The following is a 55421-nucleotide window of genomic DNA, read 5'->3' as shown; positions in this document are numbered from 1 at the left end:
AACGTCGCGGCGCTGGCCGCGCCGGAGCTCTCCGCCGATGAGCTGAAGGAGATCGACAGCTTCGCGGTGGACACGGCGGGCACGAACATCTGGGCCGGCCGGGGCTGACCCGGGCGGGGCTGGCTCCGGGCGAGGCTGACTCGCCGAGGCGGGGCTGGCTCCGGGCGGGCGGGGCTGACACAGAAAACGGGCCGGTCCGTGGGGGGGGATACGGACCGGCCCGAGGGGGGGTTTCCACCATAACCCTTCATAACTGATGGTGGGCGTCGCGACGGGCCGTGCCGGGGCTCCGAAAACCACGGCCGGCCGCGCGAGGCCCGTGGTACCAGGCATTTCGGGGGTTCCGGCGGCCGGAGTGGCGAGTAGTTGCCACCCCGCGCCGTTACCCTCGGGAGCGACCCTCGCGCTTGACCGCCTCGATGAGGAAGCGCGTCGTGGTCGCGACGAAGGGCCCCTCGGCCTCGATGCGGCGGTGCAGCGCCGCCAGCCTGTCGCGGTACCGCTCGACGGTGAAGCCGGGCACCATCCAGATCACCTTGCGCAGGAAGTAGACGACGGCCCCGATGTCGTGGAACTCCGTACGGAGCGAAGCCGTGCGCAGATCGACCACCTCCAGGCCCGCGGCCCCGGCCGCCTCCCGCGCCCGCTCGGGGTCGCGGGCGGACCGCGCCTCGGGAGGCTGCGGCCCCAGGAAGTACTCGACGAGTTCGAAGACGCTGGCCGGGCCGACCTCCTGGGAGAAATAGCGGCCGCCGGGGCACAGGACCCGTGCGATCTCCTCCCACCAGGCGTGTACGGGGTGGCGGCTGACGACCAGATCGAAGGCGCCGTCCGCGAACGGCAGCGGCGGCTCGTCCGGGTCGGCGACGACCGCGACGCCGAGCGGGTGCAGCAGGGCGGTGGCCCGCGCCAGATTCGGCGGCCAGGACTCGGTGGCCACGGTGAGCGGCGGGCGCGCCGGTACGGACGCGAGCAGCTCGCCCCCGCCGGTCTGGATGTCCAGGGCGGCGGTGGCCCGGGACATCCTGTCCGCCATCGACCGGGCGTACCCCCAGGCGGGGCGCTCCTCGGTGGCCCGGCCGTCCAGCCAGGAGAAGTCCCAGCCGTCGACGGAGACGGCAGCGGCCTCGGCGATCAGCTCTTCGAAGGTGCGGGAGTGAGCGGAGGGCATGGGGCGATCGTGACAGTGGCGTCCGGGGTCCGCGAACGCTTTTCGGACCGTACGGTCGGCCGCGCGGCGTGCGTCACACGGCGGCCGGTCGTACGGGGTCGATCGCGTGGCGGTCGATCGCGTGGCGGGCGGTCGTACGGCGGGCGGTCGTACCGCTTCCGTCACGCGGCGGCGAGAGCGCCGAGGAGGATGCCGATCAGCGCGCCGACGATCATGAAGGGGCCGAAGGGGAACGCGGACTTGCGCCCGGCCCGGCGCAGCAGAATGAGCCCGAACCCGTAGAGGGAGCCCAGCAGGAACCCGGCGAAGGCCCCGACGAACAGGACCGTCCAGCCGTACCAGCCGAGCGCGACGCCGAGGGAGAGGGCGAGCTTGACGTCTCCGAAGCCCATCCCGTTCGGGTTGATGAGGAAGAGCACGAAGTAGCAGACGCCGAGGGCGAGTCCGCCGAGCAGCGCGGTCGGCCACGAGCCGCCGGGTCCGCCGGGTCCTGTGCCGTCGCCGCCGCCGTCGGGCAGCAGCGCGGCCAGCCCCAGCAGTACGGCGGCCGCCACCGCGAGCGGCAGGGTCAGCTGGTCGGGCAGCCGGTGCACATTGCGGTCGACGAGCGCCAGCAGTACGGCGAAGGGCGCGAGCAGCAGCCATACGGCGAGTTCGGGGCGGGGGCCGGTGGCTGCGGCGAGGACGGCGCAGGCGAGGGCGGTGAGAAGGGGTACGGGGAGGGACAGCGCGTAGCGGACGCGGGCGCCGGAACCGCCGACCGCCGGTTCGGCCACTGAGCCGGCGGAACCGACCCTGGAACCGGCCGCGGAACCGGCAGAACCGACCGCGGCTCGCACCACCGGGCCGGCCGCGGAACCGGTCTCGGAACCCGTCTCGGAACGACTCGCTGTACTGACGGGAGTGGCTGCACTGGCGCCGGTGGCGGTGTGGCCGGTGCCGGGGCTTTCGACGTCGGCACCGGGGCTGTCCGCCGTACCGGCGGGCGCGGCCGCCGCGCAGCCCGTACACCTCGCGACGCCGAGCCACCCGCCGAGGGGCCCCGTGATCGGGTGCCCGGCCGGGCAGCTGTCCCGCCACGCGTCCTCCGGCTCGACGGAGAGACGGTAGGCGGCACGCGGCAGGAGCAGTCCGGTGGCCGCACCCCAGAGCGCGGCGACGACGATCAGCGTGGCGTACACAGCACTGACCTTAAGGCGCGCGCCAGACCCGGTCATGGGTCCAGGGGCCCACTCCGCCCGTCCCAGGACCCAGCGCGCCCCTCGGGTGACGCGTGGCAGGACCACGGGCGCTACGGTCTACGGCCATGGGCACTTGGCGTAACGGCACAGGGCAGTTGACGGTCGCGGGGCAGGACGTTCCGGTGGAGCTGGAGATCGCCGCGTCATACGGGACACGGCGGCGTGGGCTGCTCGGGCGCGAGGGGATCAGCGGCGCGCTGCTGATCACTCCGTGCAACAGCGTGCACACCTTCAGGATGCGCTTCACCATCGATGTGGCGTATCTGGACAAGGAGTTGACGGTCATCGATGTCCATACCCTGAAGCCGGGCCGGCTCCCCCTGCCGCGCTGGCGGGCCCGCCATGTGCTGGAGGCGGAGGGCGGGGCGATGGAGCGGTGGGGGCTGCGGCCCGGGGTGCGGCTGAGTGTGAACGTGAACGCGGAGCGCGCTGCGTGAGTCCCGGAGCGCGCCACGTGGGTCAGCGGAGCGCGCCGCGTGGGTCCGCGCGCTAGGTGAGCTTGGTCGCCTGGGCGGCGAGCAGGACCGGTGGCATCCGCGGTGTCGCGCCGTTCTCGAAGTTCGCGGTGTAGAAGGTGGCTACGGTGCCGCCCACCCGTACGAGATGGAAGACCAGCGGGACCGGATCGCCCTCGAAGTCCCCTGTCAGCTGGTAGGCGAGCGCGTCGTCCCCCGCCTTGACCGTGCTCAGCCGCTTGACGCCCGTGTACGTCGAGGGGCCGTCGCCGCCGGAGGCCGTAAAGCCGTCCGCGCAGGCCGTGACGGCGGCGCGCAGCCGGTTGAGCAGGGTGCTCGCGTCCCGTACGCCGTGGGTGGTGAGGAACTCGGAGACGGCCGGGCGGTCGTTGTCGGGGCCGACGAGCTGCCGGTACGCGACGGCCTTCCCGAGCGGTTCCGGCTTGCCGTTCAGTACGGCCGTCAGGGGCAGGCACTCGCTCCTGTCCGCGGTCTCGCCTCCGGGCGGCGGGGCGTCCATCGGACCTGCCCTGAAGCCCGGCACATCGCCGTCGGCGAGGATGGCACGGTTCAACTCCCCCGGCGTGAGGGCCTTCCCGCCGCTCGCTCCGATGCCGGTGAGATCCGGGCGCGGGGTCGCCGCGAGTGAGGGCGCCGCCGACGAAGGAGCGGCCGGCGAGGAGGCGGCGGACGAAGGGGCGGTGGACGAAGGGCGTGAGGTGGCCGGTGCCTCGCCGCCGGCTTCCTTCGCGCCGGTGCGCTCCCCGCCGCCACAGGCGCCCATCAGCCCGAGCGAGAGCGCGGCGGTCACGGCGGCCAGGCAGACACGCCGTACCGTCCCCGGCATGTCCTGCTCGTGCCCGCCTTCGGTGCGTGTGCTCATCCGGTCACTCCTCACTGGCTCGTGCCGCCGTGCGCGTTCATGCCGGCCCGCGCGTCGGTCGGCATCACGGCCCGCTCGCCGAGCGGTGTCACCTCGGCACCGGGGAAGGCGGCCACCGCCGTCTCCACGGCGTTCACGGTGTACACCGGCCGCCCGTCGGCCGCGGTCATATCCGAGGCGGCCTCCGCGGCCACCAGCCGCGCCCGGGTCACCACCGGGGCGGGCGATCCGCCGGCCGGGGCCGCGAGCCAGTACGTCTCCGGGTCGACGTGGTCGTCCGGATAGAGCACCGCGGCCCCCGTACGGGCGGCGAAGGCCGCGGCCAGTTCCGCCTCTGTCTCGGGCGCGCCGTACGCGACGGTCGCGGGCTGCACCTGTACGTCCAGGCTCATCACCACATCGCCCCGTACCCGGTGGTGCGTACAGAGGACGAACGCCTCCCAGTCGCGTGCGTCCTGGCCGTCCTCCTCGGCGCACACGTCCACCTGGCCGGGCCGCACGCCGGTCGCGTGCGCCAGTGCGGCGATGAGTTCGGACGGTTCGAGCCGTTGGCTGATCAAGAAGTTGCAGAGCATGTGCACGTTCCCCCGTCGACGACTCCGGCGGCTCGCGCGTGGGCGTCCGGGTTCTGTGTCCTGGACGTACGCGACTCCAGCGATGCGGACGTTATGCGGTCCGGGGCACGTGGTCATGGGCCCTGGGACCCGGTACACGCGTGGGTCCGGGCCCAAACTCGGCTCCTGGTCGGCCTGATCCGTGCTCGTCCGATGTGTGCTTGTCCTATGCGTGCTTGTCCTATGCGTGCTTGTCCTGTGCGTGCTCGTCCGGTCCGTGCCTGCTCGTCCGTGCCGGCCCGCTCACCGGCCCGGCACGAGCGTGGTCTCGACTCCGCACGCGCCGTCCCCGTACAGCTCCACCCAGCACTTCTCCTGCGCCTCGTTGCCGAGCCGGATACCGAACGTCCAGGTGGGGTCGAGGAAGAGCGTGTGGCCGCCCTCGAAGTCCAGGGCGAGGCATCTGCACTCCGTCCCGCCCCCCGGATAGACCCGGATCCGCGTACAGCGCCACTCGCTCCTGCCGTCGCCGAAGAGCTGTTCGCCGTACGAGGCGACGACCACCTCGTCCTCGGCGTCGGCCAGTACCTCGATGTCCGCCCAGCTGACGGCCGGCACCCGGGCGGCGGCCAGCCGGTCGTACTGGCCGACGGACTCGAAACGCAGCAGTCCGTCGTCCAGCCGCAGCCATACGGCCATCGGCTGCGGCCGGAACTCCGGTACGTCGCCGTCCCGGTCGATCCAGCCGGGGACGAGCACATCGCGGACATGGTGGGCACGGAGCGCCTCTTCGACCGGCCGCCACTGGCTGCTCATCCCGGCTACCCCTTCTCCGCCCACGCTTCTGCTACGTCTTCGACTTCTTCGACTTCTTGCGCGTCCGCTACTTCTTCTTGGGCACCTTCTGGGTGATCTCGATCGAGGTGTCCAGTCCCTCGCCGCTCTTGAGCGCCGTCCAGAAGTCGCCGTTCTCCCGCAGGACGACCGTCACGCCCTTGCCACGATAGATCAGTCCCTCCGGCTCGCCCTTCTTCAACGTACCCTTCCCGACCAGCTCGAATGTGCCGTCCTTGATGGCCTTTCCGATGTCCTCACGGAACCGGGGGCCGTCCTCCTTCAGCTTCTTGTACTTCGTACCGAGAGCGTCCTCGATGAGCTTCTTGTGCCGCAGGAAGTGGTCCTTGAACTTCTTGGCGTCGCCCTCACCGACGTTCGGCTTCCTCGCCGCGTCGACGTCCTCCGAGGACATGTCGCAGTCGTTGTTGTGGACGAGCGCGGCGGCGGAGCCGATCCCCACGTAGTAGGTGTGGATGCCCGCGACGGTCAGGTCGTAGGTGGTCTGCCGCTGGGTGTAGCGGGTGACGGCGGTGACCGTACGCGTCGAGCCCGTCGGCGTGCGCAGTTCGTCGCCCGGGGACAGCTCGCCGGCTTCCGCCCAACGGCGCTCGCCGCTCAGCCAGAACGGGTGCGTGTCCGTGGCCGTGAGGCGCGCCGGTACGCCGCCGTCCAGGACTGTGAGCCGGGTGAAGTGCTTGTCGTCGTACGTGATGATGGTCCGCCGCACCGGGCGCGGCTCCGTCACGCCCGTCACCGGGTCGGTGGCCAGGACGCGCGTGCCCACGGGGATACGGTCGATGGCCCGTCGCGTGCCGTCGGCGAGCAGGACCGGCGTACCGGGCAGGAAGCTGTGCCGGACGGGGCACGTGGTGGGTTTGTCGCCTGGTTTGTCGCCTGGTTTGTCGCCTTCTTTGGGTTTGCCCTTGTTCTCGGCGTCGAGTTTCCGCTTCGCGTCGGCGAGTCTGTCCTCGGCCTCGCTGACGCGTTTGCGGTTCTTGATCAGGCCCTTGATGCCGTCGTACAGATCACCACCGTGCTTCTTCAGCTTTCTGACCAGCTCGACGGCTTTCTTCCACTTCCATGGCGCCCCGTACTTCGCCGCGAGCTTGCCCACGGCCCCGCCGATGAGGCTGAGCAGTACGTTGACGAGCGTCTCCGTGCAGGCGCCCATGTCGCCCTTGGTGACGCAGTCCAGGGCGTCGGTGATCCCCAGCTCGTCGGCCAGGATCTTCGCCAGCTCCTTCGCGGCCTCCTTGGCCTTGTCGGAGTCGGACTTCTCGGCGGCCTGGGCGTCCTGGAGTTCCTTGAGGGCGGCCTCGTAGTCGATCTGGGTCTGGGGCTTCTCACCGCCGGTGCCACCGCTTGTGCCGCCTGCGTCGCCGGTGCCGCCTGCGTCACCCGTGTCGTCTGTGTCGGTGACGGGATCGCCCTGTTCGCCCTCGTCGCCCGCGGCGTCGGTGGTGTCTCCCCCTCCGCCGCCACCACAGTTGTCGCCGCCGGTGATCCGGCACACCTGCGTGCTGAGCCCCTCGGCGATCGTCGGCCCCACGCCGGTGACGACCAGCGTGCCGACGATCGCGGCGACGACCGCCACGAGACCGACGTACTCGACGGCCCCCTGCCCCCGCCCCCGCCGCGCCCGGCGCAGCCCGAGCAGCCTGGCGTCGGTACGCGGCATGGACCTCCGCACGCGCCGACGCACACGATTACGCACACGACGAAACTGACGCACTACCCCCGATGGCGACATACGCCCAGGCTATGCCCGCGCACTTCCCCAGTCTTGAGCCCCAGGGCCCAAACCCGGACCCGTCCGCGGCAAGTGAAGTACGCGGGTTCGATAGTTCGCTTCGCCACACGTCGTCACGGGCCCCGGGGCCCGACGCCACGGAGTCGGTTCAGCGGCGCGCCCCGCGACCGTCCAGGCGCCGACACGGCAGTACCGCCCAGGACTTGACGCCGCGCTGCGGCGGCTCCGCCTCGGCCGTGCCCCACTCGCCCCCGCACTCGCTGACGCACGCCGCGAGGAGCCAGAGCGCGTCCCGGCGGCGGGCCGCGCAGAGGGTCACGTCGTCGGGGTCGGTATGGCGCGGGTGCTGGTCCCAGAGAACGAGTCGGAGGACGCCCGCGCGGTGGCGGAGGGAGAGGTGCAGCTCCCGGCCCGGCGTCAGTCTGACCGCTGTGCCGATCAGTTCCGTGGCGGCGAGCGCGGCCAGGTCCGCGTACGGCGCGAGCCCGTGCACGGAGAGCGCGGACCGGATCGTGGCACGTGCGGTCGCCGCGCAATGCGGCTCACCGGGAAGAGTGAGGCTGTAGGCCAGGCCCTCGGGCCGGGGCGGCCGGTTGCGGCGGCGGCCGGCGAGCCCCGCGTTGGCGAGGACGGGTTGGGCCACCGGGCAGTGCGTGGCGCGCGTGAGCGGCATGGATGTCTCCCTCGGACGGGGCGAGTTGGATCGTTCTCCGCAACGCGGCTGAGCAGTGGCTTTGTCTCCCTGACGCGGGACCGCCCCTCCCAGGGAAGGAGCTGCGGGCAGGATCGCGTGATGCGCTTCCCACTCATCCGCGTGAGCGTTGCGTTACCCAACGTAGAGTGCGGAGTGGCACGAGTGCCACTCACTACGGAGTATTGCCCCCTATTGGATGGACCCTGCGGGCCGTCCCAGGGCAGACTGGCCACACCGGGCCGGAGGAAGAGACGTATGCCTACGAGAGCAACACCGACCGAGCGTCAGAGGCGACTGGGCGCCGAACTGCGTCGGTTGCGTACGGCGGCGGGACTGACGACGGAATACGCGGCCGGTCTGCTCGGCCTCGACCGCACGAAGGTCTCGAACATGGAGTCCGGCATCCGGGCCACTTCACCTGAGCGCGTGCGCATACTGTGCAGCAACTACGACTGCCCGGACGAGAAGTACATCGCCGCCCTCGCCAACATGGCCGCGAACCTGCAACCGGGCTGGTGGGAGCAGTACCGGGGCAAGTTGCCGCAAGGGCTCCTCGATGTCGCCGAGTTGGAGTGGCGTGCCACACGACTACGCACTCTCCAGACCGTCCACCTCCCGGGGCTGCTGCATCTGAGCGGGTACGCACGTGCCGTATTCGCCTCGGCCATCCCTTCGCTGCCCACTTCCGAGGTCGAGCTGCGCGTCTCCCACCGCCTTCAGCGTCAGCAGGTGCTGGAGCGCGACAACCCTGTCCAGTACGTGGGATACGTACACGAAGCCGCCCTGCGGATGCAGTTCGGGGGCCGCCGGGCCACGCGTGAACAGCTTGACCACCTCTGCGCCGTGTCCGAGCGCGAGAACATCGAGGTGCGCGTACTGCCAGTTGCCACCGGAGAGTTCCCAGGCGCAGGGCACGCCGTCCTGTACGCCGAGGGTCCGGTCCCGCAACTGGACACCGTTCAGCTCGACTCGGCCCACGGGCCCGAGTTCAGTCACACCGAGGGACAACTCGCCAAATACCGCGCCCACTTGGACTGGATGGAGAACCACACACTCAACTCCGAGCAGTCGCGTGACTTCATCCGCGCGATCGCGCACGAACTTTGAGAGAGGTCAACATGTCAGAGATCCATTGGGAAGAGCCATTCTGCGCCGAGGGCAACAACTGCTTCCGCATCGGCACGGACGACGACGGCAACGGCTACATCTCCGTACGCGGCCAGGAGGACCACTACCTCACCGACAGCCGCGACGCCCTGCGCAGTCTGATCCGCGAGATCAAGGCCGGCAAGGCCGACCACCTGCTCTGACCCCGCACGCGACGAGGGGGCGGGTCCGCGAACCAGTCGCGGACCCGCCCCCTCGTCAGCAGGTGAGCCGGAAGGCCGGCTATGAGCCTTCCCCGCGCGGGAAGGAGACCTCCACGCGACGGTTCTTCTTGCGGCCTTCTTCGGTGCTGTTGTCGGCGATCGGGTACTGCTCGCCGTAGCCGCGGATCTCGAAGGTGATCCCGGCGGAGGTCAGTTGCTGCTGCAGGACACCGTGCACGGCTTCGGCACGCTGCTTGGAGAGCACGTCTCCGTGCGCCGAGGAGCCGAGGTTGTCCGTGAAGCCGAAGACCCGGACCTTCGTCGCGCCCTGCTTCGTGATCTCCTCGGCGATGGCGGCGATACGGGAGTTCGCGGCGGACGACAGCCTGGCGCTGTCCTTGCCGAAGAGGACCTCGGCCTGGAGCGCGAACTTCACGTTCTCGTTCGTGTCCTCGCGGCGCTCTTCACCGCCCTCGGACTCGATGACCGAGATGATGTCGAGCACCTTGGCCGGCGCGAGGGTGGCGCCCGCGCGGAGCTTGAGGCCGGAGGCGTTGCCGTCGACCTGGGGTGGTGGCGAGGTCGACTCGGTGCCGGGTGGCGTACTGGGGGTCTCGTCGGCGTGCGCGCCGGGCGCCATGGTGAACTGCACACCGACGAAGAGCACGACGGCGGCGAGGGCCGTGGCCGCCGGGCGCCTGGATGCCCTGCGCGCGCGGGGCGTCGTCGTGGCACGCATCAGGAGATCTCAATCGTCGCGGAGGGCATCAGCGGCAGTTGGAGGTCGACCTGGGTCGTGGACGACGGCGGGGCCGGGAACTGGGCGAAGAACGTCACGCTGGCCCCTCCGTCCACACGGGTGATGCCGGTCGTGGTCAGGGGGTTCCCGTCGGTGTCCCGCAGGACGTAGTAACGCTTCTTCTCCGCCTTGTCGACGAGCGTCATACCGCCGAACGACCGCCCCTTGGCCTTGATCTGGGACTCCAGACCGTTCCAGTGGATCGGCACTGACTGGTTGGAACCGGAGGTGTTCTTGAGCGTGCCGGTGACGGTCAGGAACCCGCCCTCGTCCCGCACAGCCGTGTGGATGAGGACCTGGAAGCCGTTGGTGCCGTTGATCGTCGCCAAGGTCTGGCTGGTGTCGGGGACGGTGGTACCACCGCTCTCCGCACCCTCCTTGGGCTTCTCGTCGCCAGGAGCGGAGGACGACGCCCCGGCGCTCTGCTTGTTGTCCGCGTCGCCGCCCCCACAGGCTGTCAGGGAGATGCTCAACGCCACGACAGCGAGAGCGGCCCCGGCCGCCCTACGGGCCTTCGCCCCATGCCACAGACTCATTAATCCTGTTCCTTTGCGTTCACTCGCGGTGGTCAGTCCTGGGCCAGTCGGACGGAGAATAGATCGGCCGAGTCCGGGAGCAGGTCGAGGTCGTCGAGATGCTCCGGATCGATCTCCCACGTATTGTCGCCACCACAGTCCAGCGAGCCGGGCGACACCGGCTCGGTGTCGCCCGGATTGTCCTCGTCCGGCGGCGGTTCGTCGCCTTCTGTGGGCGGATTCTCCTCATCCTCAGCGGGCTTGAAGGTGCACCGGGGTTCCACGACCGCCGTGGCCAACGCCTCGGCCTTCTTGTCCGCGATTCCCGGCAGGATGGTGGCACCCATCGGCTTCTGGGTCCTGACATGGACCCTGAAGCCCCACCTGTCCCCCACGGGTCGGCAGCCGTCGGCTTCGGCCAGAACAGCCTCGTTCCGGTCGGCGAAGCGCGCCGCTGCCTCGCACCCGATATCGGTGCCCATGGGGTTGCCGTTGAAGATGTCGTCCAAAAACTCGGGGTTCAGCAGATTCCCCAGATTCCCCAGGATGTTCACGCTGACGAAGTCGTCGCGGGACTCCTGGGCTGCCGCCAAGGCCGCGGCGTCCGCCGCGGACTGAGCACCACTGTGTTTCGCACCGGCCTGACCGACCGCGAAGAGCGCGAGCGCGAGAAAGAGCAGGCCCGCCACCATCGTGATGTAGATGGGGGCGGCCTGCCCTGACTCGCGAGAATCGCTCATGATCAGCTGGCGTCGAGGATTTCGCTGACCTTGTCCGACAGGCCGGTGGCGATGTCCTCCGCCACGCCCGTGCCGACGATGGCCACGATGATCAGCGCCACCAGAACGATCACGCCCACGTACTCGACGGCGCCCTGACCCTTGTCGCTGCGGCGCTTCATCGCCGTGACGGCCGTGTTCGCCCAGGTGCCGACGTAGAGCTTGGCGTTGGTGGCGGCCTTCAGCGTGATGTTCGACATGGTGTTCTCCTCCGGTGTCGGCCGGCCGTGTACCGGCCGACTCGTACGAGTCTTTGGTGTCGTTCGCGTTTCCGGCTTCCTCCCGGCCGGTCTCGCTGGCGACATGAGAAACGTACGCCGGGGAAGCACCCCTCAGCATGGGCCTGAGGGCCCAACCCAGGGCCCAACCCGGGGATTGGGCCCCGCCGGATATCGCGGAGCCCGGCAGCACGGAGCCCGGCAGCACAGAGCCCGGCAGCGCGGAATCCCGCGGCGCCGTGCCCGGTATCCCGGAGCCCCGCATGCCGGAGCCCGCCGTCCCGGTCGCCTGGTCGTCTCGCGCGCGTTCAGCCATGGCTCGCCGACCCCCCGCGCGTGATGCCGTGCCACAGGGCGATGGCCTCCCCGCGGCTGCCCGCGTTGAGCTTGGCGAAGATGCGATTGATGTGGTTCTTGACGGTCTTCTGGCTGATGAAGCAGGCGGCGGCGATCTGCTGATTGGTCATTCCCGACCCGATCAGGTCCATGATCTCCACCTCCCGCTGGCTCAGTTCGGAGTACAGGGCCGCCGAGGCCCCGGACGATTGCCGCCCCTGAAGAGAATGTCCCACATTCGCTTGCGAAAGCGAAGGGTCTTGAGCAAATTGTTGTGCGTTCAACTCCGGATCAACTACGCCAGCCTGGACATTGCTTGACGGAAAGTACGGCGGGCGCCCCGAAGGCATTGCATGTGCAGACGCAGACGTTTGCTCGGGAACGCTCGGCAAATATCCGGGGCCGGTGAACGCCGTCCCCAGGCCCTCCGGCAGCTGCCCGCCCTCCGGTCGCCCGCCGGCGCCGCCCCGTACCGTCGCCAGCAGCGCGCTGGACGCGGAGTAGGTGAAATGGGCCCTGCCCTGCTTGATGTCCCGCACCGCTTCGACCAGTTGGTCGGCCGTGAACTCGCCATGGACGAGATAGCCGCCGGCGCCCAGCCGCAGCGCCTCGTGGACGATCTCGCTCTCACGGCTGTACGTCATCATCAGCACCGGCGCCAGCCGCACCAGATGAGGCAGGGCGGAGATCCCGTCCACCCCCGGCATACGCACATCGAGCAGGATCACATCGGGCCGGTGCTGTACGGCCTGTTCATACGCCTGGCGGCCGTCCCGCGCCTCCGCGACGACCTCGATGTCGTCGCGTCCGGAGAGCAGGACGGTGAGGCCCGCCCGTACCACGGGGTTGTCGTCGGCGACCACGACGCGCAGGGCCGGCGCGGCCGGCATCGTATGGGGGAAGTCGGGGAGTTCTCCGGATGCCGCCGGCGGTGCGGATGCGGGGGCTCCGGCGGTCTGTTCCGAGCTGAGCGGTGTGGCGTGCGAGGACGTGTGCTGCGAGGCATGGGCCTGCTGCGTCCAGTGTTGCCCGGAAGTGCTGGAGATGTCGTCCGGCATGGCTGCGGCCTCCTCTCAAGTGTGGGGACGAATGACGTGTGGTTCAGATCTGTTCGGGTCGGGTCCGTCGGTTCAGGGTCAGTTCAGCTGCGGGACGGGGTTCTGCGGCCGCAGCTCCTCTCCTGTAGGTCGCAGAGCGTTGAGCGGCAGTTCCAGCCGTACCTCCGTACCCTTCGCGGCCCGGCCCCTGCCGATGCGGATACGCGCCCCGATGGAGGCGGCCCGCTCGACCATGCCGACCAGTCCGAAGTGCCCGGCCCGCCGCAGGTCGTTGAGGGTGGTGCCCGGCGGCAGGCCCTGGCCGTCGTCGTAGACGCTGATACGCAGTACATCCCCGGCCACGCCCGCCGAGACGGTGACGGATTCGGCCTTCGCGTGGCGCTGCGCGTTCTCCATCGCCTCGGTGGCGATGGTCAGCGCGTGCCGGGCCACGGCGTTCGGGATCGGCGGTACGGACGTCTCGCCGAGCCGCCGGAACGTGGCGGTCATGCGGTGGCGGCGGCCGAAGTCCTCCGTGCGGGACTGGAGTTCGCCCAGGACGTCGATGCCGCCGTCCAGCCCGGACTCCCGCCGCAGGTCCGAGAGCAGCTCCCGCGATTCGGCGGCGGCCCGGCGCGCCGAACGTGCCACCAGTTCGGCCTGGTGCTTGACGGTGCGCGGCTCCATCCGGTCCGCCGAGCTCGCCAGACCGTCCGCCGCCATGGCCAGGCCGTGCAGGGTCTTGGCCACCGAGTCGTGCATCTCACGGGCGAGCCTGGCGCGTTCCTCCTCGACCGCGCCACTGACCGCGAGCCGGGCGCGGGCCTCGGTCAGCGCCTGGCTCGCGGTGCCGAAGCCGAGCATCAGATTGCGCAGGGTGCTGCCGATCGCGCCCGCCATGACGCACAGCCCCGGGAGCAGCAGCGCGTTGAAGCCGGCCTCCGCCTCGTTGTTGACGGCGTACGCCCCGGCGACGATCAGCGACTGGAGTACGGCGAAGAGCGCGGCGCCGCGCCAGCCGTACACCAGCCCGGCGAGCAGCGGGGTGCACATGGTGACGTACGCGAGCGTCGAGTCCGGGGACGCCGTCACCAGCAGCAGAGCGCCGAAGAACGTGTCCGCCGCCAGAAGCAGGGGGTGGCGCAGCAGGAACGGGCCGAAGCGCTCCCAGTCGCGCAGCAGGACGTACGAGCCCATGAAGGTGACGAGGACCGCCAGGCCGACGAGCCAGATCGCGAGACCCGGTTTGGTGTTCCTGAGGGCGAAGGGCGCGGCGAGCGCGATCATCGCCAGGCGGAAGCCGAAGACCTGCCGGCACAGCGCCTGAAGGGCGTTCACCTGGATCGGCAGTGCCGGCACGTGCTTCGGGTCGGCGGTGGCCGAACGCGGCACCTCACTGCTGTTGCCACCCGCGAGGACAAGGGTCTTCTGGGCCATGATGGGGGTCACCTCCCGTACTGGGGATCGGGTTCACGCTTCGTCGGTCGCTGGTGCTCAGGCCGCCGGTGCCGGGGTCGCCGTCGTGGGATCACTAGCCGAGGAGGTCCCCGAAGTCCACACCGGAGCCGTAGTAGAAGCTCAGGACGATCAGCAGCATGGTGGCCGGGAGCATCACCATCGTGACGACGAGCGTGGTCTTCGGGATGGCCTGGGCGGCCCGGCGCCGCGCGTTCTGCGCGTCGGTGCGGCGCATGTCGTTGGCGATCTGTATCAGGGTGTCCACGATCGGGGCACCCAGCTCCTCGCCCTGCTGGAGCGCGGTGACGAACATCGACACCTGTTCGGAGGCGTTGCGCTTGCGCAGCTGGTCGAACGCCTCGCGCCGGCTGACGCCCATGTCCATCTGCCGCAGTGTGATGCGCAGTTCGTCGGACCACGGGCCCCTGTACTTCTCCGCGACGCGCTCCAGCGCCTGGCGGAAACCGAGACCGGCGGAGACGACGACGGCGAGGACGTCGAGGAAGTCGGGCAGGGTGCGCTCGATGTCCTCTTTCCTGCGGGCGATGTGCGAGCGGATGATGACGTCCGTCCACACCAGGCCGTACGCGAGCGCGATGAGGGCGATGATCGGCTGGCCGCGCATCACCAGCGCGAGCGCCGCGAGCACGCCGAGGATGCCGTAGACCGCGCGCCGGGCGGCGTAGCGGTCCACCGTTATACCGCCGGGGTTGCCGGCCATGTCGAGGCGGCGGCGCAGCGCGTCGACGCGCTTGGGCCCCATCATGCGGAGCACGGACGGGGCGTAGCGCATGCCGAGCCGGTCTATGCCGGAGCCGACGGCGGTGGTGCGGGTGGCGCCGACCTCCAGCGCGATGGCGAGGTCGCTGGGGAGTTTGGCGTCGGCGCGATAGAGGCGGACGCCCTGGAACGCGCCGTAGACGGACAGTCCGACAACGACCGCGAGCAGTAGACCCATCATGTTCTCTCTCCTCCTTCCTCGGACCCGGACTCAGACCTGGACGCGGGACATGCGCTGGATCAGGAAGAAGCCCACGCCGTACATCGCGAAGGCCACCACGACCGCGGCCTGCCCGAGCACCGTTCCCGTCATCTTGTCCAGCGCTCCCGACGACATGGCGTTGATCACCAGCAGGAAGCCGAGTCCGAGCATCGGTACCGCCACGGCGGTGACCTTGATCTGGGAGAGCATGGTCTTGACCTCTCGGCGGGTTTCCTTGCGCTCGTCCAGCGTCTCGGTGAGGTTGCGCAGCGAGCTCACCACCTGGCCGCCGGCCCGGCTGGAGAGCACCAGCGTGGTGACGAGGACGACCAGTTCGCGTGAGGGCAGCCGTTCGGACAGCTCGCCGAGCGCGTCGTCCATGGACTGGCCGACGGCGAGCTGGTCGGCGACCTTGCGCAGTTCCTCGCCCGCCGGGTCGTCGAGTTCCTCGGCCGCCATCGCCAGCGCGGTACGCAGCGCCAGTCCGGCCTGGGTGGCGTTGGCGAGCACGCGGGTCAGCTCGGGGAGCTGGTTGATGAAGGCTTCCGTGCGCTTGGTGCGCTGCCAGTTGAGGAAGGCGTTGCCGCCCCAGACGCCGATCAGCGCCGCCAGGATGCCGAAGAACTGGGCGAAGATCGCGCCGATGCTGAAGTACAGGGCGAGCAGCCCGGCCACGACGTAGACGAAGTACTCGCCGGGTGTCAGGTCGAGGCCGGTCACCGCGATCTTGCGCTCGATGCGCCTGCCGAGTTTCGTCGTACGGAGCCACTGGTCGATGCCGACGAAGCGGCGGCGCCGGCCGGACGCCGTGGTGATCTGTCCCGTCTGGGACATGCGCGCGACGAGTACCTGCCGCTGGGCCTTGCCCGACGAGTAGACGTGCACGCCGATAACGGCGAGCACACAGGTGAGCAGCGTGACGCCGATCGTCAGGAGCGGAAGATTATCCATGTCGTGCGGGACCTTCTCGGTGGACGAGGTGGAGAGTGGAGAGGGGACTGTGCGGGGCGGGGCGGATCAGGGCGAGGTGAGATGAGGTGGGGGGGTGGGGTGGGGGGGGTGGGGTGGGGTGACGTCGGATCGGTTCAGGCCGCCGATTTGCGTACGGCCAGTTCCTCCTCCGCGACAGCCACCCCGAAGGCCGGCGGGACGGGTTCGCTCTTGAGGTAGAGACGGTCGGCGATCCGGCGCGGCAGCGGGTAGTACTCGAACTCCCCGTGCACCCGCCCGTCCGGGGACATCGGCTGGGCGATATAGCGGCAGACGGAGACGATCCGGTACTCCTCGCGGCCGTGCGAGTCCACGATGGCGATCTCGGTCACCCGGCGGGAGCCGTCGGCGTGCCGGGTGAGCTGCACGATGACATCGACGGCGCTGTTGATCTGGTCCTTGATCGCCACGAACGGGATCTCGACCTCCGACATGGAGGCCAGGGTCTGGAGTCGCATCAGCGCGTCCTCGGCGTTGTTGGCGTGGACGGTGGCGAGCGAGCCGTCGTGACCGGTGGACATCGCCTGGAGCATGTCGAGCGTCTCGCCGCCACGGACCTCACCGACGATGATGCGGTCGGGGCGCATACGCAGGGAGTTGCGCACGAGGTCGCGGATGGTGACCTGGCCCTTGCCCTCCACGTTCGAGGGGCGGCTCTCCAGCGTGATCACATGGGACTGCTGGAGCTGGAGCTCGGCGGAGTCCTCGATGGTGACGATGCGCTCGCCGTCGGGGATGAGTCCGGAGAGGGCGTTGAGCAGCGTCGTCTTGCCGGTGCCGGTGGCGCCGGAGACGATCACGTTGAACTTGGCACGTACCAGACCGGACAGCAGGACCATCATCTGCTCGTCCAGCGAACCGAGGCTGATCATCTCCTGGAGGGTGAAGGCCCTCGGGAAGCGCCGGATGGTGAGGATCGGCCCGGTCAGCGAGAGCGGCGGGATGATCACGTTCACACGTTCGCCGGACGGCAGCCGGGCGTCGACCATCGGATTCGCCTCGTCCACGCGGCGGTTGACCGTGGAGACGATGCGCTCGATGGTCTGCATCAGCTGCTCGTTGGAGGTGAACCGCATCGGCAGCTGCTCCAGCCGGCCGCCGCGCTCGACGAAGACCTGGTCCGCGCCGTTCACCATGATCTCGCTGATGGAGGCGTCTTCGAGCAGGGGCTCCAGGATGCCGAGACCGAGGGCCTCGTCGACGACCCGGCGGATGAGCTGGGACCGCTCGACGGTCGAGAGGACCGGGCCCTCCCTGCTGATGATGTGGCTCAGGACCCGCTCCAGGCGGGCCCGGCGCTCGGCCGCGGCGAGCGCGGACATCTCGGCGAGGTCGATCTCCTCCAGGAGCTTGGCGCGATAGACCCCGACGAGGAGACTCTCCTCGCTGTGCCCGTTCGTCGGCTCGGGGCTGTTGATGCGCGCCCGCAGGCTCATGTCCTCAACTCCCAGGTTCTGCTGGTGTGCTCGGGTGGTGCGGTGATGCGGTGGTGGTGCGGTGGTCGCGTCGGCGTCCGTGACCAGCGTGCGGCCGGACGCCCGGGTCAGTCGAGGGGCATGGTCGCGCTCCTCTTGGCCTTGGGAAGGTCCATGCCGGGGAGGATGGCCGGGATCGTGACCTCCGCGGTGACCGTCACCTCGTCGCCGCTTATGTTCGGCTCGGGGATGTCGACCGTCAGCCAGTCGCTCGTGGCGGCCTCGCCGGCGGCTTGCGGTGACAGGTTGACATCGTTGTACGTGGCGGCTCGGGCCGCCGTCCGCGCCGCCGTGCTCGCCTGCTGTACGGCGTACCCGGCCAGGCCGAGCTGGATCGCGGCGAGGGCGAGGACGAGGAGCAGGGTGATGACGCCGACGTATTCGAGGGCGATCTGGCCCCGTTCGCGCGCGTCGCGCGCTGTGCGCTTCACCATGGGTCAGCTCTCCCTTACGGCCGAGGCCTGGCCCGGGACGGTGACGGGGATGTTGAAGCCGGGGAAGAGCACCGGCACTTCGAGGTCGACCTCGGCCTTCACCAGACCGGTTTCGACGTCGTCCGAGCAGCGGATCGTGGCGTTCCAGGCCCCCGGGAGGTTCTCGGTCCCGGCCCGCTCACAGGCCGCGGCGAGCGTCTCCGTCTCGGCCACCGTGCCCGCCCGCACCGCCTCGTCCGCCGCGTTGCCGGCCAGCGAGAAGGTGTAGCCGACCAGGGCGGCCTGCCAGAGCAGGATCACCGTGCCCAGGATGATCGGCACCATGCCGACGAACTCGACGGCGAGCTGCCCCCGGTCGTCACGAAGCCGCGCGCCGCGCGGCCCTGTGGAGCGCGGCCCCGCGGAGCGAAGCCGCACAGAGCGCAGCCGCACAGAGCGCAGCCGCACTGGGCGCAGCCACGCGCCACGCGGCCGGTCGCCGCGCACATGGCCGGCGCGCACATGGCCGGCGCGCACATGGTCGCCGCGCACGTGTTCACCAACCAGGTGGTCGCCGCGGACATGTTCACCACGCACATGGTCGCCGCCGCTCGGCCGCTCAGCGCGTGAGCCGCCGTCGCCCGGCCGCGCGGCCGGGCCCTCTCCGTATCGTCGTGCGTCTGTTCTTGGGACACTCATGCTTCAACGCTCCCCCTCCGGCGGGTGGGCTGGCCTCATCAGTCGTGCTGCTTCGATCGTCCGCGCAGGACCCCGACCGATCCGCGGTCTCCCTTGAACTTGCTGTTTTTCTCCCCGCCTTCGGGCGTTTTCACCAGGCCCAGTTCGCCGGCCAGTCCCCACATCGCCTGCTTCACCGTGGACCTGGACTCCAGGTCCTGCATCCGGCCGGCGTCGACGGCGGACTGCAGTTCCTTGAAGTTCGCCGGGATCGTCACGCGCGCGACGCGGGTGCTGGTGATCCGTTCGATCAGCGGCGGCTGGATCTCGGTGTTGCGCGTATGGCGGTTGACGACGATCACGGTCTCCTCCGCCTTGCGGATCTGGAGCCGGTCCCACAGCCGCACCATGCGCTTCGCCGCCCGGACCGACACCACGTCGGGGGTCGTCAGCAGCAAGGTGGTGTCGGCCATTTCGATCGCGGCGGCGTTGGCGCTGTTCATCTGGGTGCCGCAGTCGATGATGACGACCTCGTAGCGGTTGCGCAGCGCGCTGACGATCTGCCGTACGGACCGTTCGTTGACCTCCTCGCCGCGCTCGCCCTCCCCCGGCGCCAGCAGCATCCCGATCCCGCTCGGGTGGATGTAGACCGCGTCCTGGAGCACCCGGGGCGATATGTCCTGGATGGTGGCGAGATCCACGATCGACCGCCGGAACTGCACATCCAGGTACGAGGCGACGTCGCCGGCCTGGAGGTCGAGGTCCGCGAGCGCGGTGTTCATGCCGGACGCCCGCGCCGCCAGGGCCAGCTGGACGGCGACCATGGTCGTACCGACGCCGCCCTTCGCGCCGCTGACGGTGATGACCGTACCGCCGGGGCCGGTGAACACATCGGCGCCCTGGCCGAGATGGCGCCGTACGCCCACCGACCAGGCCGCCGCCGCCTGTACGCGCTGGGCGAGTTCTTCGTACGAGAGCGGCAGTCCGACCAGACCGCGGGCGCCGGAGTCCATCGCGGCGGCGAAGAAGCCGGGACCGGCGTCCGTGGTGACGAGGATGACCCCGACGGCCGGGAAGCGCAGGGCCACTTCCCGGATCAGTTCGAGCGCCGGTACCGGACCGATCCGCTCATGGACCAGGACCACTTCCGGCAGCTCGTCGATCGACTCGGCGGCCAGCCTGGCCAGGGTGTCGATCAGCGAGGTGGAGTCGCCGACCGGTGCGGCCGGCTCGGCGTCAGGGAGCTGACTGAGCAGAGTCGTGATGGACCGGGCGGCGTCGGCGTCCCCGACGACCGGCAGGATTCTGGTGCTCATACGTCCCTCACTTGTCCCCTTCGAGGGTGTAGGTGTTCTCCCCCGGGCGCAGCGTGGTGGGGCTGCCGTCGGCGAGGAGCGCGAGGCGCACGTGCTTCGCGAAGGACTCGGCGTACGCGACGCGCTGGGCGTCCTTGGTCTTCAGCGCGAAGGTGATCGGCACCGCTTTGGTGGCCGCGCTGCGGTTGTTGTTGCTCTCGTCGGGCTGCAGTGCGGTGAGCTTGCCGACTTCGAGGACCTTGGCGTTGGGGACGATGATCCGGGACTGGGCCCGGGCGTCCTGGTTCTCGGCGGCGAAGGTCGCGAAGATGTTGACCAGGTCGCCCGGGAGGATCTTCCCGGCGACACCGGTCGACGCGTCGATCATGATCGCGATTTCCTGCTCGTCGTTGGCGAGCGCGGGCCGGTTGACGATCATGTCGTCCTGGAGCAGCGAGCCCTGCTTGAGCTGGGTGACGGCGATCTTCCCGTTGACGACGGCCAGATCGGTCACCGCGTTCTCGGAGAGCCAGCGCTTGGGCATGCTGATCTTCTCGAACTGCCCCTCGGTGAGCGGGGTGTACGGCGCGACGTCCGCCTTCAGCCGGTACGCGGACACCTCGGGTCCGACCTTCGAATTTACGTCGCTGATCACGGAGAGGACACCGGCGAACGCGGCGAAGGCGCAGAGGACCGAGAGAAGAAGGAGTATGACGCCGCGGCGTTGCCGTGAATTCATGGGCGGAGCAACCTCGTTCGGTGACGTGAGTGTGAGGGCGGAGTGTCAGGGCTGAGAATGGGACCGACGTGTGAAATCGGTGTGTGAAATCGGTGTACGACGCTGGAGCGGGGAGTCTGGCGAGCGGATCAGGGTATCGGCGGTCGGGGAAGGAAACGGGGCCCGGGGGCTGCGGGAGCGCGCGTGAGCCGCCACGCTGTGTGCGGCGCCGCACACGCGGGGCGTACGTCTAGGTGGATGTTCCGTGGTGCAGGACACCCGTGGCACCCATTTGGTTCTCGGGCGGTGTCAGCGGAGCCGAACAGAATCCGCAGCGATCACCTATGAGTTCGATGCCGCACCAGGAGCACACCTCTCTTCGTACGGAGGAGACCAGCTGATAGAGGACGGAGATGTCCGGCAGGAAAGCGGCGAACTCGACCATCTTGGAAGTCCCCCACCAGCGCGGTGAATCCGCCGGCAGAGCGCTTTCCTGGATCCCCTGGACGCGCCACGCGGGCGCGAGGGTTTTGGTCACCCAGTCGGACTGCAACTGCCCTTTTCCAACGATGAGTTGAGTCCCGAAGTCGGGACCTGTGAGTTCTCCGGACCCGCCGATTTTGATCAGTTGGGGCGACGGGTTGGCGAGCACCCCGAACTGGGATCCCGGCACCCAGGACTTCGCGTGGGTCTTGAGGCTCACGGGCACCCGGTCGAGCCTGGTCACGGAGTTGAGCTGCGCCCCGGCGTAGATGTAGTGCGAGAGCAGCCGGGCCGCGGACGCGACGATCCCGGCGCTGAAGTCACAGATGGACAATTGCCTCAGCTGGCGCACCAGTACGGCCACGCCGAGCGGCGGCAGATCGAGCTTGAGAAGCGCGATCCGGTCGGTCTCCAGGACCGACCGGACGGTATGCAGGCGTCGTTCATGCGCCGCGGTGATCGACGCGGGGTAGAGCGCCACGACATAGCCGTGCTGCTCCACGAGAACTTGCATGTCGGCGAGCGCGGCGTCCAGTGGCTGGGCGTCGGGTGACTGGAGCAGCGCCGCGGTCGGCGTCTGCTGGTCAGTCGGAGGTAGCACCAGATCAGGGCTGGTGACAGCAATCGCGGTCGGCACGCTGGTTCCCCGTTCGGCTCCGGCCGTCGGAGTCCCGACGGCCGCAGTTCTCTCTCCTGCTCCGTGCTTCTGCTTCAGCACTTTATCCACCTCGTACTGCGCAGAGAACACCTATCAGATGACGATGCCAGGGATACGGGTGGCAGCCACCGGCAAAGCGGGCGAAGCAGTCAGTTGTTCACTGCCGTTTCAATTAATATTCCATTTGGTCGAATTCTGCATCCAATCGCTCCAGTTTGGGCCCGAGTTGGGCCCAGGGGCCCACGAACGGGCATCACCGGGGCCCGTACGCTCCCCTTCCGATTCCGTGTGCGAGAGGCACTCGGTCACCGAGGGGGACGGGCCGGATGAGACGACAGAAGCCGCCTGACGGCGCGCGTGACCGAGGGGCCACGGCCACCGAGTACGCGGGCGTGATCGTGGTCGTGGCGGCGGTCGTCGGGGCGCTGGTCGGTACGGGAGTCGACCAGACCCTGGCGGACGGTCTGCGCTGTCTGGTCACCTTCAGCGGCCCCTGCGACGCGGGCGGCGGCGGCGACCAGGACCGGGCCACGCCCAGGACCGACGCCGACTACGAGCCGCCGCTCTGCCAGATCTCCTCGGTCACCGACAAGGCGGGCGCCAAGGCGAAGGTCCTCTTCATCGAGTGGGGCGAGGAGTACGGCTTCCAGCAGACGACGTTCCAGTCCAACACGGACCTCAACAAGGACGGCAGGGTCGACGCGAACGACCAGCAGGTCATGATGACGTTCACCGACGCCGCCTCCGTCGCCGCCAAGAAGGACTGGAAGCCGGGCGCGAAGATCGGCAAGTTCGGCGCGGACAAGGTCGAGCTGGGCGCCGGGATCAAGGTCACCAACGGCGACACCTGGGTCTTCGACAGCGAGGAGCAGGCCGCGTCGTTCCGTGCCGACATCGAGGAACTCAAGACGTACGAGCTGGCCAACCGCAACACCAACGCGCGCGGCGGCGGCCTCGGCAGCAGCATCCTCTACCTCTTCGGCAAGGGCCCGATGGCCAAGGAGGAGGAGCTGCGCGACCGGATCGAGGAGAAGCTCGGCAACCGCCACATCAGCTACGGCAAGGTCGGCCTGGAGGCCGGCGCGGCGGGCGGACTCAAGCTGTCGGCGGGTGACGAGAAGAAGCTGAGCGCCACCCTCGGCGGCAACTTCAAGTTCTCGCCCGAGGTGACCTGGACCGACAACAACTTCAAGGGCACCAAGGCGTACACGTACAGCGCGGCCGTCGAGTACGGCGGCAAGGTCGGGTACGAGGCCGGGCCCCTCAGCGGCGAGTCCTCCGCGTCCACCACCCAGACCGGCACGATCACCGTCACGCACGACAAGAAGACCGGCGAGCTGCTGCGCATCGACATGACGCGCACGGTCGAGAAGGGCGCCACGAAGGACGGCGCGAAGGTCGGCGGGGACAACGGCAAGGACGGTGACGACAAGCGCGGCGGCAGCGGCGGGGCGAAGGGCACCGACGGGTCCACCGGTATCGAGGTCGTCACCAACTCCGTCGTCATCCCGCCCGGCTCCGACGGCGACGAGCAGCGCCGGATCGCGCAGGAGTGGCTGGACGGACACGGCGACAACGCCGCGCCCTTCACCTACATGTTCGACGACCACGCGCCGACGAAGCGCCCCGGCGCGGACGATCCGTTCGGCCGGCTCCTCTTCGACGAGGGGCTCTCCAGCCGGACGAACTACACCGGAAAGACGGAGGCCGCGGAGTACGGCTTCGAGCTGAACCTGGGGCTCAGCCTCGGCTTCTCGGTCTCCACCGAGAAGAAGGAGGAGACCCTCGACGAGGCGCGGTTCCTGGGGGCACCCCATGGGGACAGCCGCACCTATCTTCCGTACAGCTACTGTGCGAACTGACCCGGCCGGCGACAGGAGCACACCAGCCATGAGGACACCCGCCATCACCATCCCGACCAGGCCGGACAGCGCGAGCGACGGAAGCGGCCCGAGCGACGGAAGCGACGGAGGCGGCCCCAGCGGCGGGGGCGGCCCCAGCGGCGGAGGCGGCCCGAGGAGCGGGAGGACACCGCGCCGGCCGGCCGCCGCCACCGCCACCGCCGTCTGCGCCGCCGTCGTCGCGCTGGTGGCCGGGTGCGGTACGGACACGACGGCCGGCGTGGTGCCCGAGGGCTGGGGCACGCTGAAGACCCCCGCGGTCACGGTCGCCCACCCGCCCGCCTTCACTCCCCAGAGCGCCGGCGAGCGGAGCGAGTACAACGCGGCGGCGGCCACACTCGCGGCGGGCGGCAAGGACGTCGGAATGATCACCGTCCAGCTCGACTTCACCAACGCCGACTCGGTGGAGGAGGCGGCGATCGGCGCCGAGGCGGGCATCGCCCTCGGCTCGACGCTGGGAAAGCAGCGCGAGGTCGAGGTCGCGGGGCCCGAGGGCAGGACCGAGGCCCGGCGCATCGACTTCGAGTTCACCGAGAAGGGCTCCCGGATCAAGGGCGTGATCGTCGCCGGTCTCGACTCCGCGAAGAAGGCGTACGCGGTACGGATCGACGCGGCCAAGGGAAGACTCGGCGACGGCGATCTGACGAAGATCATCGACTCGATCACTCTCAAGTAGGCGGCCACCATGAACATCCCGGGCGGTGACTACGTCTTCTTCGGCGGCATGACGCTGCTGTTCGGCTGGCTGGCGGCCCACTACGCCCGGCGGCTGGCAGCGGTGACCCGCGCGCTGCGGGCGGGCGGCCGGGCGGCCGGTGTGTGCGTACGGATCGAGAGCGAGCCGTACAACCGCTCGGACGCGCGCCGGTACGTCTTCTCCTTCCGCACCCCGGACGGGCGGAGCGTCGAGTTCGAGGACCTGGCGACGGGCGCGGTGCGGGTGGGCTCGCCGGTCACGGTGGCGTACGACCCGGCGGCCCCCGAGCGCACCGCGACGGTCGCGGGGCGGGGCAACTGGTCGCCGGTGGCGCAGTACGTACTGCTGGTGACGGGGTGCGGGCTGGCGGCGGCCTGCTTCGCGGCGGTGCTGGTGTTCACTGCGATCTGAACCGGGGCGGTCCTGGGCACCGCGGCTCCCGGGCGGCACCGGGCACGGCCGGCACCGGGGACGGGACCCGGCCCGGCCCGGGAAATGAATCAACAGCGAAACGATCTGAAGTACGAGGATTTGATGCACGGCGATCTGTTCAGCCATCCGTTCGGAGGCGAAAGGCGATGACGCGGTACGACTACCCGAGAGCGCCCGCGCGCCGGGACGGCGGAGGCGGAGCAGCGGTCTTCGCGCTCATGCGCGCCTGGGCGGCCGGCATCGTCATGCTGCTCATCACGGAGTATCTCCAGGCCACGCTGGTCTACGACCATCTGGCGTCGGACGAGAAGCTGGAGACGTTCACCGGCCGTCTGCTGCTGATCCATCTGCCGAACGCCATCTGCATCGCCGTCGCGGCGTGGGCGGCGGGACGCTTCCACCATGAGCCGTTCCGCGACGCCACGGCGCAGCATCTGACGGCGGTCCTCACCGTGCCGGTGGCCGCGCAGGCCCTGAACATGTCGCTCCAGTGGCAGGACCTGGCGGCCGAGGGGCTGCTGATGTCGAACGCGGTGCTGGTGGTCGGGTGCGTGACGGGCTACGCGGTGGAACGGCTCCAGGAGGAGTGAACGGTCCGACCGCTGCCGCCCACATACGCTCGGCGCATGACTCCCCAACGCCCCCAACGCCCCCCGCGATCCCAGCAGGCCCAGCCGCTCCAGCAGGCCCAGCCGCTCCAGCAGCCCCCACGGCTCCGGGACCTCCTTGAGCGCGCACGGCGCCTGGCCGCGACCGGCACGGAGCGTACGGACGACACGGACGAGACGGGCAGCGCGGGCCGCTCGGGCAGCGAGGGCAGCTCAGGCGGCTCGGGCAGCGGGGGCAGCGCGGGCGGCTCGGGCAGCGGGGGCAGCTCAGGCGGCTCGGGCAGCGCGGGCGGCACCACCGGCCGCCCCGGTCGCCGCCGGATCCTCGGCATCGCCGGGCCCCCCGGCGCGGGCAAGACCACGCTCGCCGCCCACATCGCCGGTGCGCTCGGCCAGGACCGCGCGGTCCTGGTCCCGATGGACGGCTTCCATCTCGCCGACACCGAGCTGCGCCGGCTGGGACTCCTGGGCCGCAAGGGCGCCCCGGAGACCTTCGACCCGTACGGCTACACCGCCCTGCTGCGGCGGCTGCGGACCGCGCGGGCGGGCGAGACGGTGTACGCGCCCGGCTTCGACCGGGAGTGGGAGCAGCCGGTCGCGGGGACCATCCCCGTCCCGCCCGATGTGCCTCTCGTGATCACGGAGGGGAACTACCTCCTGCTGGACGACGGTCCTGACGGCCCCTGGAGCGAGGTGCGCGGGCTGCTCGACGAGACCTGGTGGGTCGATCTGGCGGACGGGGAACGGGTACGGAGGCTGATCGCCCGCCACGAGCGGTTCGGCAAGCCGCCCGCCGACGCGCGGCGCTTCGTCCTGGAGTCCGACGAGGCCAACGCCCGTCTGGTCGCCCCCGGCAGGTCCGCCGCCGACCTCGTGGTCACCTTCGCGGCCGGCGAAGCGCCGGCGGACGCTCCGTAGCGGGATCGGATCGCCCCTCTCCCACCCCCTTCGTATACGGCCTGCTGCCACAGGTCTTGACAACTTGATTGGTCTGGACCAGTTTTACGCCCGACGGTGGCCACCGTTCCCCCTCTCACGTACCTCCATCCCCGAACCCCAGCCGGAGGCAGCAAGTGGAACGCGCACCAGGCGGCAGACGACGTATCAGAACCTGGATCGGCGGGACGGTGGCCGTGCTGGCCGCCGGCGCGCTGAGCCTGACCGGGCTCACCGGCACCGCGCAGGCCGCCGACGTCAACGTGGCCAAGAACGCGGGCTTCGAGTCCGGGCTCACCAACTGGACCTGCTCGGCGGGCAGCGGGGCCACCGTCGGTTCTCCCGTGCACGGAGGCGCCGCCGCGCTCCGGGCCACCCCGGGCGGCCAGGACAACGCCAAGTGCACCCAGGCGGTCGCCGTCCAGCCCAACTCGACATACACGCTGAGCGCCTGGGTCCAGGGCGGGTACGCGTATCTCGGGGCCGAGGGGACGGGCACCACCGATGTGTCGGCCTGGACCCCGGACAGCTCCGGCTGGAAGCAGCTGACCACCACCTTCAGGACCGGCGCCTCGACCAGGTCCGTGACCGTCTACACGCACGGGTGGTACGGCCAGAGCGCCTACTACGCGGACGACGTGTCCGTCTTCGGCCCCGACGGCGGCGGGGGCGGCGACCCCGGGCCCCAGGTGCCCGGCGCGCCCTCCGGGCTCGCGGTCGGGTCGGTGACCTCGTCGTCCGTGACCCTCAACTGGAGCGCGGTGTCCGGCGCGACCGGCTACAACGTCTACCGGGCCGGTACGAAGGTCCAGTCGGCGAGCGGTACGTCCTCGACCGTGACGGGGCTGGCCGCGAACACCTCGTACGACTTCCAGGTGACCGCCACCAACGCGGCCGGTGAGTCGGCGAAGTCCGCGACCGTGACCGGCAGGACCGCCCAGAGCGGCGGCGGCAACCCGGGCCCCGGCGTGCCCAAGCACGCGGTGACCGGCTACTGGCAGAACTTCAACAACGGCGCGGCCGTCCAGAAGCTCCGTGACGTGCAGTCGCAGTACGACATCATCGCCGTCTCGTTCGCCGACGCGACCGCGACGCCCGGCCAGATCACCTTCAACCTCGACCCGGCCGTCGGCTACGCCTCCGTCGCCGACTTCAAGGCGGACATCGCCGCGAAGAAGGCCGCGGGCAAGTCCGTGATCATCTCGGTCGGCGGCGAGAAGGGCAGCGTCTCCGTCAACAGCGACGCCTCCGCGACCGCGTTCGCGAACAGCGCCTACGCGCTGATGCAGGAGTACGGCTTCAACGGCGTCGACATCGACCTGGAGAACGGTCTCAACTCCACCTACATGACGAAGGCGCTGCGCCAGCTGTCCGCGAAGGCGGGCGCGGGCATGGTGCTGACGATGGCGCCGCAGACGATCGACATGCAGTCGACGGCCGGTGAGTACTTCAAGACGGCGCTGAACGTGAAGGACATCCTCACCGTCGTCAACATGCAGTACTACAACAGCGGCTCCATGCTCGGCTGCGACGGCAAGGTCTACTCACAGGGCTCCGTCGACTTCCTCACCGCACTCGCCTGCATCCAGCTCGAAGGCGGCCTCGACCCCTCCCAGGTCGGCATCGGCGTCCCCGCCTCCACACGCGGCGCCGGCAGCGGCTACGTAGCACCGTCCATCGTCAACAACGCCCTGGACTGCCTGACCAAGGGCACGAACTGCGGCTCCTTCAAACCCTCCAAGACCTACCCCGGCCTCCGCGGCGCCATGACCTGGTCCACCAACTGGGACGCCACCGCGGGCAACGCCTGGTCCAACGCCGTCGGCCCCCACGTCCACAGCCTCCCGTAGGTCCGGCCGCACCCCTAGTCCGCACCACCGCCCCGAGCCCCCCACAGGGCCGGCAGCGCCGTCGAACCCCACCCGACGGCGCTGCCGTGTGTCCGGGGGCGGGGTGCTTGCGGTAAGAAGGACCCTCAGATGCGACGCAGTTCAGGGATTCGGGGATCCGGGGGGATTCATGTTGGCCGAGGCGGTGACGGCGGCAGCGGCGGCCGGTGGGATCGCGGTCGTGGAGGGCGCGGCGTCGGCCGCCGGTACGCAGGCGTGGGAGTCGTTCCGTACGCGCGTCGCGGGCTGGTTCGGGCGGGGCTCCGGGAACGCGGAGCTGGAACGGGTGACGCTGGAGCGGCTGGACCGTACGGCGGCGGAGCTGGACGGGTCGGACGAGGCGGGCCGGACACGCCAGGCGGACAGGTGGGAAGACCGCTTCGTGGACGTACTGGAGGCCGCGCCGGAGGACCTCAGGGCCGAACTCGCCCTGGAAATCAAGAGGTTCAGCGACGAACTGCGGGCCGAGCTGACGTCACGCGGCGCCGGCACGACGATCACGGGTACGGGCGCGGGCGCCTGGGTCTCCACCGAGAAGGTGGACATCAAGGGCGGCGGCAGTGGCGGCACCGCGGGCGTCATCAACAATTTCTACGGTACGAACGGGCCCGCCCCGGCAAACCCTCCCGCGCCGGAGCCGGGCCAGGCCTGACCGGTTCCGGCTTCTCGACGCGGGAGAGCGACCAGATCACTCTCGCGGTCCCGCACGGCACGGCCTCCCGGCGCACGCTGTGGGGCCGGGACGAACTGCTCGACGAGCTGCTCGCCGTCGTACGGGACGAGGGCCACAAGCAGGGCGCCGGGGCGGTCCACGTGCTCCAGGGCCTCGGCGGGGTCGGCAAGACGAGCGTCGCCGTGTCCGTCGCCCACCGCCTCCAGCGGGAGACCGACCGGGTCTGGTGGATCGGTGCCCAGGACGCGTCCCGGTGCACCGGCGGCCTGACCGCGCTCGCCCGCCAACTCGGCGTACCGGACGAGGAGATCGCCGTCGGCCGGCTGGCCGACCAGCTCTGGCGCCGGCTCTCGGCGCTGGCGGATCCCTGGCTGCTGGTGGTCGACAACGCGGACGACGCGCGGCTGCTCGACGGCCCGGGGCGGCTGGCGCTGGGCACGGGTCTCGTCCGTCCGCACCGGTCGCCGCGCGGGCTGGTCCTGGTCACGAGCCGCGACGGCCGGCCGGGCACGTGGGGCGGTCACGCGGTCCTGCACCGGCTGACGCCGCTCGGCGACGGGCACGGCGCGGATGTCCTGCTGGACCTCGCGGGCCCGTCGGCCGGTTCACGGGAGGAGGCCGCCGAACTGGCCCGCCGGCTGGGCGGGCTGCCCCTCGCGCTCCACACCGTGGGCCGCTATCTGGCGGCCGTAGGACAGCGCCCGGCGCGTTTCCGGGATGCCGGGGAGACAGCGACCTTCGCGGAGTTCCGCGCGTCACTGGACGACGGCGGGGCATTCCCGCACCCGGGCACGGCCACCGCGCTGGCGGGCATCTGGCGGATGTCCCTGGACCTGCTGACCGAGCGCGGTCACCGCTGCGTACGGCCGCTGCTGGAGGTCCTGGCCAACTTCGCGGACGCACCGGTGCCGTTGATCCTGGCCGACCCGGCGGTACTGGGCGAGGACGAGGCGTTCGAGGGGGTGAGCGGGGCCGAGATCTGGGCCGCGTTGCAGGCGCTGGCGGGGCTGGGGCTGGTGGACCTGGCCGCGGCGAACGGGGTGGACACGGTCGCGCTGCACCCCCTGGTACGGGACGCGCACGGGAGCCCGGGGCGGTACGCGCTGAACGCGCGGCTGCTGGACGAGGCGGCCGAGAGCGATGAGACAGGCGTGCCGGAGGACGTGGAGCGGTGGCCCCTGTGGTCGGCGCTGACACCGCATACGGTCCACGCGCTGACCTTCGAGTCCGGCTCGGATGACAACGAACTGTTCCTGGTCACCTGGACGGCGGCCATGCTGGCGGCCCGAAGCCTGTACGCCCAGGGACAGCTGAGCCAGGCCGGAAAGGTGCTCGAAGAACTGGTGTCCCGGCTGGGCGGCGCCCTCGGCGAAGACCATCCCAACACCATCCTGTGCCGCCACAACCTCGCCCGCATCCTGGACGACCAGGGCGACTACGACCAGGCACGCACCATCTTCGAAGACATCCTCGCCACCCAACGCGACACCCTCGGCGAACACCACCAGAACACCCTCATCACCCGCAACAACCTCGCCCTCGTCCTCCACAGCCAGGGCGACTACGACCAGGCACGCACCATCTTCGAAGACATCCTCGCCACCCAACGCGACACCCTCGGCGAACACCACCAGAACACCCTCGTCACCCAGCACAACCTCGCCCTCGTCCTGGACGACCAAGGCCACCTCGATCAAGCACGCACCATCTACGAAGACATCCTCGACATCGAACACAACACCCTCGCCGAGAACGCCCCCTCCACCCTCATCACCCGCAACAACCTGGCAGTCGTCCTCCACAGCCAAGGCCACCACGACCTCGCGGCGGCCGAGATGGCCGCCGTGCTCTCCGCACGACGGCGCGTACTCGGCCCCGAGCATCCCTACACGCTCTCGACCCAGCGTTGGCTCGACGCCATCAACGCCGCCCGAGGCGAGCCCTGAGCCCCTACCAGGGAATGTCCCGCACCTGCTGCACGCACAGCACCACGAACAGCAGCCCCGCCGCCGTCAGCATCACATTGCTCAGGATGCCGTTCCGCCATTCCTTCGGCGTGCGCGACGAGTTGAGCAGCCACACCAGCGTCAGCGCCAGGAACGGCATGAAGAAGGCGCCCAGCACCCCGTAGACGACGACCAGGCCGAACGGCTCGTCCAGGAAGAGGAGCGAGATGGGCGGGAAGGTCAGCCAGAGCAGATACGCGCGGAACGGCACCGAGCGTTCGCGCTCGCCGGAGGCGACCTCCTCCGTCGTCTTCCCGGCCTCGTCCGCCGCCGCCCCCACGCGTTCCTTGCGGATCCGCTCCACGAAGTCCGCGAACATCAGGCTCACGCCGTGCCAGACGCCGATCAGCGACGAGAAGGACGTGGCGAAGAAGCCGACCAGGAACAGCTTGGCGGTGGTCGGGCCGAAGCGGTCCTCCAGGATCGTGCCGAGGTCGATCAGGCCGCGGTCGCCCTTGGTCAGGGCGATCTGGGAGGAGTGCAGCAGCTCGGCGCCGATGATCAGCATGGCGACGACGAAGAGGCCGGTGGTGATGTACGCGACCCGGTTGTCGAGGCGCATCACCTTCATCCAGCCGGTGTTGGTCCAGCCCTTGGCGTTGACCCAGTAGCCGTACGCGGCCATGGTGATCGTGCCGCCCACCCCGCCGATCAGGCCGAGTGTGTAGAGCAGTGAGCCGTCCGGCAGGACCGGGAGCAGGCCGGCGAAGCTCGCGCCGACGTCGGGGACGACCCGGATCGCGACGTACATGACGACCACGAACATCACGCCGATCAGGACCGTCATGACCCGCTCGAAGACGGCGTACTGGTTGAACCAGACGAAGACGAGCCCGATCAGGCCCGTGATGACCGCCCAGGTCTTGAGCCCCGGCCCGTCCGGGAAGAGCGCGACGATCGGCAGCGCGCTGGAGGACATCGCCGTGGCGCCGTAGACGAAGCCCCAGACGAGGACGTACACCGCGAAGTACACGGTGGTCCAGCGGCCCAGGCTGCGCCAGCCCTCGAACAGGGTGCGGCCGGTGGCGAGATGCCAGCGGCCGGTGGCCTCGGCCAAAGAGATCTTGACGACGCAGCCGATGACCGCCGCCCACATCAGGGTGTGGCCGAACTTGCTGCCCGCGATGAGCGTGGCGACCAGATCGCCCGCGCCCACACCGGTCGCCGCGACGACGATGCCGGGCCCGATGTACGTCCAACTCGACTTGCGCGGACGGGAGACGGCCTCATCCATGCCGGTGTCCGTGGTGTCTGCCATACGTGTCGTCGCCTCCCGCTTGTCTCTCTACGTGACCCGAGTCACCAAAGCGGGGTGACGGTGATCGCGCAAGAGGGCCTGCGGTGAGGGTTCGGTGGCGGGCGGGCGCCAGCTCCCGCGTCGGCGCCACGGGAGACAGCGGGCGGCACCGAGGGGGCCGGTGATCAACCGGCGGATGAACTCCTGGGCGCTCAGGGCCGCCGGACCGCGGTCACCAGCAGCGTGTCGGCGGTGTGCGGGCCCTCGGCCATCGCCGGTAGTACGTCGACGCTGATCCGGGTGAACCCGTACTCGTCCAGGGCCTTCGTCCAGACCTGCTCCTGGAGCACCCAGCGGTGCATCGTGGTCGCCTCCCCGTCCGGCGTCCTCGCCGTGACCTCTGCGGGCACGACATCGGGCTGTGCGGGCGCGCCGTTCAGATAGTGGCCGAGGCTGGAGAAAACCAGCCGCCCGCCGGGCCGCAGCGCGACGGCTGCCGCGGGCAGCAGGTCGCACGGGTCGGTGAAGTCGACCGCGCCGAAGACGCTGTAGAGCACGTCGTAGGTGTCGGCCATCATGTGCAGATGCGGTACGACATCGGATTGCACGATGTGCAGGCGCGGCACGATGTGGCCGTACAACTCGGTGGCCATGACGCACTGCGCGGGCGAGGCGTCGACCGCGACGACCCGGGCGGGCATGTGGTGAGTGGCCAGATGGGCGGCGTGCCGGGCGGCCCCGGCGCCGAGGTCGCCGACGACTCGCCCGGACAGGTCACCGAGGACTTCCGCGCCGGGGCCCGCGTCCTGACTCCAGATCCAGTGGAAGGACTCGGGGACCGCACGATCACGCTGAGCGCGGGAGCGGCCGTAGTGGTACCAGAGGTCTGTGGTGGTGGTTGTCACCCGCCCCATCCTGGCGGGCGTGGCCTGATGCCGGGCCGGTTCCGTGGAATCGCACCCGGGGGTGCACGGGGCTCCGGTCAGTGGCCGGCCGGAGCTCCGAGGTACCCGTCCGGTTCGGTCAGTGCGAGTCGTTGCCCGGGTGGCACGGGCCGCATTCGGTGGCGGGCGGGCTCCAGCTCCCGCGTCGGCGCCACGGGAGACAGCGGGCGGCACCGAGGGGGCCGGTGATCAACCGGCGGATGAACTCCTGCCGGAACGACCCCGGCTGGGCCCCCGGCTGGGCCCGTGGGCCCCCGCATGGGCCCTCGCCCGTTCCTAGGCTGCTCCCGCTCGGGGGGTCACGACGACGGCGTGAGCTGGGAGAACAGGTGAAGGACGCCGGTAGGTTCCACAGTTGGTACGGGCGTGGGCATGGGCACGCGCTCGGGCTCGGGCATGCCCGGGGACGGAGCGACAGGGGGCAGAGCGGGGCCGAGTACGCCGCGATGGTCGGGGTGGTGTCCCTGGTCGTGGCGGGGATAGTCGGCCTGAGCGTGCCCGCCGACGAGGCGACCGGGCTGAAGAGCGCGGTGTGCCGAATACTTCACCCGCTGAGCGGGGCCGAGGCGTGTTCTTCCGGCGACTACGCGGGCGGTGGGGACGGGGGCGGCGGAGGCGACAGCGGCGGAGGCGGCGGCGGCGATCCCTTCGTGCCCAACGGGGATCCGTTCGAGCCCGCTCGGTGTCTGCTGTCCCAGGACCAGACCAAGGACACCGTCGTCATCCAGGTGGTCTTCATCAAGATCAGCAGCTCGGAGACGGTCAAGCTCCAGCAGTGGTCGGACGGCACCGTCACCCTGGAGCGGGTGAACGAGACCTCGGGCGGGGTCACCGCGAGCATCTCCGCCGGCATCCCGGGTCTGAAGGAATGGGGCGGCAGCGCCAAGCTGAGCGGCACCTACCTGGCGGGCAGCGGCAACGGCGGGCAGTGGCTGTTCAACGGGAACAAGAGCGGCGACCCCCAGGCCGACCTGGCGGCCAACCTTGAGGACGCGCAGAAGTTCGCCGCGTACCTCAAGGCGAACGACGGCTGCAAGTTCCAGAGCGGCTACAACCCCGGTGCGGCGATGGGCGCCTGCCAGCAGGACGCGGCCACCAAGAAGCCCGATCTCGATCCGGAGCTGGCGCCGGACGTCGACATCACCAAGACCTCCACCGAGGCGTCCGGTTCGGTGAGCTTCGGCGGAAAGTTCACGGGCGGCAAGGGCGGCAAGTTCTCCGGGGAGCTGGCCTCCGGCACGATGACCGAGGACGTGGTGGTCATGCGTTCCCACAGCGGACCGAACGCCGGGAAGATCACCTTCATCTACACCTTCACCGTCAAGGGCACGGCCGGCGCGCTGGGGGTCGCCACGGGCGAGCGGATGCAGCAGGTCTCCGTCACCTACGACGCGGCCGCCTACGACCAGGAGGAAGCGGACGGCGCCGCACACCACCCGGAGAAGCTGCTGATCACCACCAGCCAGGAGGCCGGGGAAGGCGTCGGCGGCAAGGTCGAGGCAGGCGCCAACGCCGGTCCCGTCACCATCGATGTCGGCGGTGGCGGCGGATCCACCGAGTCGCGGATACACACCGAGTCCGCCGAACTCATCCTCGACAACGACGATGACAGCACCACCGTCGAGGACTGGCTGCGCGGAAACGGCGACCCGGCCGGCAATCCGCTGCCCTCCCCCACGGACGCGGCCGAGGTGCCCGGCCCCGACGCGAGCCCCCTAGAACGGCTCCTCCACGACAAGGGAAAACTGAGCAGGCTCGACTACGAGGCCAACACCGACTGGTGGAACGCCTCCCTCGGCATCGGCTTCGGCCTCTCCGCCGGACAGGTCAGCCTCGGCTTCAAGCTCTTCGGCATCGAACTCACCCACGAGTCCAAGGAACAGACGATCACCGGCGACCCCACCTACGCCACCGGCCCCAAGAACGGCGGCGCCCGGCCCTGGGTCGAATGGAAGAACTGCACGCGGACCAAGCCCATCCCCACCTGACCACGCGCGCTGTCGCGGCTACGGGTGGTCCTCGACGTGCTGCTGCCCTCGACGCTGCCGTTCATCATCGCGGGAGTCCAGGTGGCGGTGGGCAGGGCCCTGGTCGGCGCGGTGGCGGTGGAGTTCCTCGCGAGCCTGCCGGGGCTCGGCACCTACATCCTCAGCAACGCGCACTCGTTCGAACAGGATGCCGCGTTCGTCGCGGTCCTCGTCCTGGCCACGCTCGGCATCGTCGCGCGGGCGGGTACGGAGACGGCGCTGCGCCGACTGGCCCCCTGGCATCCGCACGTCAACCGCTGAAGTACCGAACTTTGAAGTACCGAACTTTGACGTACCGACCACTCAGAACCGACCACTGAGGCAAGGAGCGAGGACACGCCCGACGACGGCGGCCCGGAGCCGTTCCTTACGCAGCTCATCGACGGAATGCGCGTCGAGTGGGACGTACCCGTCGAGATGGACGACGGGATCGTGCTGCGCGCGGACGTGTTCCGGCCGGTGACCGACGAGCCGGTGCCGGTGATCATGACGTACGGCCCGTACGCCAAGGGGCTGCCCTTCCAGCGCGGGTATCCCAGCGCCTGGGAGGCGATGGCCCGGGACCACCCCGACGCGGTCGCGGGCACCTCGAACAAGTACCAGAACTGGGAGGTCGTCGATCCCGAGAAGTGGGTGCCGCACGGATACGCCTGCGTACGGGTCGACTCGCGCGGCACCGGCCGCTCGCCGGGCCGGGTGGACCCCTTCTCACCGCGTGAGACCCGTGACTTCCACGACTGCGTCGAATGGGCGGGCACCCGGGAGTGGAGCAATGGGCGGGTGGGCCTCAACGGCATCTCGTACTACGCGATGAACCAGTGGCACGTCGCCTCCCTGCGCCCGCCGCACCTGGCCGCGATCTGCCCCTGGGAGGGCGCGGCGGACTTCTACCGGGACGGCGCGTACCAGGGCGGTATCCGCTCCACCTTCTGGGACAACTGGTACGACATGCAGGTCAAGACGGTCCAGTACGGGATCGGTGAGGCGGGCGGCCGCGATCCGAACACCGGTCAGCGGATCTGCGGCGACGAGGTCCCCCAGCCGGCGGAGCTGGCCGCGAACCGTACCGACCTCGGCGCGGACATCAGGGCGCACGCCTTCGACGACGCGTACCACCGGGACCGCTCGGCGCACTGGGACGCGATCGACGTTCCCGTGCTGAGCTGCGGCAACTGGGGCGGCCAGGGGCTCCATCTGCGCGGCAATGTGGAGGGGTTCGTACGGGCGGCGTCCACCCGCAAGTGGCTGGAGCTGCACGGCCACGCGCACTGGCCGCTCTTCTGCACCGACTACGGCGTCGACCTCCAGCTGCGCTTCTTCGACCGGTATCTGAAGGACGAGCGCGACGGCTGGGAGGACCGGCCCGCGGTGCAGTCGCAGATCCGGCGGGTCGACGGGACCTTCACGGAACGCGGCGAGGACGCCTGGCCGCTGCCGTCGACGCGCTGGACCCGGCTGTATCCGACCGCGGACGGCGCGCTCGCGCGGCAGGCGCCGGCGGCCGGTGGAACGGTCCGGTTCCTGGCGTCGGGCGACGGTGTGGAGTTCAGCACCCCCCGCTGCCGGAGCGCACCGAGATCACCGGCCCGCTGGCGGCGAAGCTGTTCGTCTCCTCCACCACCACCGACGCCGATCTGTTCCTGGTCGTACGGGTCTACTCGCCGAGCGGCGAGGAGGTCGTCTTCCAGGGCGCGCTGGATCCGCACACCCCCGTCGGCCAGGGCCGGCTGCGCGCCTCCCCTCGCCGTCTCGACCCCGGGCTGTCGACTCCGTACCGCCCCTTCCACCCGCACGACCGCGCCGAGCCGCTGGAGCCGGGAGCCGTCTACGAACTGGACATCGAGATTTTCCCGACGTCCCTGGTCATCCCCGCGGGCTACCGTCTCGGACTCCAGGTGCGCGGCCGGGACTACGTCTACCCGGGTCCCAGCGCCCGTCTCTCCAACCTCAAGAACGACCTCACGGGCTGCGGCCCCTTCCTCCACGACGACCCCGCCGACCGCCCGCCCCATGGCGGGCGGGCCCGGCCGGGGCCGCCCGCCGGAACGGTCACCTGACCGACCGACCGGACAACGTCTAGATGACCAGGCTCAGCAGCGCCGCCACCACGAAGCCCGCCACGGACAGCACGGTCTCCAGGACCGTCCAGGACTTCAGGGTGTCGCGCTCCGATATGCCGAAGTACTTCGCGACCATCCAGAACCCGCCGTCGTTGACGTGCGAGGCGAAGATCGAGCCCGCCGAGATCGCCATGATGATCAGGGCGAGATGCGCCTGCGAGAGGTCCTGGCCCTCGACGAGCGGCACGACGATGCCGGCCGTGGTGACGATCGCGACCGTCGCCGAACCCTGGGCGACGCGCAGGACGACCGAGATCAGCCAGGCCAGCAGGATGACCGGCAGGCCGACGTCGTTGAAGGTGTCGGCGAGGGCGTCCGCGATCCCGCTGCCCTTGAGGACCGCGCCGAACACACCGCCGGCGCCGACGACGAGCAGGATGTTGCCGACCGGCTTGAGCGAGGCGGTGGAGACCGTCTCCAGGGACTTGCGGGACCAGCCGCGCCTGATGCCCAGCAGGTAGTACGCGAGCAGCAGCGCGATCGTCAGCGCCACGAAGGGGTGGCCGAAGAACTCGATGACCGAGCGGCCCGTCGACGGGTCGAGGGCGATCGACGAGAAGGTCGCGAGGAGGATCAGGATCAGCGGGGTGCCGATGATGGCCAGGACCGTGCCGAGCGCGACCGGCGTCTCCCTGGGGGTGACGCCCGAGGCGCGCTGCTCGGCGGCGACCGCGGCCTTGGCCTCCTCCGCCGCCTCCACCATGTCCTGCGGGACGTCGACGAAGAGGCGCTTCCCGATCCAGGCCGCGTAGGCCCACGCGGCGAGGACGGCCGGGACGCCGACGACGACACCCATCAGGATGACCCAGCCGAGATCCACCTTGAAGAGTCCCGCCGCGGCGACCGGGCCGGGGTGCGGGGGCAGGAACGCGTGGGTCATCGAGAGGCCGGCGAGCAGCGGCATCGCGTACAGCAGGATCGATTTGCCGGACCGCTTGGCGGCGGCGTACACGATCGGCGCGAGCACGAAGATGCCGACGTCGAAGAAGACCGGGATACCGAAGACGACCCCGGTGACGCCCATGGCGAGCGGGGCCCGCTTCTCGCCGAAGAGGTTCAGCAGCCGGGCGCTCAGCACCTCGGCGCCGCCGGACACTTCGAGGATCGCGCCGAGCATCGTGCCGAGTCCGATGATGATCGCGACATGGCCGAGGATGCCGCCCATCCCGGTCTCGATCATCGAGACGGCGGCGGACTTCTGGACCGTACCGAAGAGTTCGGTGACGGAGAGGCCCGCCGCGAGGCCGACGGCTATGGAGACGCCGAGCAGCGCCACGAAGGGCTGGAGCCTGACCTTGATGATCAGGAAGAGGAGCAGGACGATGCCGAGGGCGGCGACGGTCAGCAGACCGGCGGTGCCGTCGATCAGGAGCAGCAGACCGCCTGTGCGGGGCGGGGTCTCCGGTGGTGCGTCAGCGGCGAGCAGCATGGGGAGCCTCTGGTCGTGGGCATGGGGGGGATCGGGCATGGGGGGATCGCGGCACGGCGCCCGGTCGGCGGGCGCCGTGCCGTGGGGCGGCGCGGGTGCGCGTAAAGCGATCAGCGGTGGGGGTTCCCGGTACGGGGGCGAGAGGACGGGCCGGGGCGACGGCTCAGCCGAGGACGGCGAGCGCGTCGATCTCGATCAACAGCCCCTTGGGCAGGCCCACATACACCGTCGTACGGGCGGCGGGCGCTTCCTTCAGGCCCTGCTCGCCGAAGTAGTCGTTGTAGATCTCGTTCATCTCGGCGAAGTGGTCGACGTCGGTGAGGTAGACGCGCACCATCATGACGTCGTCCCAGCTCGCGCCGCCCTCCTCCAGGATCGCCTTGACGTTGGCGAAGGTCTGGAGGGTCTGCTCGCGCAGGGTCGGGCCCGCGACGGTGGGCGCCTGGCCCTCGACGGCCGGCAGGAAGCCGACCTGGCCCGCGACCTGGAGGATGTTGCCCTTGCGGACGCCGTGCGAGAACTTCGCCGGCGGGGTGGTGTGGGTCGACGGGGTCAGTGCGGTTTTGTCGGTCATGAAGCGTCCTTGCTGGGATAGGTGGTGCCGGAGTACTCCCCGCTGATCGCGTCGGCGGTACGACGCACCAGCGGGAGGAGGGTGAGGAGTTCCTCCGCGGTGACGACGACGTTCGGCGCGGAGACCGACATGGCGGCGACGACCCGGCCGTCCGCACCCCGGATGGGTGCGCCGACGCAGTTGATGGACTCCTCGTGGCCACCGAGATCGGTGGCCCAGCCCTGTTCGCGTACGGTCGCCAGCTCCTTGAGGAAGGCGGCCGCGTTGGGGCTCGAACGGGGCGTGTACATGGGGTAGTCGAGGCGTTCGGCGAGCGCGCGGCGCTCCGCCTCGGGGAGGTCGGCGAGCAGCAGCTTGGCGACGGCGGCCACGGTGATCGCCACCGGTTTGCCGATCCGCGAGTACATCCGGACCGGATAGCGGCTCTCGACCTTGTCGATGTAGACGACTTCGCCGTCCTCGTACACCGCGAGATGGACGGTGTGGCCGCACTGGCTGTTGAGCGTGACGAGATGAGGGTGCGCGATGTCGCGCATGTCGAGATTCTCGACGGCCTCCTGGGCGAGCGCGAAGAGGCGTGCGCCGAGGCGGTAGCGGTTGTCCTGCTGGCGGTAGACGAGCCCGTGCTCATGGAGCGTACGGAGCAGCCGGAGCGCGGTGGACTTGTGGACGCCGAGCCGGTCGGCGACCCTCCCGAGGTCGGCGGGGCCCTGGGCCAGCAGCGGCAGAATGCTCAGTGCCCGGTCGACGGTCTGGCTCATGGGGTACGTACCTCCTGCTCCGTGGCCGCCGTCCACCCGGGGCCGAGACGAAGTGTCCCCCAGGCGGCGTCGTCGAGGTCCACGAGGCGGTCGGCGTCCGCCCGGGAGGGTGGCGCACCGAGGTCTCCGGGGACGGTGAGGGTCGCCGCGGCCATCAGGTGGCCGTGCCGGAGCCGGGCGGCGGCGGGCAGGCCGCGGAGGGTGGCGGAGAGGAATCCGGCGGCGAAGGCGTCCCCGGCGCCGACGGGCGCGACGACATCGACGCGCAGCGCGGGTACGGACGTGACGGTGTCGGCGCCCCCCTCAGGACCGCTGCCCACGCCGCCGTTCACGCCCCCGTCAGGCCCGCTGCCCACGCCCCCGTTCGCGCCCCCCTCAGGACCGCTGCCCACGCCGCCGCTCGCGCCCCCGTCCACGGTTGCGCCGGGGCCGGCCGCGCCCCGCTCGTAGACCGTCGCCCCCGCGCTCCCCCGCTTCACCACCAGCGTCGCCGGCTCCGGGAGCGCGGCCCGGATCGCGTCCCCGCCGTGCAGGCCCCACGCCTCGGCCGCCTCGTCCTCACCGACGAAGACCAGATCGGCGCCCCGGGCGAGCTCCAGCAGGACGCGCGCGCCCGAGCCGTCGCGCCAGAGCCCCGGCCGGTGGTTGACGTCGAAGGAGAGCAGCGGGCGTCCCGGCGCGCGGGTGGTCAGCTCACGCATCAGGGCGAGGCAGTCGTCCGAGAGCGCGGCCGTGATGCCCGATACGTGCAGCACGCGCCCGGCCCACAGGTCGTCGTACGACAGGCTCCCCGGCGCCATCGCGGAGGCGGCGGAGCCCGCGCGGTAATAGGCGACCTCGTGCGCGTCGGTGGCGCGGTCCGTCGCCGTACGGAAGTAGATGCCGGTGGGCCGGTCCGGGTCGCGGCGTACGCCCGAGGTGTCGACCCCGTACGCGGCGATCGCGTCGACGAGATGGTCGCCGAAGCCGTCGGCGCCGACCCGGCTGACCCAGGTGACGGTGTGCCCGGCGGCGGCCAGCGCGCAGGCGACATTGGATTCGGCGCCGCCGATCGTACGGGCGAAGGAGGGGACGTCGGCGAGGCGGCCCGGGAGCGAGGGCAGGAAGGTGACCATGGATTCACCGAGGCAGACGACATCCACGCCGGGGTGGAGGTCCGTGTCTACGGTTCCGGTCACTCTGGGGCTCCTCGCCGCTCGACCGACCTGGGTCGGTCACCGTGACGGGTCACCATTGACCCGCTGTCGGCTCGGATGTTAGACAGCCCTCAGCGATATGCGCAATGGCCATTGCATGTACTGCAACGAGCTGCAACGAGATCGACATAGGGGAGGCTCCATGGCCGCCGGCCGACGAACGGACGAGCTGAACGAGCTGAACGAGCTGGACGAGTCCACCGGGCTCAGCGGGCCCGGCGGGCTCAAGGGACTCAAGGGCCTCAAGGAGCTGAGCGACGAGCGCGTCGACCACCGCTTCAAGGCCCTCCCCCCGGACGCCGACGGCCTCACCGTCGGCGCGCTCGCCGCCGAGCGCCGCTCCCTGTTCACCGGTGGCTTCACCACTCCTGTCCTCGCCCTCTCCGCCGAGTCGGTCGAGCACAACCTCGCGCTCCTGGAGACCTACTCCGAGCGCCACGGCCTCGCCTTCGCGCCGCACGGCAAGACCTCCATGGCGCCGCGGCTCTTCGCGCGCCAGCTGGAGCGCGGCGCCTGGGGCATCACCGCCGCCGTGCCCCACCAGGTCCGCGTCTACCGCGCGTTCGGCATCCAGCGGATCTTCCTCGCCAATGAAGTGGTCGACGCGGCGGCGCTGCGCTGGCTCGCCGCCGAGCTGGACCGCGACCCCGGCTTCCGCTTCATCTGCTACGTCGACTCCGTGCGCGGCGTCGAGCTGATGGACGAGGCCCTGCGGGCCGCGGGAGCCGGCCGCCCGGTGGAGGTCGTGGTCGAGCTGGGCGCCGGTGAGGGGGCGCGTACCGGCGCGCGTACGGAGGCGGAGTGCGCGGCGGTCGCGGACGCGGTGGCGGCCGTACCGACCCTGCGGCTGACCGGGATCGCCGGTTACGAGGGCGAGGTCCCGGGAGCGGACGGCGAGACGGTCCGCGCCTGGCTGCGCCGACTGGTCGCGCTGGCGGCGGAGTTCGACGCGGCGGGGCGGTTCGGGGACACGGACGAGATCGTGCTCAGCGCGGGCGGCAGCGCCTGGTTCGACGCGGTCGCCGACGTCTTCGCGGAGATCCCCGCGCTCTCCCGGCCCGTGCTGAAGCTGCTGCGCTCCGGCGCGTACGTCTCGCACGACGACGGCCATTACCGCCATCTCACCCCCTTCAACCGCGTCCCCGAGGAGGGGTCCCTCCAGCCCGCCTTCCGGCTCTGGGCGCAGGTCGTCTCCCGTCCGTCGGCCGGGCAGGCGTTCGTCAACGCCGGTAAGCGGGACGCGGCGTACGACCTCGACCTGCCGGTGGCGCAGGTGGTACGGGACGGCCGCACCGGCGAGATCCGTCCGGCGACGGGGATCACGGTGACGGGCCTGTCCGACCAGCACGGCTGGCTGACCACGACGCCGGAAGCCGCCCTGGAGGTCGGTGACTGGGTGGGGATGGGGCTGTCCCACCCCTGTACGTCGTTCGACAAGTGGCAGCTGATCCCGCTGGTGGAGGCGGACGGCACGGTCATCGACCTCATCCGCACGTTCTTCTGACCGCTGCCGCCTGAACCCCGAACTCCGAACCCTGAACCCTGACGACCTCCGACCACCCACCACCGACCACCCACCTCCGACCTCCGACCTCCGACCTCCGACCTCCGAAGGGCCTTCGCACATGGATCTCGTCATTCGCGACGTACGGGTCGTCGACGGCACGGGCGGCCCTTCGTACCGCGCCGATGTCGGCGTCCAGGACGGCCGTATCGCGGCGATACGGCGCGAGGGCGAGCCGCGCCCGTCCGGCGCCCGCGTCCTGGACGCCGCCGGGCTCGCCCTCTCCCCCGGCTTCATCGACATGCACGCGCACAGCGATCTCGCCCTGCTGCGCGACCCCGACCACTCCGCGAAGGCCGCGCAGGGCGTCACGCTCGAAGTGCTCGGCCAGGACGGGCTGTCGTACGCGCCCGTGGACGACACGACCCTCGCGCAGGTCCGGCGGGCGATCACCGGCTGGAACGGCGACGGTTCGGACATCGACTTCGACTGGCGGACGGTCGGCGGCTATCTCGACCGGCTCGACCGCGCCTTCGAGGGCCAGGGCTTCGACGGCGGGGGCATCGCGGTCAACGCCGCGTATCTGATCCCGCAGGGCACGGTCCGTATGTACGCGGTCGGCTGGGACGACCGGCCCGCGACGGACGCCGAACTCGCCCGTATGAAGCGGCTGGTGGCGGACTCGATGGAGCAGGGCGCGGTCGGGATGTCCTCGGGACTGACCTACACGCCCGGGATGTACGCGAACGATTCGGAGCTGGCCGAGCTGTGCCGGGTGGTGGCGCGGTACGACGGCTACTACTGCCCGCATCACCGCTCGTACGGCGCCGGGGCGCTCCAGGCGTACGAGGAGATGGTGACGCTCACCCGGGACGCGGGCTGCGCCCTCCATCTCGCCCACGCCACCATGAACTTCGGCGTGAACAAGGGCAGGGCGCCCGAGCTGCTCACGCTGCTCGACGAGGCCCTGGACGCGGGCGCGGACATCTCGCTCGACACGTACCCGTACACGCCCGGGTGCACGACGCTCGTCGCGATGCTGCCCAGCTGGGCGAGCGAGGGCGGCCCCGACGCGATCCTGGAGCGGCTGCGCGACGAGGCGACCGCCGAGAGGATCCGCCACCACATGGAGGTCGTCGGCGCGGACGGCTGTCATGGCGTGCCCATCGAGTGGGACACCATCGAGATCTCCGGCGTCTCGGTGCCCGGTCTCGCGGACCATGTGGGCAGGACCGTCGCGGAGTCGGCGGCGCGGGCGGGCGAGGCCCCGTGGACCGCGGCGCGCCGGCTGCTGATCGAGGACCGGCTCGGCTCGACGATCCTCCAGCACGTGGGACACGAGGAGAACGTCCGGCAGATCATGCGCCACCGCGTCCACACGGGCGGCAGCGACGGCATCCTCCAGGGCGCGAAGCCGCATCCGCGCGCCTACGGCACGTTCCCGCAGTATCTGGGCCGGTACGCGCGGGAGTTGGGCGTCCTGTCGCTGGAGGAGTGCGTGGCGCACCTCACCGGGCGCCCGGCGGCCCGGCTCCGGCTCCCCGACCGGGGCCTGGTGCGCGAGGGCTACCGCGCGGACCTGGTCCTCTTCGACCCGGACACCGTCGCGGCGGGCTCCACGTTCGAGGAACCGCGGACGCTGCCGGTGGGCATCCCGCATGTGCTGATCGACGGCCGGTTCGTGATCGAGGACGGCCGCCGTACGAACGTCCTGGCGGGCCGCGCGGTACGCCGCACACCCTGACGTACGGGCGTACTGGGCCTGGGCCTGGGCCTGGGCCTGGGCCTACGCCTGGACCGCGGCCGGCCCCGTCACCTCGGCCGGCCCCGTCACCTCGGTCGGCCCCGTCGTCTCGGCGGGTGCGTCGCGCAGCCCGAGTCGCAGGTGCTCGACGTGGAAGAGGGCCTGTTCCAGCAGTTCGGCCACGTGGTGGTCGTACAGGGCGTAGACGATGGAGCGGCCCCGGCGTTCTCCGGTGACGAGTCCGAGGTTCCGCAGCAGGCGCAGCTGGTGGGAGCAGGCGGAGGCTTCCATGCCGACGGCCTCGGCGAGGTCGCCGACCGAGCAGGGGCCTTCCTGGAGGCGGGCGAGGATATACAGCCGCGAGGGGGTGGCCAGGGCCTGCAAAGTGGCGGCGACATCGGTGGCCCCCGCCGCGTCCAGGCGTTCGCGGGGGGTGGCGTGGTTCCTGTCGTCGGCTCCGTGACCCATGCCGCCCATCCTACCGACGACACATGAAGACCTGTTCATGTGTTCCTGTATGGTGGATGTGTCGCCGTCCTCCGCCCTGAAGGGTTGCTCTGCCGTGCCTTCCGACCTGATCCAGTGGCCCGAACACGTAGCTCCCGCCCCTTCGCGTACGGCGCCGAGGCGGCGTACCCGGGTGTTCGCCCTGGCCGAGGCACGCTGGGCCGCCGCCGCGCTGGTGTTGTTCCTGACCGCGCTGCCGCTCCAGCTGACCGGCGCGCCCGCCTGGTCGTGGGGCCCCGTCTATGCCGCCGCCTATGTCACGGGCGGCTGGGAACCGGCCTGGGCCGGGCTGACGGCGCTCCGGAACAAGACCCTGGACGTGGACCTGCTGATGATCGTCGCCGCGATCGGCGCGGCCTCGATCGGACAGGTGATGGACGGCGCGCTGCTGATCGTCATCTTCGCCACCTCCGGCGCCCTGGAAGCCCTGGCCACCGCCCGCACCCAGGACGCGGTGCGCGGGCTGCTCGACCTCGCCCCGGCCACCGCCACCCGGCTGGGTGACGACGGCGGCGAGTCGACGGTCCCGACCGAGGACCTGGTGGTCGGGGACACCGTCCTCGTCCGCCCCGGGGAGCGGATCGGCGCGGACGGCCGCGTCGTGGACGGGGCAGGCGAGGTGGACCAGGCCACCATCACCGGCGAGCCGCTGCCGGTCGCGAAGGAGACCGGTGACGAGGTGTTCGCGGGCACGCTCAACGGCACCGGCGCCCTGCGGATCAAGGTCGAGCGCGACCCCTCCGACTCGGTGATCGCCCGGATCGTGGCCATGGTCGAGGAGGCTTCCGGGACCAAAGCGCCCACTCAGCTGTTCATCGAGAAGGTCGAGCAGCGCTACAGCCTGGGCATGGTCTTCGCGACCCTGGCGGTCTTCCTGGTCCCTCTCGCGCTCGGCGCGGACCTGACCGGCTCGCTGCTGCGGGCGATGACCTTCATGATCGTGGCCTCACCGTGCGCCGTGGTCCTGGCGACGATGCCGCCGCTGCTGTCGGCGATCGCCAATGCCGGACGCCACGGCGTCCTGGTGAAGTCCGCCGTGGTCATGGAGCGTCTCGGACAGGTCGACGCGGTCGCCCTGGACAAGACGGGCACCCTGACCGAGGGCACTCCCCGCGTCACCGACATCCGGCCCCTGCCCGGCTCCGGCCTGACCGAGGACGCCCTGCTGGCGCTGGTGGCCGCCGCCGAGCACCCCAGCGAACACCCGGTGGCCCGCGCGATCGTGGACGCGGCCCGCACCCGTGGCGTGGCCGTCGCGGACATGCGGGACTTCGCCTCCGTCCCCGGTGTCGGCGTCACCGCGGGCGTCGGCGGACACACGGTCGCGGCCGGGGCCCCTGCCCGGCTCCTCGCCAACAACGAGGGCAGCTTTCCGGCCCACGCCGTCGAGGTGGTGGCGGAACTGGAGGACGGCGGGCGCACCGCCGTCCTGGTCCTGCGCGACAGCGCCCCGGTCGGAGTGCTGGGGATCGCCGACCGCCTGCGCCCCGACGCCACCGCCACCGTCTCCTCGCTGGCCGCGCTGACCGGCAGCACCCCGATGCTGGTCACGGGCGACAACCCGCGCGCCGCCGCCCGGCTGGCCGCCGAGGTCGGCATCGCCGGAGACGATGTCCACGCCGGACTCCTGCCGCAGGACAAGGTCGAGGCGGTACGGCGTCTGGCGGCCCGTGGCCGCAAGGTGCTGGTCATCGGTGACGGCGTCAACGACGCCCCCGCGCTGGCCGCCGCCCACACCGGCATCGCCATGGGCCGCGCCGGCTCCGACCTCGCCCTGGAAACCGCCGACGCCGTCATCGTCCGCGACGAACTCGCCGCCGTCCCGGGGGTGATCGCCCTCTCACGAGCGGCCCGCCGCCTGGTGGTGCAGAACCTCGTGATCGCCGCGGTGTTCATCTCCGGCCTGGTCATCTGGGACCTGGCGGGCCATCTCCCCCTGCCGCTCGGCGTTCTCGGCCACGAGGGCTCCACCGTCATCGTCGGCCTCAACGGACTGCGTCTGCTGCGCGACGCCGCCTGGAACCGCGCGACCGGGGACGTACGGTGAGCCGGCCACGCCAGGAGAGCCGCCCCACACAGGGGCGGCCCGGCTCACCGACGGCGAAGAGCGCCCGGCTCACCGCGGTGGCCGGGCGCTCCTGGTCATGAGCGAGCCGCATGCGATGACGATCAGCTGAACTCGCCGTCCGCCGCGCCACGCACGAACGCCTGCCACTCGTCCGCGCTGAACAGCAGCGCGGGCCCGCCGGGGTTCTTGCTGTCACGTACGGCACGACCGCCGCCGGACGGCACGGCGACCTCGACACAGTTGTTGTTGACTCCCGAGTACGAGGACCTCACCCACTCCAGGCCGGCGGCCGAAGCGGACTCGATATACGGCTTCATCAGCTATCCCATTTCTTGATGGCGCCTTGGATGAGCGCCCTTGACTTGGTGACATTCGCCGCGGCCATATTGAGACGACGGAACAGCGTCGTATACGTCTCGACCTCGGGTGGCTCTTCGAAGTACGTCGTACTGGTCGGAGAATCCGCGTAGATGATGTCGGTCTCGGCCGAGGCCGGGAAACTCATGATGACGAACGGGCCGAAGAGACAGGCGTTCATGGGGTCCTCGTCCGGCAGCACCTGCAACTGGATGTTCGCCTGCCGGCTGTCCTCCACCAGGGCTTCCAGCTGCGCTTTCATCACGGCGGAGCTGCCGACGCGATGGCGCAGCGCGCCCTCCGAGATGATCACCCACAGCTGAAGCGGATTCTTGCGGGTCAGGATGGTCCGGCGCTCGCTCCGGACGTTGATCAGCACTTCCACCTGTTCGGACGTGGCGTCCGGCGCCTGCAACTCGATGAGCGCCTTCGTGTACTCCGGAGTCTGCAACAGCCCGGGGATGAGATTGGTCTCGACGTTGTAAATCTCCGACGCGTCCCATTCGACGGCGACGTACGCCGCGTACCCGGCGTCGACGACATTGGCGTAGCGCGACCACCATCCCTTCTGCTTCGCCTCGCGCGACAGGAGTTCGATGTCGTTTCGCTCGTCGGGATCGGTGACGCCGTAGGCATCCATGAGGGCACGAAGATCCGGCAGCCGGATTCCGGACTGCGCGTTCTCGATCCGGCCGACCTTCGATTCGGCTGAGCCAAGCACCTTGGACGCGTCGGCATGCGTCAGTCCGGCCGCCGTTCGCAGATCGCGAAGCCGCCTGGCCAAGCGCCGTTGACGCATCGTCGGGTTGCTGTTGATGGGCACGTTCGGGCCGCCTCCTCCTTCTTCTTGCAGGTCAAGTGTGCCGCCCGTCGACTGTGAGGGCAACAAGCTTTCGATGACCGCCAAAGTAGGTACTTGACACTTTGCAGGGTCCCAGGTGCAGAGTACTCACCATGGCGTCTCGTGACTCTACGAATCAGACACGTGAGGCACGTCATCGCCACCCGAACCCGCCCCCCAGGGAGTGGCAATGACCATTCAGCGAACGAAGTTGACGCAATATCGCCGTTATCGACCGGCAGTAGCGATCGCCCGTACACACGCTCGCGAGTTAGCCGAGAAGTGGGAACTCCTCGCAGTACGTGACTCCCTGGAGATGGCAGTCTCCGAACTGGTCACCAACGCGGTGGTGCACGGCCGCGCCGCGAAGGGCAGCCGCGTCACGGTGACGTACCGCCTGGACGAAGACCGTCTCCGGGCCGAGGTACGCGACTGGGCGAGCGGCATGCCCAGGATCAACCGTCAGTCAGCGCGCGGCGTGTATGCCACCGGCGGCCGTGGCCTCCAGGTGGTCGCCGCGATCACCGATCGCTGGGGCGTGATTCCCCGCGTCATCGGCAAGAGCGTGTGGTTCGAGTTCAAGCGGATTTCCGCTCCCACGGACGCGGCCTTCGACGGAGAAGCGTCATGAACCCCGAAACGGACGAGCAACGGCCGCTGGCCTACGGCTATATGCGCGTCTTCTCCGACGCGGACGACCACGAGGCCTATGCGCTCGAACGGGACATGAAGCGCTTCGCGGACGAGCGGGGCCTGCAACTGACCGCCATCTACCACGAGTTCGTTCCCGGTTCGCTCGACGCCTTCAACGAGCTGGTCGAAGTGCTCCGGTCCACCGGCGCGGTCCACGTCATCCTCCCGTCCCCACACGCTCTCTGCGAGAACGACGTGCTCCGGAACGCGCTGCTCGACCGGCTGGAGTTCGGCTTCTCGGCCGAGGTGCACGTACTGGACGAAGAACGTCCCCGCCCAGCGGATCCGGCCGACACCGCGCTCACGCGGCGCGTCCTGGAAGGACTGCGCGAGCTGTGACGACGAAGACCGAGGGCGATCCGATCCACCGCGTCGGTTCGCTGGTACTGCGCACGGACACCGGTGACGACAAGCCCGAGGCGCGGTTCATGGTGGAGTGCGAGGACTGCAACGACACCTCCGACCCGGTGGACGACGTCCGGCGGATCACCGAGGCGTGGGCGGTGAACCACACGGCGGAGAACCCGGGTCATGAGCGGTACCAGCTCACCACTCATCAGTTCTGGCGAGTGACCCGTGGACCGAGCCGCCCAGGGCGACGGTAGACCCCCGCAGGACGAATGCCCCGGCGACCGCATGCCGGTCGCCGGGGTGTTCGGGTCGCTCCCGGGCCGCTCAGGCCGAGGCCAGCCGTAGCACCAGCGCGGCGACGGCGAGCAGGAAGAGGACGACGACCGGCGCGATCGCGTAGTCCTTGGCCCGCAGGTGCGTGAGGGCGGCGCCGATGAAGTACAGGGCCACGCCTATCGCGGCGGCGGCGCCGAGCAGTGGCACCCAGAGCCCGACGACCAGGCCGACGGCGCCCGCCGCCTTCAGGGTGGCGAGGCGCGGCAGCCAGCTCTCGGGCACGCCGAGGCCGAGCATCGAGCCGACGATCTTCTCCTGCCGGGTGAAGGTGCCGACGGAGGAACCGGTCAGGGCGGCGGCGAGCAGGATGCCGACGACGGCATAGGCGATGAACACGATGACCTCTCGGAGGACGTAGGCAGAAGACGTAGGCGGAAAACCTTCAGTACCTTACTTTAAGTAAGCTGGCACCGCCAGACTCCGGCGTCGCCGCGCACGATCGAACATCACATGCGTTCGCGAATTGGCATTTCGAACACACCTGATGTTCAATGTGGGGCATGAGCGCAGACCGACGCACTGACCGCGGCCGGTGCCACCGAGCAGAAGGCGTGATCGCGTGACCGACACGGTCCTCTTCGATCTGTTCGGCGTCATCGCACGGCTTCAGTCCCCGGCGGGGAGGGACCGGCTGACCGCGACGGCCGGCGTGCCCGACCCGGCGTTCTGGGAGACCTACTGGGCGCTCCGCCCCCCTTATGACCGCGGCGAGGTGACCGGTCCCGACTACTGGCGCCAAGCGGCCGGCCGCCTCGGCACCCACTTCGACGACCGCCGGATCGCCGCTCTCATCGAGGCCGACCTCGCCGGCTGGAGCGCCGTCGACGACGACATGGTGGCCCTGGTCGGCGAGTTGGCGGCGGCCGGCCGGCGGATCGCGCTGCTGTCCAACATCCCCGAAGAGCTCGCCGTTCACTACGAGGAACACCACCGCTGGCTGAAGCACTTCGAGGTACGCGCCTTCTCCTGCCGCATCGGCCATGCCAAGCCGGAACCTGCCGCGTACGCGTGGTGCCTCCGCGCCCTGGGCCTCGAACCCGGCCGCGTCCTCTTCGTCGACGACCGCGACGAGAACATCCGGGCCGCCCGGGACACCGGCATGCACGGCCACCTCTTCACCACCCCCGCCCGGCTGAGGAAAACCCTCGCCCAGCGGGACGCCGCCGAGCCGCGAGCATGAGGAGCACGTCCGCCCGGCCCGGCCCCGTCCCCACCCCCTGAGCGCAGAGGTCCCGGCTCCTGACATCCGGGGCCTCTGCTTTTCCCGCGCGTTCCCCACCGCGCCGTTCGCGGTCCGGCGGGGGGCGAAGCGGTTCGGACGTGGCCAAAACCACCGAGCACCCCCGCCCGTGGCGCCGTAAGGTGGCCGCCATGCAGGTCATCCAGTCGACGAAGCTCGCCAACGTCTGTTACGAGATCCGGGGCCCGGTCCTCGATGAGGCGATGGCGCTGGAAGCAGCGGGCCACCGCATCCTCAAGCTCAACACCGGCAACCCCGCGGCCTTCGGCTTCGAGTGCCCGCCGGAGATCCTTGAGGACATGCTCCGCAACCTGTCCGGCGCACACGGCTATGGCGACGCCAAGGGGCTGCTGTCCGCGCGGCGCGCGGTGATGCAGCACTACCAGACCAAGGGCATCGAGCTGGGCGTCGAGGACATCTATCTCGGCAACGGCGTCTCCGAGCTGATCCAGATGTCGATGCAGGCGCTGCTGGACGACGGCGACGAGGTGCTCGTACCCGCCCCGGACTATCCGCTGTGGACCGCGTCGGTCTCGCTCGCGGGCGGTACGGCCGTGCACTACCGCTGCGACGAGCAGGCCGACTGGATGCCGGACCTCGCCGACATCGAGCGGAAAATCACCGATCGGACCAAAGCGATCGTGATCATCAATCCGAACAATCCGACCGGCGCCGTGTACGGCGAGGAGATGCTCGGCGCGCTCACCGAGATCGCCCGCCGCCACAACCTGATCGTCTGCTCCGACGAGATCTACGACCGCATCCTCTACGACGGAACGACCCACACCCCGACCGCCGCCGTCGCGCCCGATCTGCTCACCCTCACCTTCAACGGGCTCTCCAAGAACTACCGGGTGGCCGGGTTCCGCTCCGGCTGGCTGGCGGTCTGCGGGCCGAAGGCGCACGCCGCGTCGTATATCGAGGGGCTGACGATCCTGGCCAATATGCGGCTGTGCGCCAATATGCCGTCGCAGCACGCGGTGGCCACGGCGCTGAACGGCCGGCAGTCGATCCAGGACCTGGTGCTGCCGGGCGGCCGGATCCTGGAGCAGCGGAACACCGCGTACGACCTGCTCACCTCGATCCCGGGCGTGACCTGCGTGAAGCCCAAGGGCGCGCTCTATCTCTTCCCCCGGCTCGACCCCAAGGTCTACAAGATCAAGGACGACCGGGAGATGGTGCTCGATCTGCTGCGCGCCGAGAAGATCATGGTCGTGCACGGTACGGGGTTCAACTGGCCGGAGCCGGACCACTTCCGGATCGTGACGCTGCCCGCGGCCCAGGATCTGGCGGACGCGGTGACCAGGATCGGCACATTCCTGGAGGGGTACTCCCAGCCGTAGCCCGGTCACGATATTCTCCGGACCGCACTCAACTTTAGACTGAATCCAAGGTAGGATGGTCTCCTGACCATGCCAGGAGGCCCTCCCATGTACGAGCCGATCCGTACCAAGTCGGTCCACGCGCTGGCCGACACCGCGGACTTCCCCCACCGCACCCGTGAGGAAGAGCTGAACATCCAGCTCGCCGGGCATCTCTCCGCGCTGCTCGCCGTCACGGACGAGCTGGGTCTCGGCGAGGCCGCCGAGTCCATCGCCGCGCAGATCGCCAGGCTGCGCGGGGCCCCGCCGGCCCGGCACGCGGCACTCACCGGCGCCGATCCGGCCGCGCTGCACCGCCGCGCGCTCGCCCTCGCGGGCCGCGCCCTGGTCGTCGCCGCCTCGCGCGCCGACACCGCCGCGGCGATCCTCTCCGCCGAGCGCATGGACGCGCACACCGCCGCGCTGCGCGAGCCGCGGCTCGTCGCCGCCCTCTGACGGCCCCGGTCCACGGGCCGCGGAGGCGCGCGGACCGGGCGCCACACCCTCCGGCGACACACCTTCCGGCACCACACCCTCCGGCACCACACCCTCCGGCACCACACCCTCCGGCGCCACATCCTCCGGTGATGAACGGATCCCTCCGGTTCCGCACCGGGATGGGCCCTTCACCTTACGTACATCCAACTCACCCCAGAACATAGGCTTCTGGGAGCACGCTTCCCTCGTGAAACGCATCGTGGGAATCGTTCTGGCGGTGCTGCTGATCGGCGGCGTGGCAGCGGCCGTCGTAGCAGGCCGGGAAGGCGCGGGAACGCGCACGGGAACGGGCACGGCAACGAAGACCGTGCGAGGAGTGATCGGTTCGGAGAAGAGCGAGTTCTTCGCCGATCCCGACGTGGTGAAGGCCCTGGCGGACAAGGGCCTCGCCGTCACAACGGAGACCTCGGGCTCCTGGGCCATGGAGGAACTGCCCCTCAAGGGCTACGACTTCGCTTTTCCCGCCTCCGAGGCCCCGGCCACAGCGCTGGACGCGACGTACAAGGTCCCGGGCAGCCCGCTGCGGCCCTTCTACTCGCCGCTGGTCGTCGTCGCGCACCGCCCGGTCGCCCAGGTCCTGGCGCGCAACGGACTGGCAGCCCTCGACGGGAAGCCGGGCGCGGAGGCGCGCGGCACGCTGCGGATGCGCCCGTTCCTCGACGCGGTCCGCGCGGACCGTACCTGGCAGCAGCTCAAGGGCGCCTCGGCGCACGCCGAGCTGAACGGGACGGTCTTCATCAGCAGCACCGATCCCGAGACCTCCAACTCCGGCGCGCTCTATCTCGCCGCCGCGTCCTTCGTCGCCAACGGCGGACTCGTCACCGACGCCGCCGGGGTGGACCGTACGGCGCCGCTGCTCAGGAAGCTGATCGCGCCGCAGGGCGCGCAGCAGACCAGCTCCGACGCGCCGTTCCGTGACTTCATCAGCGGCGCGGGCAATCCGCTGGTGCTGGTGTACGAGTCGCAGGTCGCCTCGCTGCTGCTGCAGAAGCAGGACGTCGGGGACCTGGTGGTGCTCTACCCGGACACCACGGTCAACAGCGCCCACACCCTCGTCCCGCTCACCGGCGAGGGCCGCGCGCTCGGCGAGTTGCTCACCACCGACACACGGCTGCGCGAGCTGGCGGTACGCCATGGCTTCCGCCCGCAGGGAGCGGCGGCCGAGTTCACGTCGGCGACCGCGGCCCACGCGGCCTATCTCAACCAGACGCTGGCCGGAGTCCACCAGGCGCCCGTGCCCACCACCGAGTGGCTCCAGGCGATGGCGCGGCGGAGCCGGTCCTGATGCCTGCCTTCCCGGCACCCGCACCCGCACGCGCACCGGCACATGCTCAGGCTCAGCTCACATCCAGGGGGACCAGATGACCACAGAGAGCACGGCGGGAGCGCCGAGCGAGCTGATTCTCACGCCGCCCGAGCCCGTCGCCCCGGTACGTACCGAACAGGCGGCGGGGCTCGTACCGATCGACGCCTCCGTACGCGAGGAGATGACCCGGCGCGCCACGGACTATGTCGGCTCGCTCGCCGGTCTCGACGCGCGCTCGCCCGAATTCACCACGCGCGTCGGGGAGATCGCGGCCCTCGGCTCAGGTGAGATCCGCGGCGCCGCCCAGCAGTCCAACCGGATGCTGGACCGTACGGTCCGCTCGCTCGCGTCCGGCGGCGAGGACGCGCAGTCCCGGGTGTCGTCCTCGCTCGTCGAACTGCGCCGTACGGTCGAGGACCTGGACCCGCGCGACACCCCGGGCAAGGGCGCGCGCAAGCTCCTCTCCAGGCTGCCCGGCGGCAACAAGCTGCGCGACCACGCCGCCAAGTACGCCTCCTCGCAGGCCACGTTGAACCGGATCGTCAGCTCGCTCAGGGGCGGCCAGGACGAACTGCGGCGCGACAACGCCGCGCTGCACACCGAGCGCACCCGCCTGTGGGAGACCATGGGCAAGCTCCAGGAGTACGCGGTCCTCACCGACGCGCTCGACACCGCGATCGTGGAGCGCGTCGCGGCGGCCGACCTGACCGACCCCGCGCGGGCCGACGCGCTGCGCGCCGATGTCCTCTTCCCCGTCCGGCAGAAGCACCAGGACCTGCTGACCCAGCTCGCGGTGTGCGCGCAGGGCTATCTGGCGATGGATGTCGTACGGCGCAACAACGAGGAGCTGATCAAGGGCGTCGACCGGGCCGCGACCACCACGGTCTCGGCGCTGCGGATCGCCGTGATGCTGGCCTCGGCCCTCGACAACCAGCGCAAGGTGACCGAGCAGGTGAACGTGTTGCGCTCGACGACCGAGGACCTGATCCGGGGCAACGCGGAGATGCTCGCCACGCAGAGCGGGGAGATCCAGCGCATCGCGGCGGACCCGGCGGTCGGGGCGGAGACGCTGCGGTCGGCGTTCCAGCAGATCTACCGGACGCTGGACGCGATCGACACGTACAAGATCCAGGCGACCGAGTCGATGGCGACGACCGTGGAGTCGCTGACGGCGGAGCTCCGGACCGCGAGCACGCATCTGGAGCGGACCCGGTCGGCGGGCGCGCTGGAAGGCGGCCTTCAGTGACGCGATGGCGCCCCTCGGCGACGGGAAGACGGCCTTCAGTGGGACGACGGCCGAGGCTCACGGCCGTGCTGATCGCGGCGCTGCTCACCGCCGCCGTCACCGTCACCGCCTGCACGTCGGGCGGCGGTGCGAAGGATCCCGGGACCGGCGGCGCGGACACCGCGTACCATCCCGGCACCCTGCGGGTGCTCGCCTCCAGCGAACTCGCCG

Annotated in this window: 58 protein-coding genes and 2 pseudogenes (2 of these 60 only partly in view); 29 read left to right on the top strand and 31 right to left on the bottom strand. The window is 70.3% G+C overall.

Going from position 1 to position 55421, the window contains the following annotated elements:
* A protein-coding gene (gene mgrA, locus ACZ7LS_RS07050; protein ID WP_382664360.1) for an L-glyceraldehyde 3-phosphate reductase crosses the window boundary here: on the top strand, positions 1-108 show its final stretch. 930 nt of this gene lie to the left of the window's left edge; the window shows 108 of its 1038 coding nt (coding positions 931-1038); the start codon falls outside the window, past its left edge; it ends in the stop codon at positions 106-108.
* 274 nt (positions 109-382) lie between these two features.
* Here the strand turns inward: mgrA and ACZ7LS_RS07045 are convergent, their stop codons facing one another.
* Together ACZ7LS_RS07045 and ACZ7LS_RS07040 are read right to left on the bottom strand one after the other, a co-directional pair.
* The gene (locus ACZ7LS_RS07045; RefSeq protein ID WP_385137082.1) at positions 383-1171 is read right to left on the bottom strand and encodes a class I SAM-dependent methyltransferase; all 789 of its coding nucleotides are present in this window, start codon (positions 1169-1171) and stop codon (positions 383-385) included.
* Positions 1172-1332: 161 nt separating this feature from the next.
* Positions 1333-2352 carry a prepilin peptidase gene (locus tag ACZ7LS_RS07040; RefSeq protein ID WP_385137080.1) on the bottom strand — a complete coding sequence of 340 codons (1020 nt, stop codon included), beginning with the start codon at positions 2350-2352 and terminating at the stop codon, positions 1333-1335.
* A gap of 125 nt (positions 2353-2477) precedes the next feature.
* On the opposite strand from ACZ7LS_RS07040, the gene ACZ7LS_RS07035 reads away from it, so the two are divergent.
* Complete coding sequence (locus ACZ7LS_RS07035) at positions 2478-2849, top strand: DUF192 domain-containing protein (RefSeq protein ID WP_382530523.1); 372 nt, start codon at positions 2478-2480, stop codon at positions 2847-2849.
* 52 nt (positions 2850-2901) lie between these two features.
* Here the strand turns inward: ACZ7LS_RS07035 and ACZ7LS_RS07030 are convergent, their stop codons facing one another.
* The 5 genes from ACZ7LS_RS07030 to ACZ7LS_RS07010 form a co-directional block, all read right to left on the bottom strand.
* Entirely contained in the window at positions 2902-3750 is an 849-nt protein-coding gene (locus ACZ7LS_RS07030) for a hypothetical protein (protein ID WP_385137078.1), read from the bottom strand.
* A gap of 11 nt (positions 3751-3761) precedes the next feature.
* A complete protein-coding gene (locus ACZ7LS_RS07025; protein ID WP_385137076.1) occupies positions 3762-4325 on the bottom strand; it encodes a hypothetical protein in 564 nt (187 codons plus the stop codon).
* Positions 4326-4607: 282 nt separating this feature from the next.
* Entirely contained in the window at positions 4608-5120 is a 513-nt protein-coding gene (locus ACZ7LS_RS07020; protein ID WP_382530517.1) for a hypothetical protein, read from the bottom strand.
* Positions 5121-5187: 67 nt separating this feature from the next.
* Positions 5188-6819, bottom strand: coding sequence for a polymorphic toxin-type HINT domain-containing protein (locus tag ACZ7LS_RS07015; RefSeq protein WP_385137075.1), 1632 nt, complete (start codon positions 6817-6819; stop codon positions 5188-5190).
* Between the two features lie 220 nt (positions 6820-7039).
* Positions 7040-7564: an ATP-binding protein gene (locus ACZ7LS_RS07010; protein ID WP_385137073.1), complete on the bottom strand. Its 525-nt coding sequence runs from the start codon at positions 7562-7564 to the stop codon at positions 7040-7042.
* Positions 7565-7840: 276 nt separating this feature from the next.
* Here ACZ7LS_RS07010 and ACZ7LS_RS07005 point away from each other — a divergent pair, with 276 nt between their 5' ends.
* Complete coding sequence (locus ACZ7LS_RS07005; protein ID WP_385137071.1) at positions 7841-8692, top strand: helix-turn-helix domain-containing protein; 852 nt, start codon at positions 7841-7843, stop codon at positions 8690-8692.
* Positions 8693-8703: 11 nt separating this feature from the next.
* Entirely contained in the window at positions 8704-8895 is a 192-nt protein-coding gene (locus tag ACZ7LS_RS07000; RefSeq protein WP_382530511.1) for a hypothetical protein, read from the top strand.
* 79 nt (positions 8896-8974) lie between these two features.
* Here the strand turns inward: ACZ7LS_RS07000 and ACZ7LS_RS06995 are convergent, their stop codons facing one another.
* The 11 genes from ACZ7LS_RS06995 to ACZ7LS_RS06945 form a co-directional block, all read right to left on the bottom strand.
* Positions 8975-9634: an OmpA family protein gene (locus ACZ7LS_RS06995; protein WP_385132178.1), complete on the bottom strand. Its 660-nt coding sequence runs from the start codon at positions 9632-9634 to the stop codon at positions 8975-8977.
* Positions 9634-10230: a hypothetical protein gene (locus ACZ7LS_RS06990; RefSeq protein WP_382530680.1), complete on the bottom strand. Its 597-nt coding sequence runs from the start codon at positions 10228-10230 to the stop codon at positions 9634-9636. The genes ACZ7LS_RS06995 and ACZ7LS_RS06990 overlap by 1 nt, the downstream gene beginning before the upstream one ends.
* 32 nt (positions 10231-10262) lie before the next feature.
* Positions 10263-10949 carry a pilus assembly protein TadG-related protein gene (locus tag ACZ7LS_RS06985; RefSeq protein WP_382530682.1) on the bottom strand — a complete coding sequence of 229 codons (687 nt, stop codon included), beginning with the start codon at positions 10947-10949 and terminating at the stop codon, positions 10263-10265.
* Positions 10950-10951: 2 nt separating this feature from the next.
* Positions 10952-11188 carry a hypothetical protein gene (locus ACZ7LS_RS06980; RefSeq protein WP_356514452.1) on the bottom strand — a complete coding sequence of 79 codons (237 nt, stop codon included), beginning with the start codon at positions 11186-11188 and terminating at the stop codon, positions 10952-10954.
* A gap of 326 nt (positions 11189-11514) precedes the next feature.
* Positions 11515-12600 (bottom strand): response regulator, encoded by a 1086-nt coding sequence (locus ACZ7LS_RS06975; RefSeq protein WP_385132173.1) that lies wholly within the window; start codon positions 12598-12600, stop codon positions 11515-11517.
* A 78-nt stretch (positions 12601-12678) separates the two neighbouring features.
* A complete protein-coding gene (locus ACZ7LS_RS06970) occupies positions 12679-14016 on the bottom strand; it encodes a sensor histidine kinase (protein WP_382669568.1) in 1338 nt (445 codons plus the stop codon).
* A 94-nt stretch (positions 14017-14110) separates the two neighbouring features.
* On the bottom strand, positions 14111-14995 hold the full coding sequence (locus tag ACZ7LS_RS06965) for a DUF5936 domain-containing protein (protein ID WP_382530721.1): 885 nt from the start codon (positions 14993-14995) through the stop codon (positions 14111-14113).
* Positions 14996-15028: 33 nt separating this feature from the next.
* Positions 15029-15970, bottom strand: a complete 942-nt coding sequence (locus tag ACZ7LS_RS06960; RefSeq protein WP_382530688.1) for a type II secretion system F family protein — start codon at positions 15968-15970, stop codon at positions 15029-15031.
* 134 nt (positions 15971-16104) lie between these two features.
* A complete protein-coding gene (locus ACZ7LS_RS06955; RefSeq protein ID WP_382530690.1) occupies positions 16105-17445 on the bottom strand; it encodes a CpaF family protein in 1341 nt (446 codons plus the stop codon).
* 107 nt (positions 17446-17552) lie between these two features.
* On the bottom strand, positions 17553-17918 hold the full coding sequence (locus tag ACZ7LS_RS06950; protein ID WP_382530692.1) for a TadE/TadG family type IV pilus assembly protein: 366 nt from the start codon (positions 17916-17918) through the stop codon (positions 17553-17555).
* Between the two features lie 3 nt (positions 17919-17921).
* Positions 17922-18335: a TadE/TadG family type IV pilus assembly protein gene (locus ACZ7LS_RS06945; protein WP_382875179.1), complete on the bottom strand. Its 414-nt coding sequence runs from the start codon at positions 18333-18335 to the stop codon at positions 17922-17924.
* 69 nt (positions 18336-18404) lie between these two features.
* Here ACZ7LS_RS06945 and ACZ7LS_RS06940 point away from each other — a divergent pair, with 69 nt between their 5' ends.
* Complete coding sequence (locus ACZ7LS_RS06940) at positions 18405-18527, top strand: hypothetical protein (RefSeq protein WP_382530695.1); 123 nt, start codon at positions 18405-18407, stop codon at positions 18525-18527.
* Positions 18528-18634: 107 nt separating this feature from the next.
* On the opposite strand, the gene ACZ7LS_RS06935 is transcribed toward ACZ7LS_RS06940, so the two are convergent.
* From ACZ7LS_RS06935 to ACZ7LS_RS06925, 3 genes are all read right to left on the bottom strand, one after another.
* Entirely contained in the window at positions 18635-19891 is a 1257-nt protein-coding gene (locus ACZ7LS_RS06935) for a CpaE/TadZ family protein (RefSeq protein ID WP_382530697.1), read from the bottom strand.
* A 7-nt stretch (positions 19892-19898) separates the two neighbouring features.
* Positions 19899-20609: a Flp pilus assembly protein CpaB gene (gene cpaB, locus ACZ7LS_RS06930; RefSeq protein WP_382530699.1), complete on the bottom strand. Its 711-nt coding sequence runs from the start codon at positions 20607-20609 to the stop codon at positions 19899-19901.
* A 229-nt stretch (positions 20610-20838) separates the two neighbouring features.
* Positions 20839-21708 carry a hypothetical protein gene (locus ACZ7LS_RS06925; protein WP_382530701.1) on the bottom strand — a complete coding sequence of 290 codons (870 nt, stop codon included), beginning with the start codon at positions 21706-21708 and terminating at the stop codon, positions 20839-20841.
* A gap of 347 nt (positions 21709-22055) precedes the next feature.
* Between ACZ7LS_RS06925 and ACZ7LS_RS06920 the strand changes: the two genes are divergently transcribed.
* The 8 genes and pseudogenes from ACZ7LS_RS06920 to ACZ7LS_RS06885 all read left to right on the top strand — a co-directional run bounded on the left by ACZ7LS_RS06920 (position 22056) and on the right by ACZ7LS_RS06885 (position 30811).
* The gene (locus ACZ7LS_RS06920) at positions 22056-23591 is read left to right on the top strand and encodes a hypothetical protein (RefSeq protein WP_382873468.1); all 1536 of its coding nucleotides are present in this window, start codon (positions 22056-22058) and stop codon (positions 23589-23591) included.
* Between the two features lie 28 nt (positions 23592-23619).
* Positions 23620-24306, top strand: a complete 687-nt coding sequence (locus ACZ7LS_RS06915; protein ID WP_385132168.1) for a hypothetical protein — start codon at positions 23620-23622, stop codon at positions 24304-24306.
* A gap of 9 nt (positions 24307-24315) precedes the next feature.
* Entirely contained in the window at positions 24316-24738 is a 423-nt protein-coding gene (locus tag ACZ7LS_RS06910) for a DUF3592 domain-containing protein (protein WP_385132165.1), read from the top strand.
* A 167-nt stretch (positions 24739-24905) separates the two neighbouring features.
* Entirely contained in the window at positions 24906-25349 is a 444-nt protein-coding gene (locus tag ACZ7LS_RS06905; RefSeq protein WP_382530709.1) for a hypothetical protein, read from the top strand.
* 324 nt (positions 25350-25673) lie between these two features.
* A pseudogene (locus ACZ7LS_RS06900) lies at positions 25674-26285 on the top strand (nucleoside/nucleotide kinase family protein); the annotation flags it as partial.
* A gap of 155 nt (positions 26286-26440) precedes the next feature.
* Positions 26441-28153 (top strand): chitinase, encoded by a 1713-nt coding sequence (locus ACZ7LS_RS06895; RefSeq protein WP_385132162.1) that lies wholly within the window; start codon positions 26441-26443, stop codon positions 28151-28153.
* A 169-nt stretch (positions 28154-28322) separates the two neighbouring features.
* Positions 28323-28844 carry a hypothetical protein gene (locus tag ACZ7LS_RS06890; protein ID WP_382873453.1) on the top strand — a complete coding sequence of 174 codons (522 nt, stop codon included), beginning with the start codon at positions 28323-28325 and terminating at the stop codon, positions 28842-28844.
* Positions 28845-29005: 161 nt separating this feature from the next.
* Positions 29006-30811, top strand: a complete 1806-nt coding sequence (locus tag ACZ7LS_RS06885) for a tetratricopeptide repeat protein (protein ID WP_385132159.1) — start codon at positions 29006-29008, stop codon at positions 30809-30811.
* Between the two features lie 4 nt (positions 30812-30815).
* Here the strand turns inward: ACZ7LS_RS06885 and ACZ7LS_RS06880 are convergent, their stop codons facing one another.
* On the bottom strand, positions 30816-32129 hold the full coding sequence (locus ACZ7LS_RS06880) for an Nramp family divalent metal transporter (protein WP_382530717.1): 1314 nt from the start codon (positions 32127-32129) through the stop codon (positions 30816-30818).
* A gap of 191 nt (positions 32130-32320) precedes the next feature.
* Positions 32321-33013, bottom strand: coding sequence for a methyltransferase domain-containing protein (locus ACZ7LS_RS06875; protein WP_385132156.1), 693 nt, complete (start codon positions 33011-33013; stop codon positions 32321-32323).
* A gap of 368 nt (positions 33014-33381) precedes the next feature.
* Here ACZ7LS_RS06875 and ACZ7LS_RS06870 point away from each other — a divergent pair, with 368 nt between their 5' ends.
* From ACZ7LS_RS06870 to ACZ7LS_RS06855, 4 genes and pseudogenes are all read left to right on the top strand, one after another.
* Positions 33382-35040, top strand: coding sequence for a hypothetical protein (locus tag ACZ7LS_RS06870; protein ID WP_385132153.1), 1659 nt, complete (start codon positions 33382-33384; stop codon positions 35038-35040).
* A 9-nt stretch (positions 35041-35049) separates the two neighbouring features.
* Positions 35050-35340: an ABC transporter permease gene (locus ACZ7LS_RS06865; RefSeq protein WP_382526722.1), complete on the top strand. Its 291-nt coding sequence runs from the start codon at positions 35050-35052 to the stop codon at positions 35338-35340.
* A gap of 126 nt (positions 35341-35466) precedes the next feature.
* Positions 35467-36504 (top strand): annotated as a pseudogene (locus ACZ7LS_RS06860) (CocE/NonD family hydrolase); the annotation flags it as partial.
* Complete coding sequence (locus ACZ7LS_RS06855; protein WP_385132210.1) at positions 36429-37136, top strand: CocE/NonD family hydrolase C-terminal non-catalytic domain-containing protein; 708 nt, start codon at positions 36429-36431, stop codon at positions 37134-37136. The pseudogene ACZ7LS_RS06860 and the gene ACZ7LS_RS06855, both read left to right, overlap by 76 nt.
* 19 nt (positions 37137-37155) lie before the next feature.
* On the opposite strand, the gene ACZ7LS_RS06850 is transcribed toward ACZ7LS_RS06855, so the two are convergent.
* The 4 genes from ACZ7LS_RS06850 to ACZ7LS_RS06835 form a co-directional block, all read right to left on the bottom strand.
* The gene (locus tag ACZ7LS_RS06850) at positions 37156-38628 is read right to left on the bottom strand and encodes a GntP family permease (RefSeq protein ID WP_382526478.1); all 1473 of its coding nucleotides are present in this window, start codon (positions 38626-38628) and stop codon (positions 37156-37158) included.
* Between the two features lie 163 nt (positions 38629-38791).
* The gene (locus tag ACZ7LS_RS06845; protein ID WP_385132150.1) at positions 38792-39202 is read right to left on the bottom strand and encodes a RidA family protein; all 411 of its coding nucleotides are present in this window, start codon (positions 39200-39202) and stop codon (positions 38792-38794) included.
* Positions 39199-39963, bottom strand: a complete 765-nt coding sequence (locus ACZ7LS_RS06840) for an IclR family transcriptional regulator (protein WP_382526483.1) — start codon at positions 39961-39963, stop codon at positions 39199-39201. The genes ACZ7LS_RS06845 and ACZ7LS_RS06840 overlap by 4 nt, the downstream gene beginning before the upstream one ends.
* On the bottom strand, positions 39960-41141 hold the full coding sequence (locus ACZ7LS_RS06835) for a sugar kinase (protein ID WP_385132145.1): 1182 nt from the start codon (positions 41139-41141) through the stop codon (positions 39960-39962). Before ACZ7LS_RS06835 ends, ACZ7LS_RS06840 begins: the two co-directional genes overlap by 4 nt.
* 160 nt (positions 41142-41301) lie before the next feature.
* Here ACZ7LS_RS06835 and ACZ7LS_RS06830 point away from each other — a divergent pair, with 160 nt between their 5' ends.
* Together ACZ7LS_RS06830 and ACZ7LS_RS06825 are read left to right on the top strand one after the other, a co-directional pair.
* Positions 41302-42663, top strand: a complete 1362-nt coding sequence (locus ACZ7LS_RS06830; protein WP_385132142.1) for an amino acid deaminase — start codon at positions 41302-41304, stop codon at positions 42661-42663.
* Between the two features lie 121 nt (positions 42664-42784).
* Positions 42785-44407: an N-acyl-D-amino-acid deacylase family protein gene (locus tag ACZ7LS_RS06825; RefSeq protein WP_385132140.1), complete on the top strand. Its 1623-nt coding sequence runs from the start codon at positions 42785-42787 to the stop codon at positions 44405-44407.
* Positions 44408-44449: 42 nt separating this feature from the next.
* Here ACZ7LS_RS06825 and ACZ7LS_RS06820 read toward each other — a convergent pair whose 3' ends face one another.
* Positions 44450-44875: an ArsR/SmtB family transcription factor gene (locus ACZ7LS_RS06820; protein WP_385132137.1), complete on the bottom strand. Its 426-nt coding sequence runs from the start codon at positions 44873-44875 to the stop codon at positions 44450-44452.
* 94 nt (positions 44876-44969) lie between these two features.
* On the opposite strand from ACZ7LS_RS06820, the gene ACZ7LS_RS06815 reads away from it, so the two are divergent.
* Positions 44970-46961 carry a heavy metal translocating P-type ATPase gene (locus ACZ7LS_RS06815; protein WP_385132134.1) on the top strand — a complete coding sequence of 664 codons (1992 nt, stop codon included), beginning with the start codon at positions 44970-44972 and terminating at the stop codon, positions 46959-46961.
* Between the two features lie 122 nt (positions 46962-47083).
* Here ACZ7LS_RS06815 and ACZ7LS_RS06810 read toward each other — a convergent pair whose 3' ends face one another.
* Complete coding sequence (locus ACZ7LS_RS06810) at positions 47084-47299, bottom strand: DUF397 domain-containing protein (protein ID WP_385132132.1); 216 nt, start codon at positions 47297-47299, stop codon at positions 47084-47086.
* Positions 47299-48162 carry a helix-turn-helix domain-containing protein gene (locus ACZ7LS_RS06805; RefSeq protein ID WP_385132129.1) on the bottom strand — a complete coding sequence of 288 codons (864 nt, stop codon included), beginning with the start codon at positions 48160-48162 and terminating at the stop codon, positions 47299-47301. Before ACZ7LS_RS06805 ends, ACZ7LS_RS06810 begins: the two co-directional genes overlap by 1 nt.
* Positions 48163-48370: 208 nt before the next feature.
* Between ACZ7LS_RS06805 and ACZ7LS_RS06800 the strand changes: the two genes are divergently transcribed.
* The 3 genes from ACZ7LS_RS06800 to ACZ7LS_RS06790 are packed head-to-tail and all read left to right on the top strand — an operon-like array spanning position 48371 to position 49478.
* Positions 48371-48811, top strand: coding sequence for an ATP-binding protein (locus ACZ7LS_RS06800; protein WP_385132126.1), 441 nt, complete (start codon positions 48371-48373; stop codon positions 48809-48811).
* On the top strand, positions 48808-49212 hold the full coding sequence (locus ACZ7LS_RS06795; RefSeq protein ID WP_382526508.1) for a recombinase family protein: 405 nt from the start codon (positions 48808-48810) through the stop codon (positions 49210-49212). Before ACZ7LS_RS06800 ends, ACZ7LS_RS06795 begins: the two co-directional genes overlap by 4 nt.
* Entirely contained in the window at positions 49209-49478 is a 270-nt protein-coding gene (locus tag ACZ7LS_RS06790; protein WP_382526511.1) for a DUF7848 domain-containing protein, read from the top strand. The genes ACZ7LS_RS06795 and ACZ7LS_RS06790 overlap by 4 nt, the downstream gene beginning before the upstream one ends.
* Before the next feature lie 70 nt (positions 49479-49548).
* Here the strand turns inward: ACZ7LS_RS06790 and ACZ7LS_RS06785 are convergent, their stop codons facing one another.
* Entirely contained in the window at positions 49549-49896 is a 348-nt protein-coding gene (locus ACZ7LS_RS06785) for a DoxX family protein (protein WP_382871549.1), read from the bottom strand.
* A 223-nt stretch (positions 49897-50119) separates the two neighbouring features.
* Here ACZ7LS_RS06785 and ACZ7LS_RS06780 point away from each other — a divergent pair, with 223 nt between their 5' ends.
* The 6 genes from ACZ7LS_RS06780 to ACZ7LS_RS06755 all read left to right on the top strand — a co-directional run.
* Positions 50120-50740, top strand: coding sequence for an HAD family hydrolase (locus ACZ7LS_RS06780; RefSeq protein ID WP_382526516.1), 621 nt, complete (start codon positions 50120-50122; stop codon positions 50738-50740).
* Positions 50741-50931: 191 nt separating this feature from the next.
* Positions 50932-52143, top strand: coding sequence for a pyridoxal phosphate-dependent aminotransferase (locus ACZ7LS_RS06775; RefSeq protein ID WP_129770620.1), 1212 nt, complete (start codon positions 50932-50934; stop codon positions 52141-52143).
* A gap of 87 nt (positions 52144-52230) precedes the next feature.
* Positions 52231-52617: an SCO4983 family protein gene (locus ACZ7LS_RS06770; protein WP_382526519.1), complete on the top strand. Its 387-nt coding sequence runs from the start codon at positions 52231-52233 to the stop codon at positions 52615-52617.
* A 202-nt stretch (positions 52618-52819) separates the two neighbouring features.
* Complete coding sequence (locus ACZ7LS_RS06765; protein ID WP_385132206.1) at positions 52820-53944, top strand: hypothetical protein; 1125 nt, start codon at positions 52820-52822, stop codon at positions 53942-53944.
* A gap of 76 nt (positions 53945-54020) precedes the next feature.
* Positions 54021-55211 carry a toxic anion resistance protein gene (locus ACZ7LS_RS06760; RefSeq protein ID WP_385132121.1) on the top strand — a complete coding sequence of 397 codons (1191 nt, stop codon included), beginning with the start codon at positions 54021-54023 and terminating at the stop codon, positions 55209-55211.
* A 65-nt stretch (positions 55212-55276) separates the two neighbouring features.
* Positions 55277-55421, top strand: partial view of a substrate-binding and vWA domain-containing protein gene (locus tag ACZ7LS_RS06755; protein WP_385132118.1) — the beginning only. It continues 1442 nt past the right edge of the window; 145 of the gene's 1587 nt are visible here — the first part of the coding sequence; its start codon is at positions 55277-55279; the stop codon falls past the right edge of the window.

Source organism: Streptomyces sp. NPDC039430 (assembly GCF_055639435.1).
This window is presented reverse-complemented; position numbering and strand designations above follow the sequence as displayed.

Coding starts and splice junctions, on each gene's coding strand:
- ACZ7LS_RS06840 (WP_382526483.1), bottom strand. CDS start 39,963: ATGAGCCAGACCGTCGACCGGGCACTGAGCATTCTGCCGCTGCTGGCC.
- ACZ7LS_RS06940 (WP_382530695.1), top strand. CDS start 18,405: ATGGCCGGCGCGCACATGGCCGGCGCGCACATGGTCGCCGCGCACGTG.
- ACZ7LS_RS06770 (WP_382526519.1), top strand. CDS start 52,231: ATGTACGAGCCGATCCGTACCAAGTCGGTCCACGCGCTGGCCGACACC.
- ACZ7LS_RS07015 (WP_385137075.1), bottom strand. CDS start 6,819: ATGCCGCGTACCGACGCCAGGCTGCTCGGGCTGCGCCGGGCGCGGCGG.
- ACZ7LS_RS06975 (WP_385132173.1), bottom strand. CDS start 12,600: ATGCCGGACGACATCTCCAGCACTTCCGGGCAACACTGGACGCAGCAG.
- ACZ7LS_RS06810 (WP_385132132.1), bottom strand. CDS start 47,299: ATGAAGCCGTATATCGAGTCCGCTTCGGCCGCCGGCCTGGAGTGGGTG.
- ACZ7LS_RS06795 (WP_382526508.1), top strand. CDS start 48,808: ATGAACCCCGAAACGGACGAGCAACGGCCGCTGGCCTACGGCTATATG.
- ACZ7LS_RS06980 (WP_356514452.1), bottom strand. CDS start 11,188: ATGTCGAACATCACGCTGAAGGCCGCCACCAACGCCAAGCTCTACGTC.
- ACZ7LS_RS06830 (WP_385132142.1), top strand. CDS start 41,302: ATGGCCGCCGGCCGACGAACGGACGAGCTGAACGAGCTGAACGAGCTG.
- ACZ7LS_RS06955 (WP_382530690.1), bottom strand. CDS start 17,445: ATGAGCCTGCGGGCGCGCATCAACAGCCCCGAGCCGACGAACGGGCAC.
- ACZ7LS_RS07045 (WP_385137082.1), bottom strand. CDS start 1,171: ATGCCCTCCGCTCACTCCCGCACCTTCGAAGAGCTGATCGCCGAGGCC.
- ACZ7LS_RS06825 (WP_385132140.1), top strand. CDS start 42,785: ATGGATCTCGTCATTCGCGACGTACGGGTCGTCGACGGCACGGGCGGC.
- ACZ7LS_RS06880 (WP_382530717.1), bottom strand. CDS start 32,129: ATGGCAGACACCACGGACACCGGCATGGATGAGGCCGTCTCCCGTCCG.
- ACZ7LS_RS06890 (WP_382873453.1), top strand. CDS start 28,323: ATGTTGGCCGAGGCGGTGACGGCGGCAGCGGCGGCCGGTGGGATCGCG.
- ACZ7LS_RS06970 (WP_382669568.1), bottom strand. CDS start 14,016: ATGGCCCAGAAGACCCTTGTCCTCGCGGGTGGCAACAGCAGTGAGGTG.
- ACZ7LS_RS06935 (WP_382530697.1), bottom strand. CDS start 19,891: ATGAGCACCAGAATCCTGCCGGTCGTCGGGGACGCCGACGCCGCCCGG.
- ACZ7LS_RS06850 (WP_382526478.1), bottom strand. CDS start 38,628: ATGCTGCTCGCCGCTGACGCACCACCGGAGACCCCGCCCCGCACAGGC.
- ACZ7LS_RS07025 (WP_385137076.1), bottom strand. CDS start 4,325: ATGCTCTGCAACTTCTTGATCAGCCAACGGCTCGAACCGTCCGAACTC.
- ACZ7LS_RS06995 (WP_385132178.1), bottom strand. CDS start 9,634: ATGCGTGCCACGACGACGCCCCGCGCGCGCAGGGCATCCAGGCGCCCG.
- ACZ7LS_RS06990 (WP_382530680.1), bottom strand. CDS start 10,230: ATGAGTCTGTGGCATGGGGCGAAGGCCCGTAGGGCGGCCGGGGCCGCT.
- ACZ7LS_RS06950 (WP_382530692.1), bottom strand. CDS start 17,918: ATGGTGAAGCGCACAGCGCGCGACGCGCGCGAACGGGGCCAGATCGCC.
- ACZ7LS_RS06800 (WP_385132126.1), top strand. CDS start 48,371: ATGACCATTCAGCGAACGAAGTTGACGCAATATCGCCGTTATCGACCG.
- ACZ7LS_RS06905 (WP_382530709.1), top strand. CDS start 24,906: ATGACGCGGTACGACTACCCGAGAGCGCCCGCGCGCCGGGACGGCGGA.
- ACZ7LS_RS06915 (WP_385132168.1), top strand. CDS start 23,620: ATGAGGACACCCGCCATCACCATCCCGACCAGGCCGGACAGCGCGAGC.
- ACZ7LS_RS07035 (WP_382530523.1), top strand. CDS start 2,478: ATGGGCACTTGGCGTAACGGCACAGGGCAGTTGACGGTCGCGGGGCAG.
- ACZ7LS_RS06985 (WP_382530682.1), bottom strand. CDS start 10,949: ATGAGCGATTCTCGCGAGTCAGGGCAGGCCGCCCCCATCTACATCACG.
- ACZ7LS_RS06965 (WP_382530721.1), bottom strand. CDS start 14,995: ATGGGTCTACTGCTCGCGGTCGTTGTCGGACTGTCCGTCTACGGCGCG.
- ACZ7LS_RS06845 (WP_385132150.1), bottom strand. CDS start 39,202: ATGACCGACAAAACCGCACTGACCCCGTCGACCCACACCACCCCGCCG.
- ACZ7LS_RS07010 (WP_385137073.1), bottom strand. CDS start 7,564: ATGCCGCTCACGCGCGCCACGCACTGCCCGGTGGCCCAACCCGTCCTC.
- ACZ7LS_RS06775 (WP_129770620.1), top strand. CDS start 50,932: ATGCAGGTCATCCAGTCGACGAAGCTCGCCAACGTCTGTTACGAGATC.
- cpaB (WP_382530699.1), bottom strand. CDS start 20,609: ATGAATTCACGGCAACGCCGCGGCGTCATACTCCTTCTTCTCTCGGTC.
- ACZ7LS_RS06960 (WP_382530688.1), bottom strand. CDS start 15,970: ATGGATAATCTTCCGCTCCTGACGATCGGCGTCACGCTGCTCACCTGT.
- ACZ7LS_RS06910 (WP_385132165.1), top strand. CDS start 24,316: ATGAACATCCCGGGCGGTGACTACGTCTTCTTCGGCGGCATGACGCTG.
- ACZ7LS_RS07020 (WP_382530517.1), bottom strand. CDS start 5,120: ATGAGCAGCCAGTGGCGGCCGGTCGAAGAGGCGCTCCGTGCCCACCAT.
- ACZ7LS_RS06820 (WP_385132137.1), bottom strand. CDS start 44,875: ATGGGTCACGGAGCCGACGACAGGAACCACGCCACCCCCCGCGAACGC.
- ACZ7LS_RS07005 (WP_385137071.1), top strand. CDS start 7,841: ATGCCTACGAGAGCAACACCGACCGAGCGTCAGAGGCGACTGGGCGCC.
- ACZ7LS_RS07030 (WP_385137078.1), bottom strand. CDS start 3,750: ATGAGCACACGCACCGAAGGCGGGCACGAGCAGGACATGCCGGGGACG.
- ACZ7LS_RS06920 (WP_382873468.1), top strand. CDS start 22,056: ATGAGACGACAGAAGCCGCCTGACGGCGCGCGTGACCGAGGGGCCACG.
- ACZ7LS_RS06760 (WP_385132121.1), top strand. CDS start 54,021: ATGACCACAGAGAGCACGGCGGGAGCGCCGAGCGAGCTGATTCTCACG.
- ACZ7LS_RS07000 (WP_382530511.1), top strand. CDS start 8,704: ATGTCAGAGATCCATTGGGAAGAGCCATTCTGCGCCGAGGGCAACAAC.